53 protein-coding genes (1 of these 53 cut by a window edge) are annotated in these 55,558 nt (G+C 67.8%); 39 read left to right on the top strand and 14 right to left on the bottom strand.

The genetic code is table 11. From position 1 onward, the window contains the following. The 3 genes from miaB to cysT form a co-directional block, all read left to right on the top strand. Positions 1–1,279, top strand: partial view of a tRNA (N6-isopentenyl adenosine(37)-C2)-methylthiotransferase MiaB gene (miaB, locus tag HMJ39_RS01025; RefSeq protein WP_194295944.1) — the 3' portion only. 65 nt of this gene lie to the left of the window's left edge; only the last 1,279 of its 1,344 coding nucleotides appear in the window; the start codon falls outside the window, past its left edge; it ends in the stop codon at positions 1,277–1,279. A 127-nt stretch (positions 1,280–1,406) separates the two neighbouring features. Continuing rightward, entirely contained in the window at positions 1,407–2,408 is a 1,002-nt protein-coding gene (gene cysP / locus HMJ39_RS01020; RefSeq protein WP_194295943.1) for a thiosulfate ABC transporter substrate-binding protein CysP, read from the top strand. Between the two features lie 9 nt (positions 2,409–2,417). Further along, the gene (cysT, locus tag HMJ39_RS01015; RefSeq protein ID WP_194295998.1) at positions 2,418–3,245 is read left to right on the top strand and encodes a sulfate ABC transporter permease subunit CysT; all 828 of its coding nucleotides are present in this window, start codon (positions 2,418–2,420) and stop codon (positions 3,243–3,245) included. A 169-nt stretch (positions 3,246–3,414) separates the two neighbouring features. Here cysT and HMJ39_RS01010 read toward each other — a convergent pair whose 3' ends face one another. The 3 genes from HMJ39_RS01010 to HMJ39_RS01000 form a co-directional block, all read right to left on the bottom strand. Further along, on the bottom strand, positions 3,415–4,092 hold the full coding sequence (locus HMJ39_RS01010; protein WP_194295942.1) for an anti-sigma factor: 678 nt from the start codon (positions 4,090–4,092) through the stop codon (positions 3,415–3,417). Beyond that, complete coding sequence (locus HMJ39_RS01005) at positions 4,089–4,646, bottom strand: RNA polymerase sigma factor (protein WP_161383952.1); 558 nt, start codon at positions 4,644–4,646, stop codon at positions 4,089–4,091. Before HMJ39_RS01005 ends, HMJ39_RS01010 begins: the two co-directional genes overlap by 4 nt. A gap of 119 nt (positions 4,647–4,765) precedes the next feature. Beyond that, positions 4,766–6,775: a YncE family protein gene (locus HMJ39_RS01000; RefSeq protein WP_194295941.1), complete on the bottom strand. Its 2,010-nt coding sequence runs from the start codon at positions 6,773–6,775 to the stop codon at positions 4,766–4,768. A 240-nt stretch (positions 6,776–7,015) separates the two neighbouring features. Here HMJ39_RS01000 and cysW point away from each other — a divergent pair, with 240 nt between their 5' ends. The 9 genes from cysW (at position 7,016) to HMJ39_RS00955 (ending at position 17,503) form a co-directional block, all read left to right on the top strand. Next, positions 7,016–7,849 (top strand): sulfate ABC transporter permease subunit CysW, encoded by an 834-nt coding sequence (gene cysW / locus HMJ39_RS00995; protein WP_194295940.1) that lies wholly within the window; start codon positions 7,016–7,018, stop codon positions 7,847–7,849. Then, positions 7,846–8,940 (top strand): sulfate/molybdate ABC transporter ATP-binding protein, encoded by a 1,095-nt coding sequence (locus HMJ39_RS00990; RefSeq protein ID WP_194295939.1) that lies wholly within the window; start codon positions 7,846–7,848, stop codon positions 8,938–8,940. The genes cysW and HMJ39_RS00990 overlap by 4 nt, the downstream gene beginning before the upstream one ends. 132 nt (positions 8,941–9,072) lie before the next feature. Continuing rightward, positions 9,073–10,062, top strand: a complete 990-nt coding sequence (locus HMJ39_RS00985) for a PhoH family protein (protein ID WP_194295938.1) — start codon at positions 9,073–9,075, stop codon at positions 10,060–10,062. After that, positions 10,034–10,540 carry an rRNA maturation RNase YbeY gene (ybeY, locus tag HMJ39_RS00980; protein ID WP_194295937.1) on the top strand — a complete coding sequence of 169 codons (507 nt, stop codon included), beginning with the start codon at positions 10,034–10,036 and terminating at the stop codon, positions 10,538–10,540. Before HMJ39_RS00985 ends, ybeY begins: the two co-directional genes overlap by 29 nt. Continuing rightward, a complete protein-coding gene (locus tag HMJ39_RS00975) occupies positions 10,540–11,412 on the top strand; it encodes an HlyC/CorC family transporter (RefSeq protein ID WP_194295936.1) in 873 nt (290 codons plus the stop codon). The genes ybeY and HMJ39_RS00975 overlap by 1 nt, the downstream gene beginning before the upstream one ends. 111 nt (positions 11,413–11,523) lie before the next feature. Next, positions 11,524–13,011, top strand: coding sequence for an apolipoprotein N-acyltransferase (gene lnt, locus HMJ39_RS00970; protein ID WP_194295935.1), 1,488 nt, complete (start codon positions 11,524–11,526; stop codon positions 13,009–13,011). 157 nt (positions 13,012–13,168) lie between these two features. Continuing rightward, positions 13,169–14,047: an MBL fold metallo-hydrolase gene (locus HMJ39_RS00965; protein WP_161383960.1), complete on the top strand. Its 879-nt coding sequence runs from the start codon at positions 13,169–13,171 to the stop codon at positions 14,045–14,047. Between the two features lie 43 nt (positions 14,048–14,090). Then, positions 14,091–15,755 carry a bifunctional protein tyrosine phosphatase family protein/NAD(P)/FAD-dependent oxidoreductase gene (locus HMJ39_RS00960; protein WP_194295934.1) on the top strand — a complete coding sequence of 555 codons (1,665 nt, stop codon included), beginning with the start codon at positions 14,091–14,093 and terminating at the stop codon, positions 15,753–15,755. Next, positions 15,740–17,503, top strand: coding sequence for a SulP family inorganic anion transporter (locus HMJ39_RS00955; RefSeq protein WP_194295933.1), 1,764 nt, complete (start codon positions 15,740–15,742; stop codon positions 17,501–17,503). Before HMJ39_RS00960 ends, HMJ39_RS00955 begins: the two co-directional genes overlap by 16 nt. On the opposite strand, the gene HMJ39_RS00950 is transcribed toward HMJ39_RS00955, so the two are convergent. Beyond that, complete coding sequence (locus HMJ39_RS00950; protein WP_194295932.1) at positions 17,494–18,108, bottom strand: YdcF family protein; 615 nt, start codon at positions 18,106–18,108, stop codon at positions 17,494–17,496. The genes HMJ39_RS00955 and HMJ39_RS00950 overlap by 10 nt on opposite strands. A gap of 92 nt (positions 18,109–18,200) precedes the next feature. Here HMJ39_RS00950 and leuS point away from each other — a divergent pair, with 92 nt between their 5' ends. The 17 genes from leuS to lipA all read left to right on the top strand — a co-directional run bounded on the left by leuS (position 18,201) and on the right by lipA (position 35,449). Then, the gene (gene leuS / locus HMJ39_RS00945) at positions 18,201–20,726 is read left to right on the top strand and encodes a leucine--tRNA ligase (RefSeq protein WP_194295931.1); all 2,526 of its coding nucleotides are present in this window, start codon (positions 18,201–18,203) and stop codon (positions 20,724–20,726) included. Between the two features lies 1 nt (position 20,727). After that, the gene (locus HMJ39_RS00940) at positions 20,728–21,222 is read left to right on the top strand and encodes an LPS-assembly lipoprotein LptE (protein WP_194295930.1); all 495 of its coding nucleotides are present in this window, start codon (positions 20,728–20,730) and stop codon (positions 21,220–21,222) included. Between the two features lie 6 nt (positions 21,223–21,228). Continuing rightward, entirely contained in the window at positions 21,229–22,230 is a 1,002-nt protein-coding gene (gene holA / locus HMJ39_RS00935) for a DNA polymerase III subunit delta (RefSeq protein WP_194295929.1), read from the top strand. A 277-nt stretch (positions 22,231–22,507) separates the two neighbouring features. Further along, positions 22,508–23,359 carry a class I SAM-dependent methyltransferase gene (locus tag HMJ39_RS00930; RefSeq protein WP_194295928.1) on the top strand — a complete coding sequence of 284 codons (852 nt, stop codon included), beginning with the start codon at positions 22,508–22,510 and terminating at the stop codon, positions 23,357–23,359. A 75-nt stretch (positions 23,360–23,434) separates the two neighbouring features. Continuing rightward, a complete protein-coding gene (locus HMJ39_RS00925; RefSeq protein ID WP_194295927.1) occupies positions 23,435–24,694 on the top strand; it encodes a glutamate-5-semialdehyde dehydrogenase in 1,260 nt (419 codons plus the stop codon). Positions 24,695–24,706: 12 nt separating this feature from the next. Next, positions 24,707–25,390 carry a nicotinate-nucleotide adenylyltransferase gene (gene nadD, locus HMJ39_RS00920; protein WP_161384005.1) on the top strand — a complete coding sequence of 228 codons (684 nt, stop codon included), beginning with the start codon at positions 24,707–24,709 and terminating at the stop codon, positions 25,388–25,390. Next, positions 25,387–25,746, top strand: coding sequence for a ribosome silencing factor (gene rsfS, locus HMJ39_RS00915; RefSeq protein ID WP_161383970.1), 360 nt, complete (start codon positions 25,387–25,389; stop codon positions 25,744–25,746). Before nadD ends, rsfS begins: the two co-directional genes overlap by 4 nt. 25 nt (positions 25,747–25,771) lie before the next feature. Further along, positions 25,772–26,242 (top strand): 23S rRNA (pseudouridine(1915)-N(3))-methyltransferase RlmH, encoded by a 471-nt coding sequence (gene rlmH / locus HMJ39_RS00910; protein WP_161383971.1) that lies wholly within the window; start codon positions 25,772–25,774, stop codon positions 26,240–26,242. A 21-nt stretch (positions 26,243–26,263) separates the two neighbouring features. After that, a complete protein-coding gene (gene mrdA, locus HMJ39_RS00905) occupies positions 26,264–28,153 on the top strand; it encodes a penicillin-binding protein 2 (protein ID WP_194295926.1) in 1,890 nt (629 codons plus the stop codon). Further along, positions 28,150–29,295: a rod shape-determining protein RodA gene (rodA, locus tag HMJ39_RS00900; RefSeq protein WP_161383973.1), complete on the top strand. Its 1,146-nt coding sequence runs from the start codon at positions 28,150–28,152 to the stop codon at positions 29,293–29,295. Before mrdA ends, rodA begins: the two co-directional genes overlap by 4 nt. A gap of 22 nt (positions 29,296–29,317) precedes the next feature. Continuing rightward, positions 29,318–30,361 carry a lytic murein transglycosylase B gene (gene mltB, locus HMJ39_RS00895; protein ID WP_323370798.1) on the top strand — a complete coding sequence of 348 codons (1,044 nt, stop codon included), beginning with the start codon at positions 29,318–29,320 and terminating at the stop codon, positions 30,359–30,361. Then, the gene (locus HMJ39_RS00890; RefSeq protein WP_194295996.1) at positions 30,361–31,272 is read left to right on the top strand and encodes a septal ring lytic transglycosylase RlpA family protein; all 912 of its coding nucleotides are present in this window, start codon (positions 30,361–30,363) and stop codon (positions 31,270–31,272) included. The genes mltB and HMJ39_RS00890 overlap by 1 nt, the downstream gene beginning before the upstream one ends. A gap of 43 nt (positions 31,273–31,315) precedes the next feature. Further along, positions 31,316–32,482, top strand: a complete 1,167-nt coding sequence (locus HMJ39_RS00885) for a D-alanyl-D-alanine carboxypeptidase family protein (protein ID WP_194295925.1) — start codon at positions 31,316–31,318, stop codon at positions 32,480–32,482. 11 nt (positions 32,483–32,493) lie between these two features. After that, positions 32,494–33,357 (top strand): D-amino acid aminotransferase, encoded by an 864-nt coding sequence (locus HMJ39_RS00880; protein WP_194295924.1) that lies wholly within the window; start codon positions 32,494–32,496, stop codon positions 33,355–33,357. Between the two features lie 28 nt (positions 33,358–33,385). After that, complete coding sequence (locus HMJ39_RS00875) at positions 33,386–33,652, top strand: YbeD family protein (protein ID WP_161383975.1); 267 nt, start codon at positions 33,386–33,388, stop codon at positions 33,650–33,652. After that, positions 33,652–34,308: a lipoyl(octanoyl) transferase LipB gene (lipB, locus tag HMJ39_RS00870; protein WP_194295923.1), complete on the top strand. Its 657-nt coding sequence runs from the start codon at positions 33,652–33,654 to the stop codon at positions 34,306–34,308. Before HMJ39_RS00875 ends, lipB begins: the two co-directional genes overlap by 1 nt. A 136-nt stretch (positions 34,309–34,444) precedes the next feature. Then, positions 34,445–35,449 (top strand): lipoyl synthase, encoded by a 1,005-nt coding sequence (gene lipA / locus HMJ39_RS00865; protein ID WP_194295922.1) that lies wholly within the window; start codon positions 34,445–34,447, stop codon positions 35,447–35,449. Positions 35,450–35,455: 6 nt separating this feature from the next. On the opposite strand, the gene HMJ39_RS00860 is transcribed toward lipA, so the two are convergent. Continuing rightward, positions 35,456–35,818, bottom strand: coding sequence for a DUF6164 family protein (locus tag HMJ39_RS00860; protein ID WP_194295921.1), 363 nt, complete (start codon positions 35,816–35,818; stop codon positions 35,456–35,458). Positions 35,819–35,956: 138 nt separating this feature from the next. Between HMJ39_RS00860 and dacB the strand changes: the two genes are divergently transcribed. Then, positions 35,957–37,486, top strand: coding sequence for a D-alanyl-D-alanine carboxypeptidase/D-alanyl-D-alanine endopeptidase (gene dacB / locus HMJ39_RS00855; RefSeq protein ID WP_194295920.1), 1,530 nt, complete (start codon positions 35,957–35,959; stop codon positions 37,484–37,486). A gap of 18 nt (positions 37,487–37,504) precedes the next feature. Here the strand turns inward: dacB and HMJ39_RS00850 are convergent, their stop codons facing one another. The 4 genes from HMJ39_RS00850 to HMJ39_RS00835 all read right to left on the bottom strand — a co-directional run bounded on the left by HMJ39_RS00850 (position 37,505) and on the right by HMJ39_RS00835 (position 43,925). After that, positions 37,505–39,886 (bottom strand): TonB-dependent siderophore receptor, encoded by a 2,382-nt coding sequence (locus tag HMJ39_RS00850; RefSeq protein WP_194295919.1) that lies wholly within the window; start codon positions 39,884–39,886, stop codon positions 37,505–37,507. A 436-nt stretch (positions 39,887–40,322) separates the two neighbouring features. After that, the gene (locus HMJ39_RS00845) at positions 40,323–42,302 is read right to left on the bottom strand and encodes an oleate hydratase (RefSeq protein ID WP_194295918.1); all 1,980 of its coding nucleotides are present in this window, start codon (positions 42,300–42,302) and stop codon (positions 40,323–40,325) included. 94 nt (positions 42,303–42,396) lie between these two features. Continuing rightward, positions 42,397–43,401, bottom strand: a complete 1,005-nt coding sequence (locus tag HMJ39_RS00840; RefSeq protein WP_194295917.1) for a FecR domain-containing protein — start codon at positions 43,399–43,401, stop codon at positions 42,397–42,399. Continuing rightward, positions 43,398–43,925, bottom strand: a complete 528-nt coding sequence (locus HMJ39_RS00835; RefSeq protein ID WP_194295916.1) for a sigma-70 family RNA polymerase sigma factor — start codon at positions 43,923–43,925, stop codon at positions 43,398–43,400. Before HMJ39_RS00835 ends, HMJ39_RS00840 begins: the two co-directional genes overlap by 4 nt. A gap of 122 nt (positions 43,926–44,047) precedes the next feature. Between HMJ39_RS00835 and HMJ39_RS00830 the strand changes: the two genes are divergently transcribed. The 6 genes from HMJ39_RS00830 to HMJ39_RS00805 all read left to right on the top strand — a co-directional run bounded on the left by HMJ39_RS00830 (position 44,048) and on the right by HMJ39_RS00805 (position 48,118). After that, entirely contained in the window at positions 44,048–44,719 is a 672-nt protein-coding gene (locus tag HMJ39_RS00830; protein WP_161383982.1) for a glutathione S-transferase, read from the top strand. Between the two features lie 442 nt (positions 44,720–45,161). Then, the gene (locus tag HMJ39_RS00825) at positions 45,162–45,587 is read left to right on the top strand and encodes a copper resistance protein NlpE (protein ID WP_161383983.1); all 426 of its coding nucleotides are present in this window, start codon (positions 45,162–45,164) and stop codon (positions 45,585–45,587) included. Between the two features lie 184 nt (positions 45,588–45,771). Continuing rightward, the gene (locus HMJ39_RS19010; protein WP_161383984.1) at positions 45,772–46,461 is read left to right on the top strand and encodes a MotA/TolQ/ExbB proton channel family protein; all 690 of its coding nucleotides are present in this window, start codon (positions 45,772–45,774) and stop codon (positions 46,459–46,461) included. Between the two features lie 3 nt (positions 46,462–46,464). Then, positions 46,465–46,845 (top strand): ExbD/TolR family protein, encoded by a 381-nt coding sequence (locus HMJ39_RS00815; protein ID WP_161383985.1) that lies wholly within the window; start codon positions 46,465–46,467, stop codon positions 46,843–46,845. Continuing rightward, complete coding sequence (locus tag HMJ39_RS00810) at positions 46,842–47,297, top strand: ExbD/TolR family protein (protein ID WP_161383986.1); 456 nt, start codon at positions 46,842–46,844, stop codon at positions 47,295–47,297. Before HMJ39_RS00815 ends, HMJ39_RS00810 begins: the two co-directional genes overlap by 4 nt. Continuing rightward, positions 47,294–48,118 carry an energy transducer TonB gene (locus HMJ39_RS00805; RefSeq protein WP_194295915.1) on the top strand — a complete coding sequence of 275 codons (825 nt, stop codon included), beginning with the start codon at positions 47,294–47,296 and terminating at the stop codon, positions 48,116–48,118. Before HMJ39_RS00810 ends, HMJ39_RS00805 begins: the two co-directional genes overlap by 4 nt. Positions 48,119–48,335: 217 nt before the next feature. On the opposite strand, the gene HMJ39_RS00800 is transcribed toward HMJ39_RS00805, so the two are convergent. Both HMJ39_RS00800 and mpl read right to left on the bottom strand, forming a co-directional pair. Beyond that, positions 48,336–48,950 (bottom strand): flavin prenyltransferase UbiX, encoded by a 615-nt coding sequence (locus tag HMJ39_RS00800; RefSeq protein ID WP_194295914.1) that lies wholly within the window; start codon positions 48,948–48,950, stop codon positions 48,336–48,338. Then, entirely contained in the window at positions 48,947–50,305 is a 1,359-nt protein-coding gene (gene mpl / locus HMJ39_RS00795) for a UDP-N-acetylmuramate:L-alanyl-gamma-D-glutamyl-meso-diaminopimelate ligase (RefSeq protein WP_194295913.1), read from the bottom strand. Before mpl ends, HMJ39_RS00800 begins: the two co-directional genes overlap by 4 nt. A gap of 71 nt (positions 50,306–50,376) precedes the next feature. On the opposite strand from mpl, the gene HMJ39_RS00790 reads away from it, so the two are divergent. Next, positions 50,377–50,835, top strand: a complete 459-nt coding sequence (locus tag HMJ39_RS00790; RefSeq protein ID WP_161383990.1) for a MaoC family dehydratase — start codon at positions 50,377–50,379, stop codon at positions 50,833–50,835. Between the two features lie 158 nt (positions 50,836–50,993). On the opposite strand, the gene HMJ39_RS00785 is transcribed toward HMJ39_RS00790, so the two are convergent. From HMJ39_RS00785 to HMJ39_RS00775, 3 genes are all read right to left on the bottom strand, one after another. Then, positions 50,994–51,326 carry an FmdB family zinc ribbon protein gene (locus tag HMJ39_RS00785; RefSeq protein ID WP_194295912.1) on the bottom strand — a complete coding sequence of 111 codons (333 nt, stop codon included), beginning with the start codon at positions 51,324–51,326 and terminating at the stop codon, positions 50,994–50,996. Between the two features lie 14 nt (positions 51,327–51,340). Further along, complete coding sequence (fmdA, locus tag HMJ39_RS00780) at positions 51,341–52,570, bottom strand: formamidase (protein WP_194295911.1); 1,230 nt, start codon at positions 52,568–52,570, stop codon at positions 51,341–51,343. A gap of 241 nt (positions 52,571–52,811) precedes the next feature. Next, positions 52,812–53,333 (bottom strand): hypothetical protein, encoded by a 522-nt coding sequence (locus HMJ39_RS00775; RefSeq protein WP_161384156.1) that lies wholly within the window; start codon positions 53,331–53,333, stop codon positions 52,812–52,814. A 134-nt stretch (positions 53,334–53,467) separates the two neighbouring features. Between HMJ39_RS00775 and HMJ39_RS00770 the strand changes: the two genes are divergently transcribed. Both HMJ39_RS00770 and HMJ39_RS00765 read left to right on the top strand, forming a co-directional pair. Further along, complete coding sequence (locus HMJ39_RS00770; protein WP_194295910.1) at positions 53,468–54,730, top strand: 6-phosphofructokinase; 1,263 nt, start codon at positions 53,468–53,470, stop codon at positions 54,728–54,730. Between the two features lie 40 nt (positions 54,731–54,770). After that, positions 54,771–55,478, top strand: a complete 708-nt coding sequence (locus tag HMJ39_RS00765) for a sulfite exporter TauE/SafE family protein (protein WP_256244712.1) — start codon at positions 54,771–54,773, stop codon at positions 55,476–55,478. Positions 55,479–55,558: the final 80 nt, after the last annotated feature.

Here is a 55,558-nt window from a genome sequence, read left to right as displayed (position 1 = left end):
GGTGGATCTGCTGGAGTCCACCCACAGCCTGGAGCCCACGGACAATCCGGAAGAAGCGGATGTGCTGCTGCTCAACACCTGCTCGATCCGCGAAAAGGCCCAGGAGAAGGTGTTCCACCAACTGGGCCGCTGGAAGCGCCTGAAGGACCGCAACCCGGACCTGATCATCGGCGTGGGGGGCTGCGTGGCCAGCCAGGAAGGCGAGGCGATCCGTGAACGCGCCCCTTACGTGGACGTGGTGTTCGGCCCGCAGACCCTGCACCGCCTGCCCGGCCTGATCACCCAGGCGTCCACCACCCGCTCCCTGGCCATCGACGTGACCTTCCCGGAAATCGAGAAGTTCGACAGCCTGCCGGAGCCCAGCGTGGACGGCCCCAGCGCCTTCGTCTCGATCATGGAGGGCTGCTCCAAGTACTGCACCTTCTGCGTGGTGCCCTACACCCGCGGCGAGGAAGTAAGCCGCCCGGTGCAGCCGGTGCTCGACGAGGTGCGCCACCTGGCGGACATGGGCGTGCGCGAGATCAACCTGCTGGGCCAGAACGTGAACGCCTACCGGGGCCAGGGCGCCAACGGCGAGGTGCTGGATCTGGCGGATCTGATCCTGCTGCTGCGCGACATCGACGGCATCGACCGCATCCGCTACACCACCAGCCACCCGGTGGAGTTCTCCGACGCCCTGATCCAGGTCTACGAGGAGGTGCCGGAGCTGGTCAGCCACCTGCACCTGCCGGTGCAATCCGGCTCCGACCGCATCCTGGCGCTGATGAAGCGCAACCACACGGTGCTGGAGTACAAATCCAAGCTGCGCAAGCTGCGCCGCATCCGCCCGGACATTTCCTACAGCTCGGATTTCATCATCGGCTTCCCGGGGGAAAGCGACGCCGATTTCGAGGCCACCATGAACCTGATTGGCGACATCGGCTTCGATCACTCCTTCAGCTTCATCTACAGCGCCCGCCCGGGCACTCCGGCGGCGGACCTGCCCGACGACGTGCCCCTGGACGTGAAGAAGGAGCGCCTGCGCATTCTGCAGCAGCGCATCCAGCAGAACGCCCTGGACATCTCCCGCAAGATGGTGGGCACCACCCAGCGCATTCTGGTGGACGGCTTCTCCAAGAAGGACCCGGGCCAGCTCAAGGGCCGCACCGAGAACAACCGGGTGGTGAACTTCGCCTGCGACGACATCGACCTGATCGGCGATTTCGTGGACGTGGAGATCGTCGAGGCCCTGCCCAACTCCCTGCGGAGTGGCCTGAAGGCGCTTTCCGAAGCGGGCTGAAGGCCTTATTCGGCCGGCGCCCGCCGCTCATATCTAAATTCCAAATCCGTTTAAGCAGGCGCTTTATTTAAACCTGCCGTTATATACACTGAGCGCCAATCCGAATTCATCCGCAAGGAGCCCGACAATGCGTGTTTGGCTGACCGCCGCTCTGCTTTCCGTGGCCTCGCTGGCCAGCGCCCAGCAGACCATTCTCAACAGTTCCTACGACATCGCCCGGGAGCTGTTCCAGGCCTACAACCCCAAGTTCCAGGCCCACTGGAAGGAAAAAACCGGTGAGGACATCACCATCAAGCAGTCCCACGCCGGCTCCTCCAAGCAGGCCCGCGCCATCCTCCAGGGGCTGGACGCGGACGTGGTGACCTTCAACCAGGTCACCGACGTGAACGTGCTGCACGACAAGGGCAACCTGATTCCCGAGGACTGGAACACCCGGCTGCCGAACAACTCCAGCCCCTACTACTCCACCACCGCCTTCCTGGTGCGCAAGGGCAACCCCAAGAACATCCAGGGCTGGGACGATCTGGCCAAGGACGGGGTGGATGTGGTGTTCCCCAACCCCAAGACCTCCGGCAACGGGCGTTACACCTACCTGGCCGCCTGGATGGCCGCCGAGGAGCGGTTCGACGACGATGAGGACAAGATCCGCGATTATATGGCCCACTTCCTGGGTAACGTGGCGGTGTTCGATTCCGGCGGCCGGGGCGCCACCGTGACCTTCGCCGAGCGCGAGATCGGCGACGTGCTGATCAGCTTCGAGTCCGAGGTGAACAACATCCGCAAGCAGTACGGCACCGACGACTATGAAGTGGTGGTGCCCGAGACCTCCGTGCTGGCCGAGTTCCCGGTCACCGTGGTGGACGACGTGGTCGACGACCGGGGCACCCGCGAGGTGGCCACCGAGTATCTGGAATACCTGTACAGCAAGGAAATCCAGCAGCTGCTCACCACCTTCAACTACCGGGTGCACAACCCCGAGGTGGTCAAGGCCACCGAGGACCAGTTCCCGCCGGTGAAGCTGCTCAAGGTGGAGGACTACTTCGGCTCCTGGGCCGAGGCCCAGGACACCCACTTCGCCTCCGGCGGCGTGCTCGACGAGCTGCAGGCCAAGGCAAGGAGTCTCCGCTAGTTGGCTGTTCTGCGCACCCGACATTCGGTACTGCCCGGATTCACGCTCAGCTTCGCGCTGAGCGTGTTTTTCGTGTGCCTGGTGATCCTGGTGCCGCTGTCCGGGCTGGTGCTGCACGTCAGCGACATGACCTGGGGCCGCTACTGGTCGGTGATCAGCGACCCGCGCAGCCTGGCCAGCTTCAAGGTGACCATCCTGTCCGCCGCCGGCGCCAGCCTGATCAACGCCGTGGTGGGCATGCTGCTGGCCTGGGTGCTGGTGCGTTACCGCTTCCCCGGGCGGCGCATCATGGACGCCCTGGTGGACCTGCCCTTCGCCCTGCCCACCGCCGTGGCGGGCCTGACGCTGTCGGCGCTGTTCGCCGCCAACGGCTGGCTGGGCCAGTGGTTCGAGGCCATTGGCATCCCGGTGGCCTATACGCCCCTGGGCATCATGATCGCCATGAGCTTCACCAGCCTGCCGTTCGTGGTGCGCGCGGTGCAGCCGGTGCTGGAGGACCTGACGCCGGATGTGGAAGAAGCCGCCGCCACCCTGGGCGCCACGCCCATGGCGTCGTTCTTCAAGGTGGTGCTGGCGCAACTGATGCCGGCGCTGCTCACCGGCACCGCCCTGGCCTTTACCCGCAGCCTGGGGGAATACGGCGCGGTGATCTTCATCGCCGGCAACATGCCGTTCGAGACCGAGATCATCTCGCTGCTGGTGAACATCCGCCTGGAAGAGTACGACTTCGCCGCCGCCAGCGCCCTGGCCTCGGTGATCCTGGCCGCCTCGCTGGTGCTGCTGTTCGGCATTCAGGTGGTCCAGGGACGGCTGATCAAACGCTGGCAGGGAAACTAGAAACGCAGTTAACAGTGAACAGTTAATAGTTAACAGCGACGGAGCAAGCCTGGCCGGCTTTCCCGCGGCCCGCGGCCGGCAAGGCCTGCTTCCGCGGGCACGGCGGCCACGCCTCACGGGCCCGTCCCGCGCAACTGTTAACTATTAACTGTTCACTGTTAACTGCTTTTTATATTGCGACGGCGCGGCCGATGAAGAGGACCGGGCCGGTGGGCCGGTCCTTGGGCGAGCCGCCTTGCGGCTCCAGGGTCAGCTCGAACAGCTGGCCGCTTTCCACGCTCCCCACCTGGCTGGCCGGAATCACCAGACTCCGGCCCGGCTCCACCAGGCCCAGGGAACGGGGCCCCGGGGCATCGTTTTCCAGGGTCCAGAACTGCACGCTGCGATTCGCGGCGTATTGCCCTTCCACCAGCGGCGTGAGCCGCAGATCGCCGCCGTCGGAGACGGTGACGCGCCAGCCCGGGCGGGCCGATTCGCCGGGTGCCTGCAGCACCACGGTATAGACCGGCGCCGGCTGGCGCAGCGGGCCCGCCAGCAACACCACCGCCACCAGCAGCGCCGCGCTCACCGCGCGCCACACCGACACGCTGGCCCAGCCGGCGTGCCACCAGGGCCGGGCCAGACCGGTTTCCCGGGCCACCCGCCGCCATAACCGGGCCGGCGGGCGCGGCGCCGGCAAAAGATCGGCGGCGCCCACCCAATGCTCACGCCAGTGCCGGGCGAGCCGCGCGGCGTCCTCGTCCTCCGCCAGCCAGCGCTCGATCTCCACCGCCCGCTCACCGCGATGCAGGCCGAGCACGTACTCGGCGATCAGCAGGCGACGCTCTTCCTGGTCCTGGGGAATCATAGCCGCAGACACTCCTGAAGGCCTTTCAGGCCGGATCGCACCCGGCTTTTGATGGTGCCCAGGGGCACCGCCAGGCTTTCCGCGATCTGCTCATAGGTGAAGCCGTGATAGAACGCCATCAGAATCGGCCGCCGGCGATCGCCCTGCAAGCCACGCAGACAATCCCGCAGCCGCCGGTCGCGGTCCGCCTCCAAGGAGCATTGCTCCGGGGAAGGCCCCGGGTCCGGCCAGTCGTCGCCGGGCAGTCCCTGGTCGCCCACGTGCCGCCCACGCCGCTGCTGGTTGATGAGCCGATAGCGCAACAGGCTGTACAGCCAGGCCCGGGCGCTGCCCCGCTCCCGCCGGAAGCGATGAGCGTTGCGCCAGACCTGGACGAAGGTGTCCTGCACCGCGTCCTCCGCCGCCGCCGACTCGCCGGTGAAACGGCGGGCCAGGGCCAGCATGCGCGGTGCCTCGATGGAATAAAGTCGTTGGAACGCGGCCCCGTCGCCACCGGCGCAGGCCAGCAGAAGGGCGGTGCCTTGTTCCAGATGCTGCTGTTGATCGTCGTCCATGGCCGGGTTCCGGGGCGTGAGCATCAAAAACGGATGTATCACGGGATCCTGACGGCCGGCACGAGAAGACACTGTCAACGTCCGGGGCATGCGGGCCGCCGGGGCGGCCCGCCCACCGCTTACTGGGGCGCGCGGCCCAGGTAATCGGCGATCAGCGAGACCGATTCCGGCGACGCCTGGTCGTAGCTCAGCGACGGCGTCACGTCACCGCCGGCGGAGTCCAGGATGTTGTCGAAACGCAGTACCTTGCCCTGGGACTTCTCGGCCACGTACAGATGCTGGCCGTCGAAGGCGATGTCCACCGGGTTGCCGAGCTGGGTGTTGCCCACGGCGTTGTTGTCGTTGTCGTCGATGCGCACCGACACATTGGTGACGCCGTCGGCGCTGGCGGCGTTGTCCAGCACGTAGAGCTTGCCGTCGGTGGGGTTGGCGCCGCTGCCCACGTCGGAGACGATCAGCTGGTCGCTGTCGGCCACATGGACGATGCCGTGCAGATTGGTGGGCGCGGCGAAGGCGGTGCCGCCCTCGGCGGGGGTGATGGTGCGGTCCGGACCGCCGGCGCCTCGGGCGCTGCTGTAGTCATCGAACACCGCCACGGTGCCATCGGTGAGCGCCACGTAGAGGCGATCGCCGTCCGGATCATAGTCCAGATCCCAGGGCGCCACGTTCAGGCTGGTGGTGAACAGCGGCGCCACGTCACCGCCGGCCTGGGCGCCGAACACACGGACCGCCGGGTCGCCCTGGTCGGTGACCAGCACCCAGCCAAGACCGTCCGCCACATCGAAGCCCTTGGGGGCGACCAAGCCGGTGTTGGCGCCTTCGATGGCGCGGTCACGGCTTTCGCTCAGCATCTCGCCATCACGGTCGGTGGCCAGGCGGTTGATCACTCCCAGGCCGGTATCGTAGGTCAGATAGGCATCGCCCATCTGATTGAAGGCCAGGCTCTCGCGATCCACGCTGGTGGTGAAGCCGCGCTGCTGGCTGGTCAGGCCGGTGTCCAGGATCACCACGTCCGGGTCGGTGGGGGCCGCCGGCGGGTTGCTGGTTACCGCCACGCCGGTGAAGGTGGTGCCGGTGGTGTCGATGTCGGACAGATCCGGGCGCGTATCCGGTTCGACCACCAGGGCCAGGGATTCCGGTTTCACGCTGTCCAGGCTGAAGTCCGGAGCCACGTCGCCGGAATCGCCGCTGAACACGTTCCGATAGATCAGCACCGCGTCATTGGATTTTTCCGCGATGTAGGCGGTGTCACCGTCGAGGATCAAATCCACCGGGTTACCCAGGGTGGTGGCCGGCCCGGACAGCGTCCGCGACGGGGTCACGGTGCCATCGGCGCTGGCGGCATTTTCAATCACGTACAGGCGGCCGTCATCGGCGATGCCGGCGTCGCCCACGTCGGTGATCACCAGGGTGTCGGTGTCCGCCCGGTAGGCGATGCCGTGGATGTTGGAGACGCTGCCGGCGCTGTCCGGCGTGATGGTGCGCGAGGGCGTGCCCAGGAAACCACCGGCCACGTAGTCGTCGATGACGATCACCGTGCCGTTGGTCATCGCCAGGAACACCCGGTCGGTGGCCTCGTCGTAGGCCAGGTCCCAGGCGTTGCCGGACAGGGCGGTGCTGGCCAGGGGCGTGGCGCCCGCGCCGGCGGCGGTGCCGTACACCTCGATGCTGTTGCCGCCCACGTTGGCGGCCATCACCAGGCCCGCTTCATGGGCGATGGCGATGCCCTTGAGAGTCATCGAACCGGCGGCCTCGAAATCCCGGTCCAGGGCGGCGTTGGGGCTGGAGCCGTCCTGACGGTCGGCGATCATGTGCAGGGCCTGCAGGCGGCTCGGGGCGCCATTGCTATCGTCGGCGGCGTACAGGTTGCCAAGCAGGTCCAGGGCGATGCCTTCATTGGCGTCCGCGTTGAAGGAGCCGACCACGTTCAGGTCGCCGTCGACCCAGTCGATCCGGCCGGCGTTGCCGCTGCCGTTGTGCATCACCAGCAGGGGCGAGGCCTGAAAGCCGTCCCCGTCATCGCCACCGGTGGCCGGGCGGTCATTGTCGCTGTCACCGCCACAGGCGGCCAGGGCCACGGCCATCGCCAGGGGCGAGATCCACCACATACCTTTGCCTTTCGCGTTCATGCCTTTCTCCTTGAGTCGGAATCGGTCGGGCCGGGAGCCCGCGCGGGACCGTCTGGGTCCTGTACCCAGTACCCCCGGGGACGGCGTACGGATGTAAGCGAAGGTAAAGAAAGGTGGCGTTGGCGTAGCCGGCGATCTAACGCGATGCCGAAAGGATCTAAAACAGCGCTTTATTTTGCCGTTCCGGAATATAGAATCGGGGCCCTGCTATTTCTCCCCCGAATACGGAGCCGCGCGCGCATGCCTCGATACTGGCACCAATGGGCCCTGATTCTGGCCGCCCTGGGCGCCGTGGTGGTGCTGCTGGTGCTGCCGCTGGTGCTGATCGTTTTCCAGGCCTTTTCCCAGGGCGCCACGGTGGTGGCCGATAACCTGACCAGCGCCGATATGATCGCCGCCATCAAACTGACCCTGGTGGTGGCGCTGGTCACCGTGCCGGTGAACCTGGTGTTCGGCGTGCTGCTGGCCTGGTGCGTGACCCGTTACGAATTCCGCGGCCGCAAGCTGCTCACCACGCTGATCGACATCCCCTTCGCCATGTCCCCGGTGGTGGCCGGCCTGTGCTACCTGGTGGTGTACGGTGGGCAGAGCGCCTTCGGCAAGTGGCTGGACGACACCCTGGACGTGCAGCTGATGTTCGCCCTGCCGGGCATGATCATGGTCACCGTATTCGTCACCTGCCCCTACGTGGCCCGGGTGCTGATTCCGCTGATGCAGTCCCAGGGCACCGAGGAGGAGGAAGCGGCGGTGCTGCTGGGCGCCTCCGGCTGGCAGACCTTCTGGTACGTGACCCTGCCCAAGATCCGCTGGGCGCTGCTCTACGGCGTGGTACTCACCAATGCCCGGGCGGTGGGCGAGTTCGGCGCGGTGAGCGTGGTGTCCGGGCTGATTCGCGGCGAGACCCTGACCCTGCCGCTGCTGATCCAGATGCTCAACGAGGACTACAACACCGTGGGCGCCTTCACCGCCGCCGGCCTGCTCGCCGCCATGGCGTTGGTCACCCTGCTGCTCAAGACGGCGCTGGAATGGCGCCAGCACCACAAACTCGACGCCGCCCAGGAGACGACGCCGTGAGTATCCGAGTCGAATCGATCCGCAAGACCTTCGGCGCCTTCACCGCGCTGGAGGACATCAACCTGGACGTGGCCCGCGGCGGCCTGGTGGGCCTGCTGGGACCGTCCGGCTCCGGCAAGACCACCCTGCTGCGCATCATCGCCGGCCTGGAAAAACCGGACCGGGGGCGGGTGTTCTTCCATGATCGCGACGTCACCAACCTGGACGCGCGCCGCCGGCGGGTGGGGTTCGTGTTCCAGCAATATGCCCTGTTCCGCCATCTGACCGTGGCCGACAACGTGGCCTTCGGCCTGCGCATGCTGCCGCGCGGCGAGCGGCCGCCCCGGGATGCCATCCGCGCCCGGGTCCGCGAGCTGCTGGAACTGGTGCAGATGGACACCATGGCCGGCCGTTATCCGGCGCAGCTGTCCGGCGGCCAGAAACAGCGCGTGGCCCTGGCCCGGGCCCTGGCGCTCAAGCCCGAGGTGCTGCTGCTCGATGAACCCTTCGGCGCCCTGGACGCCAAGGTGCGCAAGGAACTGCGCCGCTGGCTGCGCCACCTGCACGAGCAGATCGACGTGACCAGCCTGTTCGTCACCCACGACCAGGAGGAGGCCATGGAGGTCTCCGACCAGGTGGTGGTGATGAGCCAGGGCCGGGTGGAACAGGTGGGCTCGCCGGTGGAGGTCTACGAGCACCCGGCGAGCCGTTTCGTGTTCGACTTCCTGGGCCACATCAACGCCCTGGAAGGGCATTATGACGGCATCACCTGGCGCGCCGGCGACGCCAGCCTGCGCCTGGATACCCACGGCGCCTGCCCGGACGGGGCCCTGACCCTCTACCTGCGCCCCCACGAGGCGACGCTTTCGCACGCGCCGGACGAGCACGCCCATCTGCCGGTGAAACTGGTGGCGCGCAGCGTGTTCGGCGGCACCGTGACCCTGGAACTGGCGCCCCGGGGCTGGGGCGACCGGGTGCTGGAGGTGGAGCTGGACCGGGACACCTGGCAGGCGCTCTCGCCGGGCCGGGACGACACCCTCTATCTGCTCCCGCGCGCCCTGCAGACGGTGACCTGCGACGGCGATCTGGGCCCCCGGGTGCGGCCCGGCTGACGGCGGGTTCCGCCGGGCCTTTACCCGCCCCCCGGGACCGGGCTAGAGTGCGCGCAGGAGGGTTCCCCGAAGCCGGGCTTCGGAGTATCCTGAACGCATCCACAACAGCCCGAAGGGCCACTTTTCCCGACTTTGGACACACCAGCCGCTTCCCAGCAAGTCAGTCTCGAACCCTACGACTCCCGCCGTCTGGCCAGCCTCTGCGGGCGCCTGGACGAGCATATCAAGCAGATCGCCCAACGACTCAGCGTGGACATCCGCAATCGCGGCAATGTCTTCCATCTGTCCGGCGACTCCCGGGCGGTGCAAGCCGCCACCACGGTGCTCAATGATCTCTACGCCCAGACCGCCGAGGTGGACGACCTGACCCCGGAAATGGTGCATCTGCAGCTGCAGCAGTCCGAGCTGTCGGAAAAAGTGGACAACACCGTGGCCTTCCCCAGCGACGAGGTGGTGATCCGCACCAAGCGGGCGCGCATCAAACCGCGCGGCGGCCACCAGCGGGAATACGTCAAGAAGGTGCGCCGCTTCGACATCAACTTCGGCATCGGCCCGGCGGGCACCGGCAAGACCTGGCTGGCGGTGGCCTGCGCCGTGGACGCCCTGGAAAAAGCCGAGGTGCAGCGCATCCTGCTGGTGCGCCCGGCGGTGGAAGCCGGCGAGAAGCTGGGCTTTCTGCCCGGCGACCTGGCGGAGAAGATCGACCCCTACCTGCGCCCCCTCTACGACGCCCTCTATGAAATGCTCGGCTTCGAGAAAGTCGCCAAGCTGATGGACCGCATGGTGATCGAGGTGGCGCCGCTGGCCTATATGCGCGGGCGCACCCTGAACAACAGCTTCGTGATTCTCGACGAGGCGCAGAACACCACGCCGGAACAGATGAAGATGTTCCTGACCCGCATCGGCTTCGGCTCCAAGGCGGTGATCACCGGCGACGTGACCCAGGTGGACCTGCCCCGCCATCAGCGCTCCGGGCTGGTCAACGCCCTGGACGTGCTGGACGGCGAGACCGAGATCGGCGTCACCCGTTTCGACAGCCGCGATGTGGTCCGCCACCCGCTGGTGCAACGTATTGTGGAGGCCTACGACCGTCATGAGCGGGATACCGACACCCAGCGTTGAGGTCCAGTGGGCCAGCGACGCCCCGGACGCCCCCGACGAATCCGACTTGCGGGCCTGGGCCCTGAAAGCCACCGAGGTGGCCGGCGGCGTGATCGGCGACATCACCGTGCGGGTGGTGGACGACGACGAGATCCGCGCGCTCAACCGCGACTTCCGGGGCAAGGACAAGCCCACCAATGTGCTGTCCTTCCCCTTTGAAGCCCCCGAGGGCCTCCCCGAGGACGCCCTCGACCCGCTGCTCGGCGACATCGTGATCAGCGCGCCGGTGGTGCGCCGCGAGGCCGCCGAGCAGCACAAAACCCTGGACGCCCACTGGGCCCATATGGTCACCCACGGCGTGCTGCACCTGCTCGGCTATGACCACATCGACGAGCAGGACGCGGAGGCCATGGAGGCCCTGGAAGTCCGCGCCCTCGCCGAGCTGGGCTACCCGGACCCGTACCAGTCTTGCAACGCAATCATGGAGCTCGACCCCTGATGTCGGACGATTATTCCGATAACGCCAACGGCCGAAGTTGGTTGGAGCGCGTCGGCCAGTTCTTCACCTCCACCCCCGGATCCCGGGAAGAACTGCTGGGCCTGATGCGCTCCATGCGCGACAGCGACGTCATCGACGGCGACACCCTGGGCATTATCGAAGGCGCGATCTGCGTATCCGAGATGCAGGTGCGCGAAATTCTCATCCCCCGCTCGCAAATGGTGAGCATCCGCGGCTCCGACGACCCGCGCGACTTTCTGCCCACCATCATCGACTGCGCCCACTCCCGCTTCCCGGTGCTGGGCGAGGACCCGGACGAAATCATCGGCATCCTGCTGGCCAAGGATCTGCTGGCGCTGATTCTGGAGCCGGCCAAGATGGAGCGGTTCGCGATCAAGGACCATGTGCGCTCGGCCATGGTGGTGCCGGAATCCAAGCGCCTGGACTCGCTGCTGCGGGAATTCCGCATTACCAAGAACCACATGGCCATCGTGGTCAATGAATACGGCGGCGTGGCCGGCCTGGTCACCATCGAGGACGTGCTCGAGCAGATCGTTGGCGAGATCGAGGACGAGCACGACATCGAGGACGACGACTACCTGATCAAGGATCTGGAAGGCGACGACTACACCGTCAAGGCGCTGACCCCCATCGACGAGTTCAACGAACACTTCAAGACCGGTTTCAGCGACGAGGAATTCGACACCATCGGCGGCCTGGTGATGCAGCGCTTCGGCCACCTGCCGCAGCGCGACGAAGCGGTGGAGATGGGCGGCTTCCGCTTCACCGTGCTGAGCGCCGACGGCCGCACCATCCGCCTGCTGCGGGTGACGCCGCTGGAAGCCGGCGCCGCGTCCGCCGACTCCGACTAGCGCGCGCTGCGCCGGCATGGCGCGCCCCGGTTAATTTGCGTATAACGTGACGTCAGCAAAGTGGGGCCTCGTGCCCCTTTTTCCATTCCAGCGCCGGGACCGCCGACACCCATGCTCAACCTGCTGCTCGCCCTGATCGCCGGGCTTCTGTTTCCGCTCGCCTTCGCCCCCTACGACCTCTGGCCGTTGCTGTTCGTCAGCCTGGCGCTGGCCTACTGGTGCCAGCACCGGGCGCCCACGCCCCGGCGCGCTCTGCTCACCGGCTGGGTCTACGGCCTGGGGATGTTCGGCTTCGGGGTAAGCTGGCTGCATGTGTCGATGACCGACTACGGCTTCATGCCGCTGTGGATGGCGATTCCCTTCACCGGCGCCTTCGCCGCCCTGATGGCCCTGTTCTACGGCCTCACCTTCTGGCTCACCCGGCGGCTGGGCGGCGGCGCCCTGATGTTCGCCGGCGCCTGGCTGCTGCTGGACTGGGTGCGTGGCTGGCTGCTTACCGGCTTCCCGTGGCTGTACAGCGGCTACGCCCTGGTGGACACGCCCCTGGCCGGGCTGGCGCCGCTGGGTGGTATCTGGGCCATGACCCTGGCGGCGGTGGTGCTGTCCGCCACCGTGGTGGCGCTGATCGAGCAACGCGGACGGGCCGCCGGGCCGCTGCTGGTGTCCGTGGTGGCCATCGTGGCGGCCCTGATCGGTGGCCAGCTGGATTTCACCCAACCGTCCGGCGAACGCCAGCAGGTGGCCCTGGTGCAGGGCAACATTCCCCAGGACCTGAAGTGGCTGGCCACCATGCGCGAGGAGACCCGGGATATCTATGCCGGGCTCACCGACGGCCTGCCCGGGGACACCCTGGTGATCTGGCCGGAGTCGGCGATGATCGAGTTCTACCAGGACATCCGCGGCTTCGTGGACGGCGAGGGCGAGGCGGTGGCCGCCAAGGGTGGCGCCCTGATCACCGGCCTGCCCTGGCGTGACCAGTCCCGTTCGCCGGTGACCTACCACAACAGCATCGCCGTGGTGGGCACCCATCACGACAACGGCGTTTACCACAAACAAAAGTTGGTGCCGTTCGGCGAGTACGTGCCCCTGCAGGGTCTGCTGCGCGGGCTGATCCCGTTCTTCGATCTGGCCATGTCCAGCTTTACCCCGGGGCGGGCCAGCCAGCCCAACTTGCATGCCCTGGACCAGGAGATCGCCCCGTTCATTTGCTATGAGATTCTGTATCCGGATCTGGTGGCGGAACGCAGCGCCGGCGCCGATGTGCTGCTGACCATCAGCAACGACGCCTGGTTCGGCACCTCGGCGGGCCCCCTCCAGCATTTTCAGATGACCCGCCTGCGCGCCCTGGAAACCGGCCGCTGGCTGCTGCGCGGCACCAACAACGGCGTCACCGCCGTGGTCGACCCGCACGGCCGGGTGGTGGAGCGGCTGCCCCAGTTCGAGCGCGATGTGCTGATCGCCGACTACCAGCCCCGCCAGGGGAGCACGCCCTTCATGGTGGCCGGGGCCTGGCCCACCCTGCTGCTGGCGCTGGCCTTCGTGGTGCTGGGCCGGGGCCGCCGGGCGCGCTCCCTGCTGGATACTTTTCCTCGCCGGTGAGCGTGCTCATAACCGGCGGCTTATAACGCCGCCGGGCCTTATATATCATTTTTGTATATGCTTATAACTTAATTTGACTTCCCGCCGCCGGCGTCCTATAAAAGGAGTCCGGTCGGCGCCATCCGGGCGCGGCCGCGACTATCCCTGGAGGCCCGTCATGAGCACACAAGCGCCCCGCCCGCGGGTTGAGAGCTTCTTCGACACCGACACCAACACGGTAAGCTATGTGGTGATCGACCCGGAGACCCGCCACTGCGCCATCGTCGACTCGGTACTCGACTACGACCCCCATTCCGGCCGCACTAGCCACGAGGGTGCCCAGCGCCTGGTGGATTTCGTGCGCGCCCAGGACCTGACCGTGGAATGGCTGCTGGAAACCCATGTTCACGCCGATCATCTGTCCGCGGCGCCCTGGATCAAGGAACAGGTGGGCGGCAAGCTGGCCATCGGCGACCAGATCCGCACCGTGCAAGACACCTTCGGCAAGGTGTTCAACGCCGGCACCGACTTCCAGCGCGACGGCAGCCAGTTCGACCATCTGTTTCACGACGGCGACGAATACCGGCTCGGCAATCTCAGTTGTCGCGCCCTGCACACGCCCGGCCACACCCCCGCCTGCATGAGCCACCTGATCGGCGACGCCGTGTTCGTTGGCGACACCCTGTTCATGCCCGATTACGGCACCGCCCGCTGCGACTTCCCCGGCGGCGACGCCCGCACCCTGTATCGCTCGATCCAGAAACTGCTGGCCCTGCCCGACGACACCCGCATGTTCCTGTGCCACGACTACCTGCCTGACAACCGTGAGGAATTCCACTGGGAAACCACCGTGGGCGAGCAGCGCCAGCACAATATTCATGTGCACGAAGGCGTCAGCGAGGCGGAATTCGTGGCCATGCGCGAGAAGCGCGACGCCACCCTGGGCATGCCACGCCTGATCCTGCCGTCGGTGCAGGTGAACATGCGCGCCGGCCATTTGCCCCCGGCGGAAAACAACGGCACCCGTTACCTGAAAATTCCGCTGAACGTACTCTGACAGCACAACAACGCTTTATGCCCACGCAGCAGCCGGAGCACCCATGACCGAGTACAAACGTCTGACCGCCGACCTGTCGGTGGCGCCGCAACTCCACCCCCAGGACATGGCCGACCTAGCCCGGGCCGGTTTCCACACCGTGATCAACAACCGGCCGGAGGGCGAAGCCGAGGACCAGCCCGACGGCCAGCGACTGGAACAGGCCGCCCGGGAAGCGGGCATGGCCTACCATGCCCTGCCGGTGATTCCCGGCCAGGTGGAAGACGCGGACGCCCGCCGCTTCGGCGCCCTGCTGGCAGGGGAACGGGGTCCGGTGCTGGCGTTCTGCCGCACCGGCACCCGCAGTACCTGCCTGTGGGCCCTGTCGCAGAGCCACCGACTGGACCCGGCGGTGCTCCTTGAGACGGCCGCCGGAGCCGGTTACGACCTCGGCAACCTGGAGCCGCGGCTGCAAGCGCATTGGCGTGCCGGACCGGACAATGCGACGCGGCCGCATTCCCCGGCCAGCGACTGGGACGTGCTGGTGGTGGGCGGTGGCGCCGGCGGCCTGGCGGCGGCGGCCAGCCTGCTGAAACGCCGGCCATCGTTGACCGTGGCGGTGGTGGAACCCACCGATACCCACTACTACCAGCCGGCCTGGACCCTGGTGGGCGGCGGCGCCTTCGATCCCCGGGACACCGCCAAACCCATGGCCAGGGTCATGCCCCGGGGCGCGAAGTGGTTACGCGCCCGGGTGGCCGCCTTCGAGCCGGCTCAAAACCGGGTGGTGCTGGAGGACGGCGAGCGCATTGGTTACCGCGCCCTGGTGGTGGCGCCGGGCCTGGAACTGAACCTGGACGCCGTGGAAGGCCTGCGCGACAGTCTGGGCCGCAATGGCGTGACCACCAACTATCTGTTCGAGACCGCGCCCTACACCTGGGAACAGGTGCGCGCCCTGCGCGCCGGGCGGGCCCTGTTCACCCAGCCGCCGATGCCGATCAAATGCGCCGGCGCGCCGCAGAAAGCCATGTACCTGTCCTGCCACCATTGGGAAAAGGAAGGCCGGCTCAAGGATGTGGATGTGCAGTTCCACAATGCCGGCGCGGTACTGTTCGGGGTGGAGGCCTTCGTGCCTCCACTGATGGAATACGTGCGCCGCTACGGCGTGAGCCTGAACTTCCAGAGCAACCTGCGCGCCGTGGACGGCGAGGCGCGCAAGGCCTGGTTCGTGGACACCGATGCCGACGGCAATACCCGTGAACGGGAGGAAAGCTTCGATCTGCTTCACGTCACGCCGCCACAGCGGGCGCCGGGTTTCGTGCGCGACAGCCCCCTGGCCAACGACGCCGGTTGGGTGGACGCCGACGCCCACACCCTGCGCCACCCGCGCTTCGAGAATGTCTTCACCCTGGGCGACGCCAGCGGCACCGCCAACGCCAAAACCGCCGCGGCGGTGCGCAAGCAAGCTCCGGTGCTGGCCACCAACCTGATCGCCAGCCTTGAAGGCCGCTCGCCGTCGGCGCGCTACCAAGGCTACGGCGCCTGCCCGTTGACGGTGGAACGCGGCAAGGTGGTGCTCGCCGAATTCGGCTACAACGGCGCCCTGCAACCGACCTTTCCCCTGGCGCCGGAAAAAGCCCGCTCCGCCTACTGGTGGCTCAAGGCCAAGGGCATGCCACGCATTTACTTCGATCTCATGCTCAAGGGCCGCGAATGGCTCACCGACTGACCCGATGGCTGCCCGCCGCCGGCTGGCTGCGGGGCTACGGCCGCGAGGACGCCGCCGCCGATGGCATGGCGGCGCTGATCGTCACCATCATGCTGATCCCGCAGAGCCTGGCCTATGCCCTGCTCGCCGGGGTGCCGCCCCAGGTGGGGCTGTACGCCAGCATTCTGCCGCTGGTGGCCTACGCCCTGTTCGGCTCCAGCCGCACCCTGGCGGTGGGGCCGGTGGCGGTGGTGTCGCTGATGACCGCCGCGGCGGCGGGCCAGGTGGCCGGCGGCGACGGCGACCTCTACCTGGCCGCCACCGTGATGCTGGCGCTGGTTTCCGGCGTCATGCTGGTGGCCATGGGCCTGCTGCGCCTGGGCTGGGTGGCCAACCTGCTCAGCCATTCGGTGATCAGCGGTTTTATCACCGCCTCCGGCATCCTGATCGCCGCCAGCCAGTTCAAGCATCTGCTCGGCATTCCCCTGCACGGCGATACCCTGTGGGAACTGGCGGCCTCCGCCGCCGGGCACCTGGACGCCTTCAATCCGGCCACCGCCCTGGTGGGCGCCGCCGCCGTGCTGTTCCTGCTGTGGGCGCGGGGCCCGCTCAAGCGCATGCTGGCGCGCACGCCGCTGCCGGCCTGGCTGGCGGAGCTGCTGGCCAAGGCCGGCCCGGTGGCGGCGGTGATCGGCACCACCCTGGCGGCGGGCCCCGGCGGCCTGGCGGAACGGGGCGTGGCGATCGTCGGCCAGGTGCCCGGCGGCCTGCCGTCACCGACCCTGCCGGCCTTCGACGCCGGCCTGCTCGGCCAGCTGTGGCTGCCGGCCCTGCTGATCAGCCTGATCGGTTTCGTGGAATCGGTGTCCGTGGCCCAGACCCTGGCCGCCAAGCGCCGCCAGCGCATCGACTCCAACGCCGAATTGATCGGCCTGGGCGCCGCCAACCTGGCCTCCGGGGTCAGCGGCGGCATTCCGGTCACCGGCGGCTTCTCCCGCTCGGTGGTCAATTTCGACGCTGGCGCCCGCACGCCCCTGGCGGGGGTGTTCACCGCCGGCGGCATCGCCCTCACCGCGTTGTTCTTCACGCCCTGGTTCCACTATCTGCCCAAGGCCACCCTGGCGGCCACCATCATCGTGGCGGTGCTCACCCTGGTGGACCCGGGGGCGTTCCTGCGCGCCTGGCGTTATTCAAAGGCGGATTTCGCCGCCATGCTGATCACCCTGATCGGCGTGCTGGCGGCGGGGGTGGAAGCCGGCGTGATCGCCGGCGTGGCGGCGGCCCTGGGGCTGCATCTGTGGCGCACCAGCCAGCCGCACATGGCGGAACTGGGGCAGATGCCGGGCACCGAGCATTTCCGCAACGTGCGCCGGCACCGGGTGGTCACCTCGCCCCGGGTGCTGTCCATGCGGGTGGACGAATCGCTCTACTTCGCCAATGCCCGGCGCACCGAGGACGCCATCTATGACGCGGCGATCCACTGCGCCGGCCGGCGCCATGTGGTGCTGCTGTGCTCGGCCATCAACCACATCGACGCCAGCGCCCTGGACAGCCTGGAAACCCTGAACCGGCGCCTGGCGGACGCCGGCGTCACCCTGCATCTGTCCGAGGTGAAGGGGCCGGTGATGGATCAGCTGCAGCGCAGCGATTTCCTTGAGCGGCTAACGGGGCAGGTGTTTCTCAGCCATTACCAGGCCCTGGAGACGCTGGACCCGGACACCGCCCACGCCGCCCTGGCGGCGGACGCGATGCCCGGCGATCAGAAATAGCGAAGCCGGTACCAGATCAGCGCCGCCCACTCCCGCCAGATCACCGGCACCTCCGCCAGCGCCCCGGCGGAGGGCACCCAGGCGGCCTCGGGCAGGGTGTCCACCGCCGCCGGCCGCGCCGTCAGTCCCTGGCGGCGAAAGCTGAGCAGGGCGCGGGGCTGGTGCACCCGGTCGGTGACCAACAGCACCGAATCGATGCCCCGCCGGCGCAGCTGGGCGGCGCTGTTCACCGCGTTCTCCCAGGTGCTGCGGCTGGCCGGCTCAATCTCGATGCGGGCGCCGGACCACAATCGCCGGGCTTCCACCGCCATCATGCCGGCCTCGGAATCGTCCGGGTCCCGGGGCACCCGGTCCTCGGCGCCGCCGCTGAGCAACAGCGGCAGATTCCGGCGCCGGGCCTCCTCCACGCCCCGGTGCAGCCGGCGCAGGCCGGTGGCGGTAAGCCGGTAGCCGTCACCCTGGCGATGGCGGCCGGCGCCCAGCACCACCACCACGCCCGGTTCGCCCTGCCCCGCCGGCGCCGGGGCCGGCGGATAGAACTGGCGCACCACCACCGGCAGGGTGGCGCCCACCAGGGCCACGCCCACCACCGCCGTGATCAACATCCCGCGCATCCGCTGTCTGCCCGCCGTTCGCTCATGTATCCTATGGGGCTTTCCACACCCGACTCATACCACACCCGACTCATAGAGAACCGATGGACGCACAGTATCGCCCCGACCAGGTAGAACGGGAAGCCCAGCAGCACTGGGAAAACGCACAGAGCTTCAAGGTCACCGAGCAGCCCGGCAAGGAGAAATTCTATTGCCTGAGCATGTTCCCCTACCCGTCCGGCCGGCTGCACATGGGCCATGTGCGTAACTACACCATCGGCGACGTGATCAGCCGTTACCAGCGCATGCTCGGCAAGAACGTGCTCCAGCCCATGGGCTGGGACGCCTTCGGTCTGCCGGCGGAAAACGCGGCGGTGAAGAATCAGAGCGCGCCGGCCGCCTGGACCTACGAGAACATCGACTACATGAAGGGCCAGCTCAAGCGGCTCGGGTTCGGCTACGACTGGGACCGGGAGCTGGCCACCTGCACCCCGGAGTACTATCGCTGGGAGCAGTGGTTCTTCACCAGGCTCTACGAGAAGGGCCTGGTCTACAAGAAGATGTCCACGGTGAACTGGGACCCGGTGGACCAGACCGTACTCGCCAACGAGCAGGTCATCGACGGCCGTGGCTGGCGCTCCGGCGCCGTGGTGGAGCGCAAGGACATCCCCCAGTGGTTCGTGAAGATCACCGACTACGCGGATGAACTGCTGGAAGACCTGGACCAGCTGGACGGCTGGCCGGACCAGGTCAAGGCCATGCAGCGCAACTGGATCGGCCGCTCCGAGGGGGTGCAGCTGGACTTCGCCCTCAAGGACCAGGACCAGGCGCTGAGCGTCTACACCACCCGCCCGGACACCCTGATGGGGGTCAGCTACGTGGCGGTGGCCGCCCAGCATCCGGTGGCCCAACAGGCCGCCGAGGGCAATTCCGGGATCGCCGCCTTTATCGAGGAATGCGCCCACACCAAGGTGGCCGAGGCGGATCTCGCCACCATGGAAAAGAAAGGCGTGTTCACCGGCCGTTACGCGATCCATCCGATCAGCGGCGAGGAAGTGCCGGTGTGGATCGCCAACTTCGTGCTCATGGACTACGGCTCCGGCGCGGTGATGGCGGTGCCCGCCCACGACCAGCGGGATTTCGAGTTCGCGCGAAAATACGACCTGCCGATCAAGCCGGTAATTGATCCCATGGAGGTCGACCGGTACGAGAAAGAATTCAATCCCAATGAGAAGGGCAAGAAGCAATTCGACGAGGTCCGGAAGACCTGGGCCTTTGATAGCTCAGAGTGGAAAGACTGGTACGCTCTGAAAGGTACTCTTTACAACTCAGGGAAGTACGACGGCCTTCACTCTGACGAAGCATTCCAGAAAATCGCCGTAGATCTTGAAGAAGCTGGCCTGGGCGAGAAGAAGGTGAACTACCGGCTGCGCGACTGGGGTGTCTCCCGCCAGCGCTACTGGGGCGCGCCGATCCCCATGCTGACCCTGGAGGATGGCACCCAGGTGCCGGTGCCCGAGGACCAGCTGCCGGTGGTGCTGCCCGAGGACGTGCAGATGGACGGCGTCACCTCGCCGATCAAGGCGGACCCGGAGTGGGCGAAGACCGAGTACAACGGCCAGCCCGCCCTGCGCGAAACCGACACCTTCGATACCTTCATGGAATCCAGCTGGTACGCGGCGCGCTTCACCTGCCCGGACGACGACACCGCCATGCTCGATCCCGAGCGCGCCAACTACTGGCTGCCGGTGGATCAGTACGTGGGCGGCATCGAGCACGCCATCCTGCACCTGCTGTACGCGCGCTTCTTCCACAAGCTGCTGCGCGACACCGGCCTGCTCGCTTCCGATGAGCCCTTCAAGCGCCTGCTGTGCCAGGGCATGGTGCTCAAGGACGGCGCCAAGATGTCCAAGTCCAAGGGCAACACCGTGGACCCGCAGGCGATGATCGAGGAATTCGGCGCCGACACCGTACGCCTGTTCATGATGTTCGCGGCGCCGCCGGAACAATCCCTGGAGTGGAACGACGCCGGCGTCGAGGGCGCCCACCGCTTTATCAAGCGCCTGTGGCGGCTGGTGGCCGAGCACGTCGAAGCCGGCGCCGCCCCGGCCCTGGACCCGGCCGCCCTGGACGACGCCGGCAAGACCCTGCGCCGCAAGACCCACGAGACCATCCAGAAGGTCAGCGACGACCTGAGCCGGCGCTATACCTTCAACACCGCCATCGCCGCGGTGATGGAGCTGTGCAACGAAATCAGCCGCTTCGAGGCCAGCGACGACGCCGGCCGGGCGGCGCTCCAGGAAGCCCTGGAGGCGGCGGTGCTGCTGCTCTCGCCGATCGTGCCCCACGCCGCCCATTCCCTGTGGACGGCCCTGGGCCATGACCAGCCGGCGGTGGACGCGGCCTGGCCGGCGGTGGACGAAAGCGCCCTCGCCAAGGACAGCATCGAGCTGGTGGTGCAGGTCAACGGCAAGGTGCGCGCCAAGCTGGAGGTGCCCGCCGACGCCGACAAGGACACCCTGGAACAACTGGCCCGGGAAGAACCCAATGTGCAGCGCTTCACCGACGGCAAGACGGTGCGCAAGGTGATCGTGATTCCCGGCAAACTCGTCAACATCGTGGCCAACTGACATGACGCTTCGTTCCGCGCTTCCCGTTCTGCTCGCCGCCCTGCTGCTGAGCGCCTGCTCCGGCTGGCAGCTGCGCGGCCAGACCTCGGTGCCCAACCTGGAAAGCGTTACCGTGGACGGCGCCAGCGCGCGCCTGCGCTACACCCTGGAAGACCGGCTCGAACCGGCCGGCGTTCAGGTGCACGGCCAGGCCCCCTATATCATCAAGGTCCTGGATGAGCGCTGGGACCGGCGCACCGCCGCCGTGGACGACCGGGGCCGGGCCGCCGAGCGCGAGCTGCGCTACGAGATCACCTGGCAATTGGTGGATCGCGACACCGGCGCCATGCTCAACCCGCCGCGCCGCATCGCCGCCATCCGCAGCTTCGCCTACTCCCCGGACAACGTCACCGCCACCTCCGACGAGGAGGACCTGGTGCGCACCGACCTGTTCGAGGACGTCGGCTACCGGCTGATCAATCAGCTCGCCAACGCCTCCCGCAAAATCGAGCCCTGATCCGCCATGCGTCTGCGCGTCGAGCAACTGGCCAAGCACCTTCAAGGGGACCTGCTGCCGGTCTATCTGGTGGCCGGCGACGAACCCCTGCAGCAGGACGAGGCCATGGACGCGGTACGCGCCGCCGCCCGCGAACAGGGCTTCGATGAACGCCAGCGCTTCAGCGCCGACACCGGCATCGACTGGAACGCCCTGATCAACGAAGCGCAAAGCATGAGCCTGTTCGGCGGGCGACGCATTCTCGAGCTGGTGCTGGGCGAAAAACGCCCGGACAAAACCGGCAGCCAGATCATCCGCGACCTGCTGGCGCAGCCCTCCCCGGACACCCTGCTGCTGATCCGCTGCTCGCGGCTGGACCGCCGCAAGGACTGGAACAGCGCCTGGGTAAAGGCCCTGGAAAAAGTCGGCGCGGTGCTGGAAATCTGGCCGGTGGAAGGCAAGCAGCTGCAGCACTGGCTCCGCGACCGCCTCGCCGGGCGCGGCCTGAGCATCCACGACGACGCCCTGGAACTGCTGATCGAACGCAGCGAGGGCAACCTGCTGGCCGCCGCCCAGGAAGTGGACAAGCTGGCGCTGCTCGCCGAGGGCGGCACCGTGGACGCCGACACCGTGCAGCAGGCGGTGGGCGACTCCAGCCGCTACACCCCCTTCGATCTCACCGACGCCACCGGTCGCGGCGACGCCCGCCGCGCCCTGCGCATTCTGCGCACCCTGCGCGCCGAGGGCGTGGAAGCGCCGGTGATCCTGTGGGCCCTGGGCCGCGACATCCGCGCCCTGGACGCCCTGGCCACCGGCGGCCAGCCACCGCGCATGCCGCCCCAGCGCCTGCGCGCCCTGGAAGCCCGCGCCCGCCAACTGCCACCGCGCCAACTGCACCGCGCCCAGGCCCTGGCGATCCGCGCCGACCAGGCCATCAAGGGCATGGGCCCCGGCGACCCCTGGCAATTCCTGGCCGGCCTGATCCTGCGCCTGTGCGGCCAGCCGCTGCCCGCGATCCTGGAAAAATAGCCCGCCAACCGGCCACGGAACCGTTAGCCGCTGAGGGGGTTCCCCTTCCCTTGTAGGAGCGACTGTAGGAGCGACTTCAGTCGCGATCAAAGGCGGTGCCGGCTCCCATCGCGACTGAAGTCTCTCCTACACCGTTCCATGGAGCCGCGCGGGGCGCGGCCCTGATGGAGCCCACCCCATGCCGGCGGAGAAGCAAGGGGCGCGGGCTTATTGGCCCGCGCGGAGCCGGGAGCTTTGCTAGGGTGCCGGAATGTTCATCGCCGCGCAGGGAGCCGTCATGCCGCAACGTCTGGATACCTCCTCGATCAGCTTTACCGCCCTCTATACCGGCCAGGTGTGGGTGCGCAACGGCCTGTCCGAGCCGGGTTTCCGCACTCCGGCGGGGGCGCTGCTATACGGCGCCATGACGCCCTTCGAGGCGGTGGGCAAACGGCTGATGGGCGGCAATATCCGTACCTTTCTGCTGCAGCGTCATCACCTGATCGACGCGCGCCTGGAAGCGCTGATCGCCGACCACCCGGACCTGCAGATCGTGGAGATCGCCTGCGGGCTGAGCCCGCGCGGCAGCCGGTTGCGCGCCCGCCATCCGGGCATCGACTATGTGGAAGCGGACCTGCCGGACATGGCGCGGCGCAAGCAGCGGCTGCTGGCCCGCCAGGGCGCCCTCGGCGAACGGCACCGGGCGGAAACCGTGAACATCCTGGTGGAGGACGGCGACCACAGCGTCGCCGCCCTGCTCGACCGTCTCGACCCGACGCGGCCGGTGGCGGTGATCACCGAGGGGCTGATCAATTATTTCGATCTGGCCACCATCAGCCCGTTCTGGGCGCGGCTCGCCGAGGGGCTGAAGGCGTTTCCGCGCGGCATCTACCTGACCGACAACTACCCGCTGTACGCCAACATGCGCTTCCACCGCACCCTGAAGACCCTGGGCGGGCTGCTGGGCGCCCTGTCGCGCAGCAACGTGGCCTTCCATTTCGACTCCGACGACGCCACCCGCGCGCACTTCCGGGACCAGGGCTTCACCGCTCTGACCGTGCACGACCCGGCGGATTACTACGACCGGCTGCCGATCCCGCGCACCCGGGGCACACCCATGGTGCGCATCCTGGAGGCGCAGGCGTCGTAGCAGCACCAGGGCTGTTTCGCGGCCCGCCCGGAACCCCGTATAATGCGCCTTTTCGTTTCCCGACAGGCGTGTCACATGGATATCCAGCAGTACATGGCCGACGTGGGCCGGCAGGCCCGCGCCGCCTCCCGGGCCATGGCCCGGGCCACCACCGGTGAGAAGAACGCCGCGCTGAGCGCCATCGCCGGCGCCCTGCGCGCCCACCGCAGCGCCATTCTCGACGCCAACCAGCGCGATCTGGAGCGCGGCCGGGACAGCGGCCTGGAGCCGGCCCTGCTGGACCGCCTGGAACTGACCCCGGCCCGTTTCGACGGCATGGTGGAAGGCCTGGAGCAGGTCTCCGCCCTGGCCGACCCGGTGGGCCAGATCACCGATCTGAACTTCCGCCCCAGCGGCATCCAGGTGGGCAAGATGCGCGTGCCCCTGGGCGTGATCGGCATCATTTATGAATCCCGGCCCAACGTGACCATCGACGCCGCCGCCCTGTGCCTGAAATCCGGCAACGCGGCGATTCTGCGCGGCGGCTCCGAGGCCATCGATTCCAACCAGGCGATCGCCGAGTGCCTGCGCGCCGGCCTGCGCGAGGCGGGCCTGCCGGACACCGCCGTGCAGGTGATCGAGACCACCGACCGGGCCGCCGTGGGCGAGCTGATCAGCCATCCGGAGTTCGTCGACGTGATCGTGCCGCGCGGCGGCAAGGGCCTGATCGAGCGCATCAGCAAGGACGCCCGGGTGCCGGTGATCAAGCACCTGGACGGCAACTGCCATGTCTACATCGACGTGGACGCCGACCCGGCCAAGGCGGTGAAGGTGGCCTACAACGCCAAGACCCAGCGCTACGGCACCTGCAACACCCTGGAAACCCTGCTGGTGCACGCCGGCATCGCCGAGCGCGTGCTGCCGGAGCTGGCCGACCAGTACCGCCAGGCCGGCGTCGAGCTGCGCGGCTGCGAACGGGTGCGCAAGCTGCTCGGCGACGACGTGGCCGAGGCCACCGAGACCGACTGGGAAGAGGAATACCTGGCGCCAGTGCTGGCGATCAAAATGGTGGACGATCTGGACCAGGCCATGGACCACATCCATCGCTACAGCTCCGGGCACACCGAATCCATCCTCACCGAGAACTACAGCCGCGCCCGCCGCTTCATGGCGGAGGTGGACTCCAGCTCGGTGATGGTGAACGCCTCCACCCGCTTCGCCGACGGTTTCGAGTACGGCCTGGGCGCGGAGATCGGCATCTCCACGGACAAGCTGCACGCGCGCGGCCCGGTGGGCCTGGAAGGCCTGACCAGCCAGAAATGGGTGGTGTTCGGCGACGGCCATGTGCGGCAATAGCGGGAGCCGGTTCTGACTGTCCGCGCCCAGCCCCTGATCCTGTTCGGCGGCACCTTCGACCCGATCCACCGCGCCCATGTGCGCGCCGCCCTGGCGGTGTCGCGGGCGCTGGGGGAGGCGCCGGTGCATCTGCTGCCCAACGCGGTGCCGCCGCACCGGCCCCAGCCCAGCGCCGACGGCGCCCAGCGGCTGGCCATGGTGCGCCACGCCTGCGCCGGCTACCCCCAGCTGATCGCCGACGACTGGGAGCTGCGCCGGCCCGACGGCGCGCCCTCGTTCACCCTGGCCACGCTCAAGCACTTCCGGCGCCATATCGGCCGCCGGCCGCTGGTGTTCGTGGTCGGCGCGGACAGTTTCGCCAATCTGGACCGCTGGCACCGCTGGCGGGAATACGCCGCCCTGTGCCATCTGGCGGTGGTGCCGAGACCGGGCGCCGCGCCGGCGCCGCTGCGCGTGCAGCGTGCCTTCCCGGCCGCCAACGCCGCCTTGCTGCGCCGCCGGCCGGCGGGTCGCCGGCTGATGCTGGCGCGCCCGGTGCTGGACGTGGCCGCCACCGAGATCCGCCGCGCCCTCGCCGCCGGCGGCCCCTGCCCGCAACTGCCGGCGGCGGTACTCGCCCATATTCGCCGCCATGGGCTGTATAATGACCCGGCCAAAGCCGACCATTCCGTGCACGCACACAACGAGGCCCCATGAGTTCTCAACCCCCTCTGCTGGATCTGGTGCTCGACGCACTGGAGGAACTGAAAGCCAAGAACATCGCCAGCCTGGACGTGCGCGCCATGACCAGCGTGGCCGACGACATGGTGATCGCCAGCGGCACCTCCAGCCGCCACGTCAAGGCGCTCGCCGATAATGTAATGGAGAAAGCCAAGGACGCCGGCTACCGCCCCCTGGGCACCGAGGGTGAACGCGGCGCCGAGTGGATCCTGGTGGATCTGGGCGACATCATCGTGCACCTGATGCTGCCCGCCACCCGGGAGTTCTACGACCTGGAGCGGCTCTGGCGCACGCCCGACCACCATCCGGACCGCGACCAACGCGACCACTGAGCGCGGCGTCGCCGGGAGCCACGCCGTGCGCATACACCTGCTCGCCATCGGCACCAAGATGCCCGCCTGGGTGGAACAGGGCTTCCAGGAATACCGGAAGCGCCTGCCGCCGGACATGCGCCTGGAACTCGAGGCGATTCCGTTGCCTAAACGTTCCAGGGGCGACACCGCCGCCCTGGTGCGCGCCGAGGGCGAGGCCATGGAAAAGCGCCTGGAAAAACACCCCGGCGCCCACCGGGTGGCCCTGGAAGTGACCGGCCGGCCCCTGGGGACACCGCAACTGAGCGAAAAACTGGGCACCCTGAAGGACCTGGGCCAGGATCTGGTGATCCTGGTGGGCGGCCCGGACGGGCTCTGCCCGCGCGTGTCGGCGGCCGCCCATGAGCGCTGGTCGCTGTCGGCGCTGACCCTGCCGCACCCGCTGGTGCGGGTATTGCTCGCCGAGCAGCTTTACCGAGGCTGGACCCTGTTGGCCGGCCACCCTTATCACCGCTGACGACACGAATCACGGGCCCCGATGCGCCGACCTCTGACACTCAAGGATCATCACCACGAGCAGCGGATCTTCAGCTTCCGCCTGCTGGTGGGCGCCCTGCTGGTGGTGGCCCTGTCACTGGTGCTGGTGGGCCGCATGGTGTGGCTGCAGGTGTCCCAACACAGCCGCTACACCACGCTGAGCGACGAAAACCGGGTGCAGACCCAGGCGGTGCCGCCGCCGCGCGGCCTGATCACCGACCGCAACGGCGAGATCCTGGCCGCCAACCGGCCGGATTTCGCCGTGGAGCTGATCATTGAGCAGGTGCCGGACCTGGAAGCCACCCTGACCCGCATCGGCCAGCTGGTGACCCTGGAGCCGGATGATCTGGAGCGTTTCCGCAAGCGCCTGACCAGCCCGCGCCGGCCCTGGGACCCGATTCCCCTGCGCGGGCGCCTCGGCGAGGAGGAAATCGCCCGGCTCACCGTCAATCAACACCGCCTGCCCGGGGTCCGCGTGGCCGCCAACCCGGTGCGCCATTACCCCCACGGCAAGCTGTTCTCCCACGTGCTCGGCTATGTGAACCGGCTCAGCGCCGAGGACCTGGACGCCATGACGCTCACCGAGCAGGCGGACTACGCCGGCACCCACTATTACGGCCGCACCGGGGTGGAGCGCTACTACGAGCACCGCCTGCATGGCCAGGTGGGCTACCGCCAGGTGGAGACCAACGCCCGGGGCCGCATTCTGCGCGTGCTCGAGGAGCAGCCGCCGGTGCCCGGCGAGAACCTGCGCCTGACCCTGGATATGAAGGTGCAGCAGGCCGCCTACGACGCCCTCGGCGACCGCCGCGGCGCGGTGGTCGCCATCGACCCCCGGGACGGCAGCGTGCTGGCGTTCGTCAGCCGCCCGGGTTTCGAGCCCAACCTGTTCGTCAACGGCATCTCCCACCAGGACTACGCCCGCTACCGGGAAGACCACGACAACCCGCTGTTCAACCGCGCCCTGCAAGGCCGCTACCCGCCGGGCTCCACGGTCAAGCCGTTCATCGGCCTGGCCGGCCTGGACGCCGGCGTCACCGACTGGGAGCGCACCATCTTCGACCCCGGCTACTACCAGTTGGAAGGCAACCCGCACCGCTACCGGGACTGGAAACGCTGGGGCCACGGCTGGGTGGACATGAACAAGGCGGTGGTGCAGTCCTGCGACACCTATTTCTACGATCTGGGCTTCAAACTGGGCATCGCCCGCATGCACCATTTCCTGTCCGATTTTTCCCTGGGCCAGCCCACCGGCATCGATCTCTACAACGAATCCGCCGGCCTGCTGCCCTCCAAGGACTGGAAGCGCGCCGCCCGGGGCACGCCCTGGTTCCACGGCGACACCATCAACGCCAGCATCGGCCAGGGCTTCATGCTGGCCACGCCGCTGCAGCTGGCCACCGCCACCGCCATCCTCGCCCACCACGGCAAGCAGGTGACGCCCACCCTGGCCGCCGACGAGCTGCGCCCGCCGCCGCGCCCGGACATCGAGCTCAACAACGACGACGACTGGCTGCGCATGGAACACACCATGGAAGAAGTGGTCCATGGAAGTCGGGGCACCGCCCGGGTCATGGCCGAGGACGCGCCCTACAAGATGGGCGCCAAAACGGGCACCTCCCAGGTGTTCTCCGTGGGCCAGGAAGAGACCTACAACGAGGAAGAATTGGCGGAGCGGCTGCTCGACCACGCGCTGATCATTAGTTTCGCGCCGGTGGAACACCCGGCCATCGCCGTGGCCGTGCTGGTGGAAAACGGCCGCCACGGCGGCTCCACCGCCGGCCCGGTGGCGCGCCAGGTAATGGACGCCTGGCTGCTCGACGACAACGGCGAGCTGGACGTGCCGCCGCCCCTGCCACGCGCGCCCGCTAGCGGAGACAGCACGCCATGAGCGTACGCGAGACCCTGCGACAAATGCCCGGCCAGGGCGGCCCCTCCCTGGGCAACGGCCTGCCCGCCCGGCTGCACCTGGACGCCCCCCTGCTGGCCGCCCTGCTGCTGCTCGCCCTGGGCGGCCTGACGGTGCTCTACAGCGCCGGCGGCGGCAGCATGGAAATGGTGCTGCGCCAGGCCCTGCGCCTGGGCGGCGGCCTGCTGGTGCTGCTGGTGCTGGCGCAGATTCCGCCGCGCAGCTACCGCTTCTGGGCGCCGATGATCTATGCCCTGGGCGTGGTGCTGCTGGTATTGGTGGTGCTGATCGGCACCGAGGCCAAGGGCGCCGCCCGCTGGCTGCACATCCCCGGGCTGGGCCGCTTCCAGCCCGCCGAGATAATGAAACTGGCGGTGCCGGCCATGGTCGCCTGGTTCTTCAGCGAGCGGAATCTGCCGCCCCGGCTCACCGACGTGCTGGTGGCCCTGGCGCTGATTTTCCTGCCGGTGGTGCTGATCGCGGTGCAGCCGGACCTGGGCACCTCGATCCTGATCGCCGCCGCCGGCCTGGTGGTGCTGTTCATGGCCGGGCTGTCCTGGCGCCTGATCGGGCTGGCCGTGGTGGCCTTGATGATCGCCGCGCCGCTGATGTATTTCTTCGTGTTGCACGACTATCAGCGCAGCCGGGTGGACACCTTCCTCAACCCGGAAGCGGACCCGCGCGGCGCCGGCTGGAACATCATCCAGTCGAAAACCGCCATCGGCTCCGGCGGCGTCACCGGCAAGGGCTGGCTGGAAGGCACCCAGTCGCGGCTGGACTTCCTGCCCGAGTCGTCCACCGACTTCATCCTGGCGGTGCTGGGCGAGGAATTCGGCCTGGTGGGCTTTCTGCTGCTGATGACCATCTATCTGGTGATCGTCGGACGCGGCTTCTTCATCAGCTGGCAGGCCCAGGAGACGTTCTCGCGCCTGCTGGCGGCGGCGCTGACGATGACCTTTTTTATTTATATTTTTGTGAACGTCGGCATGGTGTCCGGACTCTTACCGGTGGTGGGCGTACCCTTGCCGCTGGTCAGCTATGGCGGCACCTCCATCGTTACCCTGATGGCCAGTTTCGGCATGCTCATGTCCATGCATACCCATCGCCGACTGATGAGTTACTGACAAGGATCCCGAGGAGAACCACGTGAAGAAAACCGGGCTGTTGATCGCCGCTTGCGCCGCCCTGGCCGGCCCCGCCGCCCAGGCCGCCACCAACTACGCCGAGCATCCGGGGGCCGGCGCGGTGCTGGAGGCGGTGCGCGAACGCGGTCTCGATGTGGACCGCGTTCGCCAACTGCTGGCCGGCGCGGAACGCAAGGACAGCATTCTCGAGGCCATTGCCCGGCCCGCCGAACGCACCCTGAACTGGGCCAAATACGGCCGTATCTTCCTGCAGGACAGCCGCGTGGAGCAGGGCGTGGCCTTCGCCCGCGAGCACGCCGAGGCGCTGGCCCGGGCGGAGCGGGAATTCGGCGTGCCCCAGGAAGTGATCCTGGCGATCATCGGCGTGGAAACCCGCTACGGGCGCCACAAGGGCAACTACAAGGTGGTGGACGCCCTGGCCACCCTGGGCTTCGATTACCCGCCCCGGGCGGCGTTCTTCCGCAAGCAGCTGATCGCCCTGTTCGAGCTGGAGCGCCACGCCCACATCGACGCCGGCGAGATCACCGGTTCCTACGCCGGCGCCATGGGCTTCCCGCAGTTCATCCCCACCAGCTACCAGGCCTACGCCGTGGATTTCGACGGCGACGACGTCATTGATCTGGTGAACAGCCCGGAGGACGCCATCGGCAGCGTCGCCAACTACTTCAAGGCGCACCGCTGGCAACCGGGGCTGCCGGTGGCCGCCCGCGCCCGGGTGGAGGGCAATGGCTACGTGGCCATGGCCAAGAAAGGCTACAAACCGGCCTTCACGCTGGATCAGGCCCGGAAAAACGGCGTAGTGGCAGTGGCCTGCGACGATGATACGCTGAGCAGCGAATACTGTTTCGAGGTGTCGAACAGCGGCCTGCCCGGTTCCACGCCGGTGGCGGTCCTCGACCTGGAAGGCGAGGATGGCCACGAATTCTGGCTGGCCACCGACAATTTCTACGTGATCACCCGCTACAACCACAGCGAGCTTTACGCCATGGCCGTGTTGCAGCTTTCCCGCCGACTGGCCGATGCCCTGGAGGCCGACCAGCCGTGATGCGCGTTGTACCGATTCTTGTTCTGAGCCTGTTTCTGGGCGCCTGCGCCACCCGCCCCGCCGGCACGCCGGACCCGGCGCCGCGCCCGGACCGCCCGGCGTCCGGCGCCCCCGGCTCCGACCGCTACCAGCACAGCACCGACTCCGGCCCGGAGGAGCGCCGCGACGTCAGCGCCCAGCCCGAGCCGGTGCCCAAGGAGGAGCCGCGCAGCGCCTACGGCAACCCGGACACCTACACCGTCTGGGGCAAGACCTATCAGGTGATGCCCACCGCCGAGGGCTACCACGAGGAGGGCCTGGCGTCCTGGTACGGCCGCAAGTTCCACGGCTACCGGACCTCCAGCGGCGAAGCCTTCGACATGTACCGCTTCACCGCCGCCCACCGCACCCTGCCGCTGCCCACCTACGCCCGGGTCACCAACCTGGACAACGGCAAGAGCCTGGTGGTGCGCGTCAACGACCGCGGCCCCTTCCACTCCGACCGGATCATCGATCTGTCCTGGGCCGCCGCCGTGCGCCTGGGCATCGAGCAGAACGGCACCGGCCGGGTGCGCGTGGAAGCGCTCACCGCCACCGGCGACCCGACCCCCAACAAGAGCGATGGCCGCGTGCCCACGGCGGTGCGCGCCGCGGTGGACAGCCCGCCGCCGTCCACCGCCTCCCGCGACGAACGCGCTGACGGCGGCGATCTCTACCTGCAGGCCGGCGCCTTCCAGGGGCTGGACAGCGCCCGCGCCCTGGAGCAGCGGCTGCGCCAGCAACTGAAGCTGCCGGTGTCCGTGCGCCAGCCGGAATCGAGCAGCCTGTACAAGGTGTGGCTGGGCCCGTTCGCCAGCAACGCCGACCGCGACCGTGCGCGCCGCTCGCTCACCGAGGCGGGGTTCGCCGCGCCGATTTCCGTAACGCCCTGATCCGTCCGCAAGCCAAGACCCGACCCAATAAGGCCCGATGATGATGCAAACCCGTTCCCTGCCCCATTCCCTGTTCTGGCTGCTGCTGGCCGGCCTGCTCGCCGTGGCGCCCCTGGCCCGCGCCGAGAACATGATCCCCCGTCCGCCGGAGGTGGAAGCACGCAGCTACCTGCTGCTGGACGCCAAGAGCGGCCAGGTTCTGGTGGAGCACAACGCCGACAAGAAACTGCCCCCCGCCAGCCTGACCAAGATGATGACCGCCTATCTGGTGGAAAAGGAGATCCAGGCCGGCAACATCAATGAGCAGGATCAGGTGCCGATCAGCGTCAAGGCCTGGCGCATGGGCGGGTCGCGCATGTTCGTCAAGGAAGGCACCCAGGTGCCCCTGGTGGACCTGCTCAAGGGCGTGATCGTGCAGTCCGGCAACGACGCCAGCGTCGCCCTGGCCGAGTACGTGGCCGGCTCCGAGGGCGCCTTCGCCGACCTGATGAACAACCAGGCCGGCCAGCTGGGCATGGACAACACCCACTTCGTCAACGCCACCGGCTGGCCGGCGGACGACCACTACACCACCGCCCGGGACCTGGCCTGGCTGGCGCGGGCGATCATCCGCGACTATCCGGAACACTACGATATCTACGCCCAGAAGGAATTCAGCTACAACGGCATCACCCAGCAGAACCGCAACCTGCTGCTGTGGCGGGACGACTCCGTGGACGGCCTGAAGACCGGCCACACCGAGGAAGCCGGCTACTGCCTGGTGTCCTCCGCCAAGCAGAACGGCATGCGCCTGATCTCGGTGGTCATGGGCACCGATTCCGAAGCCGCCCGGGCGCGGGAATCCCAGAAGCTGCTCAGCTACGGCTTCCGCTTCTACGAAACCTACGAAGGCTATGGCGCCGGCGATGTGCTCGATACCCCGGAAGTGTGGATGGGCGCCGCCGATCAGGTGCGCCTGGGCCTGGAAGACGACCTGGTGCTGACCGTGCCCAAGGGCAGCCAGGAGCAGCTCAAGGCGGAAATGTCGATCCAGCCGGAGCTGCGCGCGCCCATCGAGGAAGGCCGCCAATACGGCACCCTGACCGTGAGCCTGGACGGCGAGCAGCTGGTGCAGCGCCCCCTGGTGGCCCTGGAGGCGGTGGAGGAAGCCGGCTTCTTCTCGCGCATCTGGGACCACATCGTGCTGTTCTTCAAGGGTCTGTTTGACTGAGGCCCGGCCCCATGGCGACGGTGTACCTCAACGGCGAGTTCATGGACGCCGACCAGGCGCGGATTTCTCCCCTGGACCGGGGGTTTCTGTTCGCCGACGGCGTCTACGAGGTGATCCCCGCCTTTAACGGCGTGCTGTTCCGGCTCGACGAACACCTGGGCCGGCTGGCCCGCTCCCTGGCCGAGCTGCGCATCGCCGATCCCCACGACGGCCCCGGCTGGCGCCGGCTGTGCGAGGAGATGGTGGCCCGCAACGGCGGCGGCCACCAGTCGCTCTACCTGCAGATCACCCGGGGCGCGGCGCCGCGCCGCGAGCACGCCTTCCCGAACCCGCCGGTGCCGCCCACGGTTTTCCTCTACAGCTCGCCGCTGGCGGTGCCGGCGGCGGACCAGGTGGCGCGCACCGAGGGCGTCGCCGCCATCACCCTGGACGACCTGCGCTGGGCGCGCTGCGACATCAAATCGATCTCGCTGCTGCCCAACCTGCTGCTGCGCCAGCGGGCGGTGGAAACCGGCGCCCAGGAAGCGATCCTGCTGCGCGACGGCTTCGTCACCGAGGGCGCCGCCAGCAATGTGTTCGTGGTGCGCGACGGCCGGGTGTGCACACCGCCGCTGAGCCACTGCATACTGGGGGGCATCACCCGGGACCTGATCATCGAGCTGTGCCGGGAAAAAGGTCTGCCGGTGATCGAGGCGGAAATCAGCGAGCCCGCCCTGCACGATGCCGACGAAATCTGGATTTCCAGCTCCACCAAGGATGTGGTGCCGGTCACCACCCTGAACGGCCGGCCGGTGGGCGACGGCCGCCCCGGCGACACTTGGAAAACCCTGGCGCGCCACTATATTGAGTTCAAACGCCGCCTGTGCGGTCTGTAACCGGGCGCCGGGCCGACTGGAGAGCACCATGATCCGCGAAGAACTGTGGGATTTCCCCCACAGCATGCAATTGAAAGTGATGGGCGCCGCCGACGCCCCCCTGGAAGAGGCGGTGGTGGAAATCCTGGAAACCCACCTGGACGATTTCGACCGCCACGCTCACCTCAGCAGCAAACCCAGCACCAAGGGCAACTTCGTCTCGCTCACCGCCAGCGTGGTACTGCGCGACCGCGACCAGCTGGAAACCGTGTACCGCGAGCTGAACGCCTGCCCGCACGTCAAGATCACCCTCTGATGGACGTTCTGGTACGCCACCTGCCCCGGGTCGACTACCAGCCCTGCTGGGAGGCCATGCGCGCCTTCACCACCGAGCGCGACGCCGACACCACCGATGAACTCTGGGTGCTGGAGCACCCGCCGGTGTACACCCTGGGCCAGGCCGGCAAGCCCGAGCACGTGCTCGCCCCCGGCGACATCCCGGTGGTGCGCACCGACCGGGGCGGCCAGGTCACCTACCACGGCCCCGGCCAGACCGTGGTCTACCTGATGCTGGACGTGCAGCGGCTGGCCCTGGGCGCCCGCGCCGTGGTCAGCGCCATCGAGGACAGCGTGGTGGACTACCTGCGCGACCGGGGCCTGGACGCCGCCAGCCGCGCGGACGCCCCGGGCGTGTACGTGGGCGGCGCCAAGATCGCCTCGCTGGGGCTGCGCATCCGCCGCGCCGGCAGCTACCACGGCCTGGCCCTGAACCGGGACGCGGACCCGGCCCCCTGGCGGCGCATCAACCCCTGCGGCCACGCCGGCCAGCCCATGACCAGCCTGGCCGGCGAGGGCCTGGACGCGGACCGCGAGCGCGTGGAGCAGGATCTGGTAACGATTCTGAGCCGCCGGCTGGGCCTTACCCCCCGGACAGCCCCCGCTCCGAGTTGGTACAATCTTCTGCCAGACTGACGGGAATCTTCCACGATTCCCGTCAGTCATGCCGGCCAAAGGCCGGCGAACGGCACATCCCTGTGCCGCCGGGGCCTTCGCCCCGAATGACGAAACAGGCGCCCAAAAGGCACCCAACCGCGAGAGAGACATCTCCATGAGCGAAGCCCAGGCCAAACGCCCGGCGAAAGCGAAGGTTCAGATCGGCGACAAACTGCGTGGCGCCGACAAGGTCCGCACCATCCCCGTGGTCAATGAAAGCGCGCCGGTACGCGAGCGCAAACCCGACTGGATCCGCGTGCGGGTCCCCGCCAACGGCGAGATCCAGCGCATCAAGTCCATGCTGCGCCGGCAGAAGCTGCACACCGTGTGCGAGGAAGCGGCCTGCCCCAACCTGCCGGAATGCTTCGGCGGCGGCACCGCCACCTTCATGATCATGGGCGACATCTGCACCCGCCGCTGCTCATTCTGCGACGTGGGCTTCGGCCGCCCCAACGGCCTCGACCCGGACGAGCCCAAGCATCTGGCGGAATCCGTGGCGGACCTGGAACTGAAATACGTGGTGATCACCTCCGTGGACCGGGACGACCTGCCCGACGGCGGCGCCCGCCATTTCGCCGACTGCATCGAGGCGGTCCACGAGGCCAGCCCGGGCACCAAGATCGAGATTCTCACCCCGGACTTCCGGCCCTGCCTGGAAGACGCCCTGGACATTCTCGAGGCGACCCCGCCGGATGTGTTCAACCACAACATCGAAACCGTGCCGCACCTGTACAAGAAGGCCCGGCCCGGCGCCCGCTACGAGCACTCCCTGAAGCTGCTCCAGCAGTTCGGCGCCCGGGTGCCGCACGTGCCCACCAAATCCGGCATCATGGTGGGCCTGGGTGAAACCAACGATCAGGTGCTGGAAACCCTGCGCGACCTGCGCGATCACGACGTGGACATGATCACCATCGGCCAGTATCTGCAGCCCAGTAAATTCCACGCCCCGGTGGAACGCTACGTGCACCCGGACGATTTCCGGATGTTCGCGGAAGAAGGCCGCAAGATGGGCTTCACCTCGGTGGCCTCCGGCCCCATGGTGCGCAGCTCCTACCACGCCGACCTGCAGCACAAGGGCATCGACGTGGGCGACCCGGACAACCTGGCCCACGAAGCCTGAAGCGAATCACCCAAACGTGATGAACGGCACCAGGGCGATCAGCAGCACCGCCACCACCGCCACCAGAAACGCCAGGGTGCGCAGCGGGTGGCGGCGCAGATTGCGCCCCACGGTGGTGACGTCGCCGTCCCGATGGGCCTGCTGGAACGCCGCTTTTCCCCGGTCGTGACGCCGGTTCTGGTAATCCGCCAGCACCGGCCGGGCCCGTTCCCAATCCTGATCGTGGCGCAGCCAGATGCCACCGGCGGACACCCCCCAGACGCTGGGCGGCGTGAGAAAGTATTCGATGCCGTGCTCGTCCAGCAGCTCGCACACCTCGTCGCGCTCCTCGTCGGGCACGCGGCGCAGATTCATCAGCAGTTTCGACATGTCCGGTTCCGTTGCGCTTGGCCGGCGCCACTATAGCACGGCTCAGAATTTACAATTCCGCCACCCGCGGCCCCCTGACCGGTTACCGGTTTTGCTCTACGCTTAGTAAGCGCTAACCCGAACAAGAGTGTGCTGTCCATGGGGCTTGCCGTGCGTTTTCCCTTCGCCGTTTTTACATTCCTGATTATCTGCCTGCCGGTACCGGCCTTCGCCGCCGATGACGCCGAGGCCCTGCCCAACGCGGACTGGCCTCTGGCGATCCAGTCCCGACTGCAGGAACTGAACCTGCCCGACGACGCCCTGGCCCTGGCGGCGGTCCCCCTGGATGGCCCGGGTCAGTCCCGCTTCGTCAATGCCGACCGGGTCATGAACCCGGGCTCCACCATGAAGCTGCTGACCACCTACGCGGCCCTGGAACTGCTCGGCCCCACCTTCAAGTGGCACACCCGGGTGTACACCAACGGCGAGGTGAACGGCGATGTGCTGGAGGGCGACCTGATCCTGGTGGGCGCCGGCGACCCCAAGCTCACCGAGGAGCGGATCTGGAAGCTGCTGCGCGACCTGCGCGCCTACGGCATCCGCGCGGTGCACGGCGACCTGGTGCTGGACGGCGGCTACTTCCGGCTGCCGGAAGGCGGCCTGCCGCGCTTCAATGACGATGGCGGCGATCCCCACGCCCCCTATCTGGTGCGCCCGGACGCCCTGCTCACCAACCTGAACGTCTTCCACATCCAGATGATGGGCCGCCCGGACCGGGTCCAGGCCTGGGTGGAGCCGGTCACCGACAAGGTGCTGCTCAACAACCAGCTGACCCGCTCCAACAGCCGTTATTGCCCGTCCGGCCACCACCTGAAGGCCATCCCGGAGCGCCGCGAGGACGGCCTCTACGTGATCACCCTGACCGGCTCCCTGCCGGAGGGCTGCAAGGCCAGCCAGTACCTGTCACTGATGAATCAGGGCGACTACACCGGCGCCCTGCTGCGCGGCCTGTGGCGGCAACTGGGCGGCGAGATCACCGGCGAGACCCGCTTCGGGCGGCTGCCCAAGGGCGCTTCCCTGCTGGCCACCAGCTCGTCGCCGGACCTGGTCACCATGGTGCGCGACATCAACAAGTGGAGCAGCAACATCATGGCCCGGCAGCTGTACCTGACCATCGGCGCCGAGCACCGGCTGGCGGAGGACAGCGACGATCTGGCCGCCGCCAACCGCACGGTGCGTGAATGGATGGCGCTCAAGGGCATGGACCCGGACAAGGTAGTGCTGGACAACGGCGCCGGCCTGTCCCGGCAGGCGCGCATCAGCCCCATGGAGCAGATCAAGATGCTGCAGCAGGCCTGGCGCAGCCCGTTCGCCGCCGAGCTGATCGCCTCCCTGCCGCTGGTGGCCATGGACGGCACCATGCACAACCGGCTGCGCGATACCGGCCTGCGTGGCGAGGGCCACATCAAGACCGGCTCGCTGACCAATGTGCGCGCCGTGGCCGGCTTCACCCGCGACCGGGACAACACCACCTGGGCGGTGTCCGCCATCGTCAACACGCCGGCGGCCTGGAAAAGCCAGGCGGTGCTCGACGACGTGCTGGAAGCGGTGGGTGGTCTGCCGGAAACGGACCCCGCCGCGGTGACCCGCAGCGACAGCCGCCCGGGGCGAAACGCCCCGGGCGGCTGAAGTCACCATCAACGGTCACTACCAGCGGTAGCTGACGCTGCCCTGCAGGGTGCGCTCGGCGCCGAAGTAACAACGCCCGGCGTTGTTGCAGCCGGTGAAGAACTCCTTGTCGAACAGATTGCTGACGTTGAGTTCCGCCTTCCAGCCGCCGGCGAAGGGGTACGCCAGGGACAGATCGGCCAGGGTCACCGCATCGGTTTCCAGGGTGCCGTACAGGTTGGTGTAGGCGTAGGTCTCGCCGATGTAGCGCAGACCGCCCCCCAAGCGCAGGCCGGCCAGGCCGCCCTCCTGGAACCGATAGCTGGCCCAGGCGGAAGCCTGGTTGCGCGGCACGAACACCATCTGCCGATCCTCGTCCGCGGAGGAGGACGGGCCGTTGTCGGTGACGCGCGCGTCGGTGTAGGTGTAGGAGGCGGTCAGCCGCAGCCGCTCGCTGACGTCGGCGGTGACTTCAAGCTCCGCGCCCTTGGACCGGCTCTCGCCCACCTGAAGGTAATCCCCGGCGTTGCCGTCGAAGATCACATCGTCTTCCTTGCGCAGGTCGTAGACCGACACCGCCACCTGGGTGCGCGCTCCCGGCGGCGCCACCTTCACCCCGGCCTCCACCTGCTCGCCGGTAATCGGGTCCAGCGTGCCGATGCCGGAGGAGATCTGCTGCACCGGCGTGAAGCTGGTGGCGTAGCTCAGGTAGGGGGAAACACCGTTGTCGAACTGGTACATCAGGCCGGTCTGCCAGGTGAACGCCTCGTCGTCGGTGCCGGAGACCTTGTCCTCGTACTCATTGTCCACGGTGTCGTAGCGGCCGCCCACCAGGCCGATCCAGTTGCCGTAGTGGCCGTGCCACTGGCTGTACAGCCCGGTCATGGACTGGCGGGTGGTGGCGTCCTGCTGGGCCTGGATCATCACCGGCTCCGCGCTCCATTGCGGGTCGAAGATGTTGATGGTGTCGCCCATGCCCGCTTCCCACTCCTGGGCCCAGGAGGTGCGGTCGTAGCTCAGGCCGAACAGCAGGTTGTGCTTGAAGTCGCCGCTGTAGAGCGTGCCTTCCAGCTGGTTGTCCACCGACAGGGTGCGGGCTTCGTTGAAGCGGTCATAGGCCAGGGTCCCCACGTCGGTGCCGTAGCCGCCGTCGTTAAGCTGCTGCCACCAGATCTCGTTGCGCTGCACCCGGGATTCCATGTAGCGGGCGTTCTGGCGGAAATCCCAGCGGTCGCTGAACCAGTGCCGGTACTCATAGCCCAGGGTCCAGAATTCCCGGTCGAAGTTGTCCCAGTCCGGGTGGCCGATCATGGCGTCGCTGTCCAGCTCGCCGTTGGGGTTGTCCAGCAGGGTGCCGGCGGCGGGCAGCCCCAGTTCGAGCTTGGTCTTGTCCTTCTGGTAGCTGCCCATGAAGGTCAGACGGTCGTCCTCGGACAGCACCAGGGTCAGGGACGGCGCGATGTACACCCGGTCGTCGGGCACATGCTTGGTCTGGGTGTCGGAATCACGGCCCAGCATCACCAGCCGGCCGAGCACCGCCTCGTTGCCCGCCAGGGGCCCGGACACATCCACCGCCAGCTGGCGCCGGTCGTGGCTGCCGTAGCTGGCGCGCACCTCGCCACGGCCCTCGAGGGTGGGCCGCTTGCTGACCAGATTGACGATGCCGCCGGGGGCGTTCTCGCCGTACAGGATCGAGCTGGGGCCACGGAACACCTCCACCCGCTCCAGGCCATAGGGTTCGGTGGTGGTGTCGTAGCGGTTGGGCTGCACGCGCAGACCGTCCCGGTACAGCCCGTAGCCGTAATCGGTGGCGTTGAAGCCACGGATAAAGAAGAAATCCCCCGCCAGGCTGTCGCCGGCGGCCATGGGCGGCGCGTAGATGCCGGGCATGTAGCCGAGCACCTCGGTGAGGGTCTTGGCGCCCTGATCCTCCATGCGCTCACGGGTGGTGACGCTCACCGAGCGGGGCGTTTCCGACAGCGGCACGCTGGTCTTGGTGGCCACCAGGGTGCGCTCGGCCAGGTAGCCGGCATCCGGGCCCACCGGCGGCGCGGCGGATACCGATACCGGCTCCAGGGCGTTGCCGTCGTCGGCGTCTTCCAGGGTGGCGGTGCGGGCATCGGAGAAGCGCGCCACCAGGCCGGTGCCGGCGAGCAGCTCGGCGAGGCCGGCGCGGGCCGTGTAGCGGCCGTCCAGCCCGGCGCATTGCTTGCCGGCGGTGAGTTCCCCGGCGCCGCCCAGGTAGATGCCGGCCTGGTCGGCGAAGCGGTTCAGGCAGCGGCTCAGCGGGCCGGCGGGGATGCGGAAATCCACGGCGGCGTCCGCTTCGGCCCGGGCCGGGGTCGGCAATGCCGTGAGGGTGGCGCCGCCGACCAGTAGCGGCAGGGTCAGGGCCAGGGGCCGCAGGGTTCTGTTCAACATCAGGACGGTTCCTCCCAGGGTGTTTTTGCTGTCGTCATGGGAGGAACCGGATCAGCCGTGCAAAAGGGGAACCGTTCGGGGGGATTTTTTTCACGCTTTGGAGAAGGCGGGGCTGGGAGTGTTCTCCAGATAGGCCGCGTTCCGGTGTGGGCCCCCTTCCGGGAACGTCGTGAATCCATCCCTGGAGACTCCCGGTCAAACATCCTGTTTGACAGGGTCCCGGAAGGGGGCCCACACCGGAACGCTCCGAGGTAGCGTCACCGGCGGCTCCGGCGTTAGGTGGTCGCGGTAGGAGCGGCTTTAGCCGCGATGAAGATGGCACTGGAGGTTATCGCGACTAAAGTCGCTCCTACATAGGCAAAACGGCGTCGCCGGTCGCTCCTGCCGTGACCCTGGACCTTGCGTCGGGACGCCCGGTCCAGGGAGGGGCCGGCGGTCAGTCGCGGTCGTGGCGGAGGTTGTCGCGCAGGCGGGTGAACCAGGCGCGGACGTCCTTGAGGGCCTCGCCGCCCCGGTCCGCCAGGGCGCTGAGCTCGGCGTCGAAGGGGTTGGCGGCGCCGGGGGCCGGCTCCTCCTCGTCGTCGGGCAGCGGCGGCAACACCGGCGCGAAGTAGGTGCGGTCGAGCAGGCGGTGCAGCAGCCGCTCGCCGGGGAAGGGCCGGCCATTGTTGAGCGCCCGGGCGGCCTTGAGCAGGTTGCGGATGTCGTACTGGGTGGGGCTGATGTCCGGCACCGCCTTGTTCAGGCCCAGCAGCCGGTACACCGCCACCCGGGCGGTGCGCACCGAACTCTCCATGGTGAACACCACGTCGTTGGGGGTTTCCACGAACTGCCCCAGCAGGCCCAGGTTGGTGCAGCCCTCGGGCACCACCCGGGGCCGGTCGCCGGCGGCCCGGGGCATGAACTCGGCGGTGATGTAGGGCATCAGGGCGGTGCGCACCTTGGTGTGGGCGAGCACCGTGTCCAGGTCGTCGAGCAGGTTCAGGTGATGGCACAGCTCGGTGACGATCTCGCGGCCGGTGCATTCGGGCATGGGTTTCTTGACGTAGTCGCCGTCCGGGGTCATGCGCAGGGCATAGACCCACAGCACCAGCAGGTCGTCGGGCTGGTCCGGGAAATGCGGCTGGCGGTTGCAGGTAAAGCTCATCAGCCAGGCGGAATCGGTGATGGTGACGATGCCGCCGGTGGCGGTGCGCCCGGAATAGGGATCGTTCACCGACAGTTCCTTGAGCTTGTCCACCAGCGGTGACGGCGCGCAGGTGAGGGTGGCGGATTCCCAGCTGGAGCGGTCGGTGTCGCCGTAGAACTTGTCCGGGCGGCCGAACACCGGCGATTTCGCCGCCAGGTTGCGCCACAGGGTCCAGGCGCTGTCCTCGCCAGGCTCGGTGCGTCCGCGCCGGGGCACCGGCACGGTGTCCATATCGCCGTAGGCGGTGCCCTCGGTCATGGAGCCGGTGAGCGCCAGCACCAGGTCCCGGGGCGCCACTTCCAGGCGCTGTTCGCCGTCGGCGGTGCGGCAGTGCAGCGCGCGCACGGTGAGCCGCCCGTCGTGCTCTTCCAGGTCCAGGTCATGGACCCGGGTGTCGAGCTGGAAGCGCACGCCCTGCTGGCGCAGCATGTCGGCCAGGGGGCGCACGAAGCTGTCGTACTGGTTGTACTTGGGGAACACCAGGGCGGACATGTCGTTGAGGCCGTCGATGGCGTCCAGGAAACGGTGCATGTAGAGCTTCATTTCCAGCACGCTGTGCCAGTTCTGGAACGCGAACATGGTGCGCCAGAAGGTCCAGAAGTTGGTGTCCAGGAAGCCCGGGCTGAAGTACTCCTCCACGGTGATGTCGTCCAGTTCGTCCTTGCGGCGCAGCAGCAGGCGGATCAATTCCCATTGCTGGGCGCGGCTCAGCCCGAAGGTGGCGAAGTCCTTGATGCGGCCCCGGTGGTGCAGCAGGCGGGCCTTGGAATAGTTCGGGTCGGCGTCGTTCACCAGCCGGTATTCGTCCAGCACGCTGTAGCCGTCGGGCAGCTCCAGGGCCGGCACGTCCTGGAACAGGTCCCAGAAATTGTCGTAGTGGCCGTTCATTTCGCGGCCACCGCGCACCAGGTAGCCCTCCTCCGGGTTGCCGGCGCCATCCAGGGAGCCGCCTTCCACGTCGTGGTCCTCGAGAATGGTGATGCGCTCGGCGGGCAGATGGCCGTCGCGGATCAGGTAGAAGGCGGCGGTGAGGCCGGCCAGGCCGCCACCGACGATATAGGCGTGGCGGTCCTGGATGCCCTCGGTGGGCAGCGGCCGATGGCGGGCGTAGGGGCCCACCATGTCCGGCTCGGGCTGGGTGTTGCCCGGCTGATGACACCAGTGGCCGGCGCTGGCGTCCGGTTCCTGGGTGAAGGCGTGGGCGGCGTAGGGATCGGGGCGGGTCATGGCGTCTTCCTCCTTCCTTGCGGTGACGGTCATCGCGATCCGCTCATGGTGCGCCTTTTTGTGTATCCGCTTTTTGACCTGACGCACGTGTCCGTCAATCGGCCGCCGGCTCCAGGGTCACCCACCAGGGCAGGCGCCGCCGGACGCGCACCGGCAGGGCGGCTTCCAGCATGGCCAGGGCGCGGTCGGTGTCGTCCAGGGGATAGGTGCCCATCACCGGCAGGCCGGCCACCGCCGGGTCCACCGCCAGATGGCCATGGCGATAGCGGGCCAGCTCCGCCACCAGCTCGCCCAGGGGGCGCTCCTCGGCGATCAGCAGGCCCCGGGTCCAGGCCTGGCGGGCCGGATCGGCATCGACCAGCGGCGCGATGCGGCGGCCATCGAAGCGGGTGCGGCGGCCCGCCGGCACGGTGCGCTCGGCGCCGCTGGCGGCGGCGCGCACGCGCACCGCGCCCTGGTACACCGCCACCTCGGTGCCGTCCCCATCCCGGCGCACCCGGAAGCGGGTACCGAGCGGGCGCAGTTCACCGGCGCCGGTGGCCAGCCACAATGGCCGCGGGTCGGCGCCGGTGTCCACCAGCACTTCGCCGGCCACCAGGGTGAGTCGGCGCCGTCGGCGGTCGAAGTCCACGTTCAAGGCACTGTTGGTGTTGAGCCAGACGCGGGTGCCATCGTCCAGCGTCAGCGCCCGGCGGCCACCCACCGGCGTGTGGTAGTCGGCGCGCCAGGCCCAGGCCAGCTCCGGCAACGGCGAATGGCGCCAACCGGCCCAGCCGAGCGCGCCGCCGGTGGCCAGCACCGCCAGCCCCTTGAGCGCCTGGCGGCGGGACAGGCGGTGCTCGCGCACCCGGTCCAGGGCGCCACCGGCCAGGTCCGGATCGCCGTCGGCGCGCAGCCGGCCGAAGCGACGGCCCACGGATTCCACATAGTCCCAGGCGCGGCGGTGGCGCGGGTTGGCCTCCAGCCAGCGCCGCCAGGCCTCGTGCTCCGCCGCCGAGACGTCCTCGTCGCCCAGGGTGGCGAACCATTCCGCGGCCTGCTCAAGGCTGCGATAGTCCGGCGCGCCCTGATCCGGCAAGGTGGAGTCCGGGGCGCTCATCGCGATACGCCCTGGTGGAAATCAGCTTCCAGCAGCGCGCAGTGCAGCATGGCCCGGGCCATGTACTTCTTCACCATGCGCTCGGACACCTCCAGGGCGGCGGCGATCTCCCGGTAGGTCCGGCCGTGCAGCTGGGCCATCAGGAACGCCCGGGCCACCTTGTCCGGCAGGCGCCGCAACAGGGCATCCACCTCGCACAGGGTCTCGATCACGATGGCCTGGTGCTCCGAGGAAGGCGCCATGGTTTCCGGCTGCTCCGCCAGCACCGCCAGCCAGGCCCGCTCCACTTCCCGGCGGCGCCACAAATCCACGCACAGGCCCCGCGCCACGGTGCTCAGATAGGCGCGCGCGCCCTCGGCGCTGTCGAAGCGGCGGGGCCGGCGCAGCAGGCGCACGAAGGTATCCTGGGCCAGGTCGGCGGCGGTCTCGGAGCAGCCCAGGCGGCGCCGCAGCAACTGGTGCAGCCAGCCGTGGTGACGGGCATAGAGATCGGCGACGGACTCGGTGGGCGCGCTCCCGGTCACGAACAGCTCCGTTATTGAATGGAAATTATTCTCATTCTCTACGCGGCGGCCCGGCGGGTCAATTCCCGCCGTCCCGGGCGGGGGTGCTATGCTCGGCGCTTATCCTCAAGTCCGGAGCGCCCATGATCATCGTTCATCACCTGGAACATTCCCGTTCGCAACGCATCCTCTGGCTGCTCGAGGAGCTCGAGCTGCCCTACGAGATCGAACACTACCGCCGCGACCCGAATACCAGCCTGGCGCCGGAGAGCCTGCGCCGCATCCACCGCCTGGGCAAATCCCCGGTGATCAGCGACGGCGACACCGTGCTGGCGGAATCCGGCGCCATCATCGAGTACCTGGTGGAGCGCTACGGCGACGGCCGCTTCAAGCCGGACCCGGCCAGCCGGGCCTGGCTGGACTATGTGTACTGGCTGCATTTCGCCGAGGGCTCGCTGATGCCGCTGCTGGTGATGAAGCTGGTGTTCGGCCGGGTCGCCACCGCGCCCATGCCGTTCTTCGCCAAGCCCATCGCCCGCAAGATCAGCGGCCGGATGAACAGCGAGTTCCTGCAGCCGCGACTGCAGGACCAACTGGCCCTGGTGGAAGACCATCTGGCGCGCAACACCTGGTTCGCCGGCGACGACCTGAGCGGCGCCGACGTGCAGATGAGTTTCCCGCTGCAGGCGGCGGCCTCCCGGGCCAACCTGGATGCCCTGCCCCATATCCGCGACTTCATCCAGCGGGTGGAGGCGCGGCCCGCCTACCAGCGCGGCATCGAACGGGGCGGCCCGCTGCAGTTGCTGGGCGCCTGAAGCACGCCGGGGGGCGGGCAACGCCTCCCGGCATCAATGCAAATTGTGACACAGCTCAAAAAACGATCCGATCACTCTGACGCCGCTCCCCTTCCCCCGTTATTCTGAGTTCCGGGTCGCCATCGACCCCACCAAATAATTACAAGCGCTCACAGTAAGTTACTGATTCAAGGGCGAAACCGGCCTAAGCTTCCGGAAGTGCGTACCAGGCTTCGATTAAAAAATCGGCTTTTTTACCGATTCGGGGAACTATGATTTTACTCTACTTCTTGATCGCGCTGGCCGTGGGCTTCCTGATCTCGGAAGGGGTGCAGCGCTATCTCGCCCGCCGCCGGGAGGAATGACCGCCGGCGCGTTAAACACTGTTAAAGCCGTGAAATACGTCACGGGGTGTTGTCTATACTGATGGCCTGTTCATTTTTCACCGTCAGGGAGACACACCATGAAGAAGACGCTTTACGCCCTGGGCCTGGCCGGCACGCTCGGCCTGGCCGCCTGCCAAAGCCAGCCCATCGACCCCAAAGCCTCCAACACCGTCTATCAGGGCGTGCTGCCGTGCGCGGACTGCGCCGGCATCAAGACCACGCTGACCCTGTACCGCGACCAGGACGGCGAAGCCTCCCGCTTCGAGCTGCGCCAGCAATACCTGGATCGCGGCGACTCCGGCTCCGGCCAGGTGGAACGGGGCAACTGGGTGGACCAGCGCATGCAGCTGGACGGCCAGAGCTACCCGCTCTACGTGCTTAACCCGGACGAGCCCGAGGAGCAGTTCCGCTTCGTGCAAAACCGCCGCAACGCCGTGGAGATGCTCAACGCCGACGGTCAGCGCATCGATTCGGACTTCAACTACACCCTTATGCAGCAGTAAATTCCCTCCCGCCGGAAGCGGCCCGCGCCGCTTCCGGGCAGGCCGTCACGCCCCCAACCGGTGCAAATAGGAATGACTTGCATTTGAATACGCAAGTGCTAGACTCCCGGGCACTCTGGCGGCACCGTCCCTTTTCCGCTCTCTTTCCAGATGGCGGCGGCCGCCCGTCAACCGGAGTTCGGACATGACTTCTTTCCTGCACTTTCAACTCCCGGAGTGGTTCACCGCCGGCGGTCCCGCCATGTGGTTGCTCGCGCTCCTGTCCGTGGTGGCCCTGGCCACCCTGATCGCCAAGATGCTCCAGTTCGGCCGCATCCGGCCGGTTTCCAGCAAGCAGGCGGACGCCCTGCTCGAGCGCCTGGAGCGCGGCCAGGCCCCCGCCGACCTGGAAGCCGGCCAGGCGCCCATCGACCGGGTGATCCTCCAGGCCTGGGACAACCGGGCCATGGACCCGGCAAGCTGGGAAGAGGACAGCCTGCGCCGTGGCCGCGAGGCCCTGGAAGACATGCGCGGCGGCCTGCGCACCCTGGAAGTGATCAGCGCCCTGTCGCCGCTGATCGGTCTGCTGGGCACCGTGTTCGGCATGATCGGCGCCTTCCAGGCCCTGGAATCCGCCGGCTCCCAGGTGGATCCGTCGATTCTGTCCGGCGGTATCTGGGAAGCGCTGCTGACCACCGCCGCCGGCCTCACCGTGGCGATCCCGGCCCTGGCCGCCTTCCACTGGGCGGACCGCACCATCGAGCTGTGCCGCGAAAAACTGCAGGACCGCCTGGCCCGCCTCAAGGTCCAGGTGCGCCGCCAGGGTGACCTGGCCGAAGCGCCCGCCGCCGAGGCCACCGCCGACGCTCCCCGCCGCCGGGCGGTGGCCGGCTGATCCATGCATCTGGAACCGGAACGCCACCGCTCACCGAGCATCAGCCTGACGCCACTGATCGATGTGGTGTTCATCCTGCTGGTGTTCTTCATGCTGGCCAGCCGCTTCGGCGACTGGAAGGACCTGCCGGTGAACGTGCTGCCCAGCGAGGAAAGCACCGACCAGCAGGACCGCGACTGGCTGACCCTGACGGTGACCGAAAGCGGCCAGGTGCGTATCGGCGACACCGATTACGCCCTGGGTGAGCTCGCCGCGCAGTTGGACGCCGGCCAGACGGTGCTCATCACCGGCGAACCGGACGCCCCGCTGCAGGCCGCCCTGGCCACCCTGGACGCGGTGCGCGCCGCCGGCGTCGAGGACGTGCAGCTGGAGCTGATGCCATGAATCTGGAGTCGCCGGACAGCGGCCGCCGCCCGCCCCTGGAGCCGGTGCTGCCGCTGATCAACGTGGTGTTCCTGCTGTTGATCTTCTTCATGGTGGCCGGCCAGCTGGCGCCCCGTCCGGAAGGGGACGCGGAAGCGCCGGGCAGCGAAAGCGCCGCCACCGACGAAAACCCGGACCAATTGATGCTGGTGCTGGACACCGACGGCAAGCTGCTGCATGAAGGCCAGCCGGTGGACGCCGAAACGGTGGCCGCCCTGGTGGAAGCCCGCCGTGGCGAGCGGCAACGGCAAGCGGCCAACGCCGAGGACGGCGACGCCCCCGGTCAGGAACCGGTGCGCCTGCTGGCCGACGCCGGCACGCCCCTGAAAAGCCTGCGCGCCAACCTGGAACTGCTGCGCGAGGCCGGCATCGAGGAAGTCCGTCTGGTAACCCGGAGTGAGAGCGCCCCGTGAGCCGTAAACCGCGCCTGATTCTCGCCTGGACCCTGGCCCTCCTGGCCCACGCCAGCCTGCTGCTCACCATCGAGAGCCTGACCCTGGCCGGCGGCCGCCCGGCGCGCCCCGGCGTGCAGCAGGCGGTGACCCTGAACCTGGCCCAGAAGCCCACGGAAAGCGCCGTGAGCACGGCGCCGGAACCGGCCCCGGAGGCCAAGCCGCAACCGGAGCCGACTCCGAAACCGGAACCCAAGCCGGAGCCGAAGCCCGAGCCCAAACCAAAGCCGAAGCCCAAGCCGAAGCCGGAACCCAAACCCGAGCCCAAGCCCAAGCCGAAACCCAAGCCCGAGCCCAAACCAGAACCGGAGCCGGAGCCCCAGCCCGAGCCGCCCCCGGAGCCCGAACCCACTCCGGAACCGGCCCCGCGACAGGGTGCCCCGGCGGACAAGGTGGACGAGCAGACCCGCGTCGCCTCCGGCCAGCAACAGCCCCAGGGCCAGAAAGGCATCGCCGGCGACCCGGGCAAGGGCGTGCACCGCAGCGGCGACCACGACAACCTGCTCAACCGCTACCTGCGCAAGGTGCGCGACACCATCGAGTACAACAAGGAATACCCGGCCCGGGCGCGCATGCGCCGGCAGCAGGGCGTGGTGGAAGTGAGCTTCGTGCTGGACAGCAACGGCCGCGCCAGCGACGTGACCCTGAAAAGCAGCTCCGACAGCCGCATCCTCGATCAGCAATCGGTGGAGCTGGTGCGCCGCCTGCGCTTCCCGGAGCCGCCGGCGGAGCTGGCCGGCGAGCCGATCTCGGTGACCGTGCCGATTCACTATACGCTCTAGAGGGAGGCTCCGGGGCCTGTGGGGTTCTATCCAGGCCCGCGTCCCGGAGTGATCCCCCTTCCGGGAACGCCGTGAACCCGTCCATGGGGGCTCCCGGTCAAACATCCTGTTTGACAGGGTCCCGGAAGGGGGATCACTCCGAGACGCTACGAGGTAACCGTCACGGGTTGGCTCCGGAGTTCTGTTGGGGGGATTTGTTTGTAGGAGCGACTGGGCGCTACTCCTCGCCCCAGCGCTTCACCAGGGTCTGCGGCACGCCGAGCTGATCAAGGATGCGCGCCACCACGAAATCCACCAGATCGTCCACGCTCTCCGGCCGGTGATAGAAGCCCGGCGCGGCGGGCAGGATGGTCACCCCCAGCCGCGCCAGTTTGAGCATGTTCTCCAGATGGATCGCCGAGAACGGGCTTTCCCGGGGCACCAGGATCAACTGGCGGCGCTCCTTGAGCGCCACGTCGGCGGCCCGCTCGATCAGGTTGTCGCTGGCGCCGCTGGCGATCGCCGACAGCGTGCCCGTGGAGCATGGGCACACCACCATGGACGCCGGCGCGCCGGAGCCGGAAGCCACCGGCGCGGTCCATTGCTCCAGGCCGCACACCACCAGCCGGCCCTTGTCGGTGCCGGCGAAGTCGCGCAGCGCCGCCTCCGCCTTGCCGGTGCCCGCCGGCAGCGCCAGATCGGTTTCCATGCCGATCACCACCCGCGCCGCCTTGGAGAGGATCACGAACACCTCGCAATCCGCCGCCAGCAGACAACGCAGCAGGCGCAGTCCGTAGGGCGCCCCGGAGGCGCCGGTGAAGGCCAGGGTCACCCGTTGCCGCGCCTCGCTCATGCGAGCCTCCCGCGCAGCGCCGTAAGCAGCTTCTCGTGGACGCCGCCGAAGCCGCCATTGCTCATGATCACAACGTGCAGCGGGCCCGGCTCGGCGGCCACGGTGGCCACCAGCTCATCCAGATCCCGGGACACCGAGGCCGGCACCGGCGACTCCGCCACCACCGGATCCAGGGACCAGTCCAGCCCCGGCGGCTGATACCAGATCACCCGGTCGGCGTCGGCGGTGCTGGCCGCCAGGGCGTCCCGGTGACGGCCCAGACGCATGGTGTTGGAACGCGGCTCGATCACCGCCAGCACGCGCTCATCGCCCACCTTGCGCCGCAGGCCTTCCAGGGTGGTGGCGATGGCCGTGGGATGGTGGGCGAAGTCGTCGTAGACGCACACCCCGCCGATCTCGCCGCGCAACTCCATGCGCCGCTTCACGCCCTGGAATTCGCACAGGGCGGCGGCGCCGTCCGCCAGGGTCACGCCCACATGGCGGGCGGCCAGCAGCGCCGCCATGGCGTTGTTGACGTTGTGGCGGCCGGTCAGGTCCCAGTCCACCCGGCCCGCTTCGTGGCCGTTGTCGAGCACGGTGAAGGCGCCGCCGTCGGCGCGCTCCAGCCGGTAACCCGGCTCACCGTCCTCGGCGAAGCGCTCCACCTCGCTCCAGCAGCCCTTCTCCAGGGTCTCTTCCAGGGCCGCCTCGCCGGCGGGCAGGATGATGCGCCCCTGGGAGGGGATGGTGCGGATCAGATGGTGGAACTGGGTCTGGATGGCGCCCAGATCCGGGAAGATGTCCGCGTGATCGAATTCCAGATTATTGAGGATGGCGGTGCGCGGCCGGTAATGGACGAACTTGCTGCGCTTGTCGAAGAAGGCGGTGTCGTACTCGTCCGCCTCCACCACGAAGAACGGCGTGTCGCCAAGCCGGGCGGACACGCCGAAGTTGCCCGGCACGCCACCGATCAGATAGCCCGGCGCCAGGCCGGCGTATTCCAGAATCCACGCCAGCATGGAGCTGGTGGTGGTCTTGCCGTGGGTGCCGGCCACCGCCAGCACCCAGCGTCCGGGCAGCACCACCTCGGCGAGCATCTGGGCGCCGGAGGTATAGGGCAGGCCCTGGTCGAGCAGGTATTCCACCGCCGGATTGCCCCGGCTCAGGGCATTGCCCACCACCACCAGATCCGGCGCCGGGTCCAGTTGGGCCGGGTCGTAGCCCTCGATCAGATCGATGCCGGCGGCGGCCAGTTGATCGCTCATGGGCGGGTAGACGTTCTGGTCGGAGCCGGTGACCCGGTGCCCCTTGGCCCGGGCCAGCAGCGCCAGCGACCCCATGAAGGTGCCGCAGATGCCGAGAATATGAATGTGCATGAAAACCTCGAAAAACAGCTGCAGGCAGGATACAACATCGGCTGCGACTTTGAATCGTTCGAGGAGAGACCATGCTGACAATAACCAGCCCCGAGGAACTGAGTGCCTGGGAGGGCAAGGAACTGGGCGTCACCGAGTGGATGACGATCAGCCAGGAACGCATCGACCAGTTCGCCGAGGCCACCGGCGACTTCCAGTGGATCCATGTGGACGCGGAACGGGCGGAGAAGGAATCGCCGTTCGGCGGTACCATCGCCCACGGCTACCTGACCCTGTCGCTGATCCCCATGTTCAAGGACCAGATCTACACCATCGAGGGCGCCAAGGCGGGCATCAACTACGGCCTGAACGGCTGCCGTTTTCTCGCCCCGGTGCCGTCCGGCGCCCGCGTGCGCGGGCGCTTCATCATGAAGTCCGTGCAGCAAAAAGGCGAAGGCCGCTACCTGCTGTGCAACGAAATCACCATCGAGCTGGAAGGCAGCGACAAGCCCGCCTGCGTGGCCGAAAGCCTCGGTATGGTGCTTTTTTAGTTAACAGTTGATAGTTGATAGCTGCGCGGGAGAGTTCCTCGGCGCATTAAAGCAAAGAGGCCGCGCCCATACCTTGGGCGCGGCCTCTTCGTTTTCGGGCTCCACGGGCTTTGCCCGCGTCGCTATCAACTATCAACTGTCCACTATCAACTGTCTTTTTAGTGGCTAATCATCCAGGGCCGCGCGGAGGGAAACATCTTCTTGCCGTCGGCGGTGTAGAAGACCTTCGGCTTGGCCTTGGCGTGGTGGCAGCAGCCCTGTTCCTTTTCCGAGTGGTGGTTGCCCCGGCGCGGTTCGTGGGCGGCCCGTTCGTTGCGCGCGAAGGCGGCGCGCCGTTCCGGGGACATGTCCAGTACCGTGGGCGCCACCAGAATCACCCGGGCGCACAGCGTCCCGCAGGTGGGGCAGGCGCGGGTTTCCCCCGCGTCCGCCACCTCCACCAGCTGGTGAAACAGGCCATGCTCGGCGCACTTGTAGTCGTACAGCGGCATGCGTTCGCCCTCCCCTATTTATCCTTGGCCAGCGGCACGTCGGTGCTGCCGGCGACGCTGTGTTGTGGCCCGTCCGGCCCCGGTTTGACGTCGAAGTCGAAGATGTCCGTGGGCAGCCACAGGGTGGCGCAGGCATTGGGCACATCCACCACCCCGCTGATGTGGCCCTGCACCGGCGCGCAGCCGAGCAGCGAGTAGGCCTGGGCGCCGCTGTAGCCGAATTTCTTCAGATACTCGATGGCGTTGAGGCAGGCCTGCCGGTAGGCGATGTGCACGTCCAGGTAGTGCTGCTTGCCCTGCTCGTCCACGGAGATGCCTTCGAAGATCAGGTAGTCGTCGTACTTGGGCGCCATGGGGCTGGGCTTGAAGATCGGGTTCTTGATGGCGTACTTCTCCATGCCGCCCTTGATCAGGTGCACGCGCATGTGAATCCAGCCGGCCATTTCGATGGCGCCGCAGAAGGTGATCTCGCCGTCGCCCTGGCTGAAGTGCAGGTCGCCCACGGACAGGCCGGCGTCCTTCACGTACACCGGGAAATAGACCTGGGAACCCCGCGACAGATCCTTGATATCGCAGTTGCCGCCGTGTTCCCGGGGCGGCACCGTGCGCGCCCCCTCGGCGGCGGCGCTGTCCCGTTCACCGCCCTTGAGCTTGCCCATGTGGGCGGTGTCGGCGAACGGCAGGTTGACCAGGCCGGGCACGCGGTCGGGCTCGGTGTCGTAGAGTTCCTTCTCGCGGTCGTTCCATTCCTTGAGCATTTCCTTGGACGGCAGGCAGCCAATCAGCCCGGGGTGAATCATGCCGGCGAATTCCACGCCGGGGATGTGCCGGGACTTGGTGAACATGTCGTTGAAGTCCCAGATGGTTTTCTGGGCTTCCGGGAAATGTTCGGTGAGGAAGCCACCGCCGTTCTGTTTCGAGAAGAAGCCGTTGAAGCCCCACTGGCTTTCGTCGAAGGCGCCGATGTCGAGGATATCGACCACCAGCAGGTCACCGGGCTCGGCGCCTTCCACGCCCACCGGGCCGGTGAGGAAATGCACCTGGGTGAGATCCACGTCGCGCACATCCTCGGCGTTGTCGTTATTGCCGATCTGGCCGCCGGTCCAGTCGTGGCATTCGACGATGAAGTCGTCGCCGGGCTTCACCATGGCGGCCATGGGGATGTCCGGGTGCCAGCGGTTATGCACGCCTTCGTTGTCGTAGGGGGATTTGTTCAGATCGATCTTGATGATGGTGTCAGCCATGGTGCCTCCGGTTGGCAAGCCTGTTTTCGTTATTAGAGTAGTCAGCATGGGCGAGCGGGGGCATTCGTGAAAGGGCCGATGGGGGTACGTCAGATGACGTATTGTTCGCGGGTGGCTGTCGCGGAGTGAGTTCTTTCATGGGCCGGTTCCTCCAGCGTGGGACGCGAGCCAGCCGGTGGTCGCGGCTGAAGCCGCTCCTACGGCATCCTGTCCGGCAGGAGCGGTTCAGCCGCGATCCACGTCAGCCGGCCTGCATGGCCTCGGGCATCACGCCGCTGACCACCATGAAGGTGAGAATCAGCAGGCCGAACGCCAGCGCCAGCCCCAGCAGCGGCCCCACGGCGAAGGCCCGGTGGAAAATGAAACTCTGGATCGCCAGCTGCCAGCTCACCACGATCAGATAGAGGCCATCCACGAACGGCGGCGTGCCGCCCACCGCATGACCGATCAGCAGCAACGGCAGCGCCACCAGGGTGAGCAGGATATCCACGCCAAGCAGTGCCATCATGGTCTGCACCCAGCGCCCCAGCAGTTGCTTGAAGGCCAGCACTCCGGTGGTGGCACCGGCCAGCACGGTCAGGGAGATCAGCTGCACGCCCACCATCTGCGCCAGGGTCAGCCCGGCCTGCAGCGAGGCCGCCAGCATTTGCAGCGCCAGCCACACGGCCAGCATCAACGCCAGCAGCGGCGGGATGTAGGGCATGTCCTCCGGGCCGCTGCGGAATACGCACAGCCGGGCGAACAGTTTCAGCAGAGCATTCATCGCGACGTCCCCGGGCTTGTTCGGCCGCGTATTGTTCCAGAGCCGCGCCCGGGACTCCACTTTTGCCGGCCCGGGCATGTAACTGACTCTTTAGTGGGCTAGAATGCGCGGCTGAATCCCAGCAGGAGTCCGCCATGGCGCGCAAAAACGCTTTCTACGCTCAGTCCGGCGGTGTCACCGCCGTGATCAATGCCTCCGCCGCCGGCGTCATCGAAGCCGCCCGCGACAACAAGGCCACCATCGGCAAGCTCTACGCCGGCCGCAACGGCATTATCGGCGCCCTCACCGAGGACCTGATCGACACCTCCAAGGAAAGCAAGAGCGCCATCGCCGCGCTCAAGCACACCCCGGGCGGCGCCTTCGGCTCCTGCCGCTACAAGCTCAAGGATCTGGAATCCTCACGGCGCGAGTACGAGCGCCTGATCGAGGTATTCAAGGCCCACGACATCGGCTACTTCTTCTATAACGGCGGCGGCGACTCCGCCGACACCTGCCTGAAGATCTCCCAGCTGTCCAAGACCATGGGCTACCCGATCCAGGCCATCCACGTGCCCAAGACCGTGGACAACGACCTGCCGATCACCGACGTCTGCCCGGGCTTCGGCTCGGTGGCCAAGTACACCGCGGTGAGCTGCCGCGAAGCGGCCCTGGACGTGGCCAGCATGTGCGCCACCTCCACCAAGGTGTTCGTGATGGAAGTGATGGGCCGCCACGCCGGCTGGATCGCCGCCGCCGCCGGCCTGGCCAAGGACAAGCCCGAGGACGCGCCCCACGTGATCCTGTTCCCGGAGATCGCCTTCGACCAGAAAGCCTTCCTCAAGAAGGTGGACGACACCGTCAAGAAAGTGGGCTACTGCGTGATCGTGGTCTCCGAGGGCGCGCGCACCGCCGACGGCACCTTCCTGGCCGACGCCGGCACCACCGACGCCTTCGGCCACAAGCAGCTGGGCGGCGTGGCGCCGGTGCTGGCGCAGATGGTCAAGAACGAGCTGGGCTACAAATACCACTGGGCGGTGAGCGACTACCTGCAGCGGGCGGCCCGCCACATCGCCTCCGCCACCGACGTGGACCAGGCCTACGCGGTGGGCCGCGCGGCGGTGGAATTCGCCGTCGCCGGCAAGAACGCGGTGATGCCCACCATCGAGCGCAAGAAAACCAAGAAATACGGCTGGACCATCGGCGAGGCGCCGCTCAAGAAAGTGGCCAACGTCGAGAAAAAGATGCCGCGCAAGTTCATCAGCAAGGACGGCTTCGGCATTACCCCCGCCGGCCGCGCCTACCTGGAACCGCTGATCGGTGGCGAATCCTACCCGCCCTACAAGAACGGCCTGCCGCAGTTCGCGGAGCTCAAGCTGACCCCGGTGGCGAAGAAGCTCAACGACCACTTCGAGGTGTAAGCTGCCGGACTTTTCCCTGCTCGCGTGGACACTGATCCTGGTGTCCACCTACATCACCGGCGTCTCCAAGGGCGGATTCGCCGGCGGTTTCGGCTCCCTGTCCGTGCCGCTGATGTCCCTGGCCATTGGCCCCATGCAGGCCGCCGGCCTGCTGCTGCCGCTGCTGATCGTCATGGACGTGCTCAGCCTGCGCGCCTGGTGGGGCCGCCACGCCGCCGAGGAAGTGAAACGCCTGGTGCCCGCCGCCGCCGTGGGCATCGCCATCGGCACCCTCACCGTGGGCAGCCTGGACGAGAACAAGGTGCGGTTGATGCTCGGGGTGATCTCCCTGGCCTTCGCCGCCTACATGCAGTTCAAGCCCACCGTGCACAGGCGCCCGGGGCGGATCTGGGCGGCGCTGTGCGGCACCGCCAGCGGCTTCACCAGCACCCTGGCCCACGCCGGCGGACCGCCGGTGAACCTCTACCTGCTGCCGCGCGGGCTGCGCAAGGAAGCCTTCATCGCCACCAGCGTGGTCACCTTCGCCTTTATCAACGCGCTCAAGATCGGCCCCTTCATCTGGCTCGGCGAACTCACCCTGGACAGCCTGGGCACCTCCGCCCTGCTGATTCCGGTGGCCTGGCTGGGGGTGCGCAACGGCATCTGGCTGCAATCCCGGGTCAATGAGCGGCTGTTCTACCGGCTGATCATCCTGTCCATGGCGCTGATCGGCGTGCAGCTCATCTGGCGCGGTCTGGGCGGCGCCTAGGTGTGTAAAGCCACCAGGTTGTTCAGTAAGGGCAGCCGGCTGACGGGAGGCAGATAGCCAAGGCTGGAATGGGGTCGATG

Source organism: Alloalcanivorax profundimaris (assembly GCF_015265435.1).
GTDB classification, from domain to species: Bacteria; Pseudomonadota; Gammaproteobacteria; order Pseudomonadales; family Alcanivoracaceae; genus Alloalcanivorax; species Alloalcanivorax profundimaris.
This window is presented reverse-complemented; position numbering and strand designations above follow the sequence as displayed.

What these genes read in the sequence shown, in the direction of transcription:
- cysP (WP_194295943.1), top strand. Translation starts at nt 1,407, where the DNA reads ATGCGTGTTTGGCTGACCGCCGCTCTGCTTTCCGTGGCCTCGCTGGCC.
- HMJ39_RS01010 (WP_194295942.1), bottom strand. Translation starts at nt 4,092, where the DNA reads ATGATTCCCCAGGACCAGGAAGAGCGTCGCCTGCTGATCGCCGAGTAC.
- HMJ39_RS01005 (WP_161383952.1), bottom strand. Translation starts at nt 4,646, where the DNA reads ATGGACGACGATCAACAGCAGCATCTGGAACAAGGCACCGCCCTTCTG.
- HMJ39_RS01000 (WP_194295941.1), bottom strand. Translation starts at nt 6,775, where the DNA reads ATGAACGCGAAAGGCAAAGGTATGTGGTGGATCTCGCCCCTGGCGATG.
- cysW (WP_194295940.1), top strand. Translation starts at nt 7,016, where the DNA reads ATGCCTCGATACTGGCACCAATGGGCCCTGATTCTGGCCGCCCTGGGC.
- ybeY (WP_194295937.1), top strand. Translation starts at nt 10,034, where the DNA reads ATGAGCGGGATACCGACACCCAGCGTTGAGGTCCAGTGGGCCAGCGAC.
- HMJ39_RS00975 (WP_194295936.1), top strand. Translation starts at nt 10,540, where the DNA reads ATGTCGGACGATTATTCCGATAACGCCAACGGCCGAAGTTGGTTGGAG.
- lnt (WP_194295935.1), top strand. Translation starts at nt 11,524, where the DNA reads ATGCTCAACCTGCTGCTCGCCCTGATCGCCGGGCTTCTGTTTCCGCTC.
- HMJ39_RS00965 (WP_161383960.1), top strand. Translation starts at nt 13,169, where the DNA reads ATGAGCACACAAGCGCCCCGCCCGCGGGTTGAGAGCTTCTTCGACACC.
- HMJ39_RS00960 (WP_194295934.1), top strand. Translation starts at nt 14,091, where the DNA reads ATGACCGAGTACAAACGTCTGACCGCCGACCTGTCGGTGGCGCCGCAA.
- HMJ39_RS00955 (WP_194295933.1), top strand. Translation starts at nt 15,740, where the DNA reads ATGGCTCACCGACTGACCCGATGGCTGCCCGCCGCCGGCTGGCTGCGG.
- HMJ39_RS00950 (WP_194295932.1), bottom strand. Translation starts at nt 18,108, where the DNA reads ATGTTGATCACGGCGGTGGTGGGCGTGGCCCTGGTGGGCGCCACCCTG.
- leuS (WP_194295931.1), top strand. Translation starts at nt 18,201, where the DNA reads ATGGACGCACAGTATCGCCCCGACCAGGTAGAACGGGAAGCCCAGCAG.
- HMJ39_RS00940 (WP_194295930.1), top strand. Translation starts at nt 20,728, where the DNA reads ATGACGCTTCGTTCCGCGCTTCCCGTTCTGCTCGCCGCCCTGCTGCTG.
- holA (WP_194295929.1), top strand. Translation starts at nt 21,229, where the DNA reads ATGCGTCTGCGCGTCGAGCAACTGGCCAAGCACCTTCAAGGGGACCTG.
- HMJ39_RS00930 (WP_194295928.1), top strand. Translation starts at nt 22,508, where the DNA reads ATGCCGCAACGTCTGGATACCTCCTCGATCAGCTTTACCGCCCTCTAT.
- HMJ39_RS00925 (WP_194295927.1), top strand. Translation starts at nt 23,435, where the DNA reads ATGGATATCCAGCAGTACATGGCCGACGTGGGCCGGCAGGCCCGCGCC.
- rsfS (WP_161383970.1), top strand. Translation starts at nt 25,387, where the DNA reads ATGAGTTCTCAACCCCCTCTGCTGGATCTGGTGCTCGACGCACTGGAG.
- mrdA (WP_194295926.1), top strand. Translation starts at nt 26,264, where the DNA reads ATGCGCCGACCTCTGACACTCAAGGATCATCACCACGAGCAGCGGATC.
- rodA (WP_161383973.1), top strand. Translation starts at nt 28,150, where the DNA reads ATGAGCGTACGCGAGACCCTGCGACAAATGCCCGGCCAGGGCGGCCCC.
- HMJ39_RS00890 (WP_194295996.1), top strand. Translation starts at nt 30,361, where the DNA reads ATGCGCGTTGTACCGATTCTTGTTCTGAGCCTGTTTCTGGGCGCCTGC.
- HMJ39_RS00885 (WP_194295925.1), top strand. Translation starts at nt 31,316, where the DNA reads ATGCAAACCCGTTCCCTGCCCCATTCCCTGTTCTGGCTGCTGCTGGCC.
- HMJ39_RS00880 (WP_194295924.1), top strand. Translation starts at nt 32,494, where the DNA reads ATGGCGACGGTGTACCTCAACGGCGAGTTCATGGACGCCGACCAGGCG.
- HMJ39_RS00875 (WP_161383975.1), top strand. Translation starts at nt 33,386, where the DNA reads ATGATCCGCGAAGAACTGTGGGATTTCCCCCACAGCATGCAATTGAAA.
- lipB (WP_194295923.1), top strand. Translation starts at nt 33,652, where the DNA reads ATGGACGTTCTGGTACGCCACCTGCCCCGGGTCGACTACCAGCCCTGC.
- lipA (WP_194295922.1), top strand. Translation starts at nt 34,445, where the DNA reads ATGAGCGAAGCCCAGGCCAAACGCCCGGCGAAAGCGAAGGTTCAGATC.
- HMJ39_RS00860 (WP_194295921.1), bottom strand. Translation starts at nt 35,818, where the DNA reads ATGTCGAAACTGCTGATGAATCTGCGCCGCGTGCCCGACGAGGAGCGC.
- dacB (WP_194295920.1), top strand. Translation starts at nt 35,957, where the DNA reads ATGGGGCTTGCCGTGCGTTTTCCCTTCGCCGTTTTTACATTCCTGATT.
- HMJ39_RS00850 (WP_194295919.1), bottom strand. Translation starts at nt 39,886, where the DNA reads ATGTTGAACAGAACCCTGCGGCCCCTGGCCCTGACCCTGCCGCTACTG.
- HMJ39_RS00845 (WP_194295918.1), bottom strand. Translation starts at nt 42,302, where the DNA reads ATGACCCGCCCCGATCCCTACGCCGCCCACGCCTTCACCCAGGAACCG.
- HMJ39_RS00840 (WP_194295917.1), bottom strand. Translation starts at nt 43,401, where the DNA reads ATGAGCGCCCCGGACTCCACCTTGCCGGATCAGGGCGCGCCGGACTAT.
- HMJ39_RS00830 (WP_161383982.1), top strand. Translation starts at nt 44,048, where the DNA reads ATGATCATCGTTCATCACCTGGAACATTCCCGTTCGCAACGCATCCTC.
- HMJ39_RS00825 (WP_161383983.1), top strand. Translation starts at nt 45,162, where the DNA reads ATGAAGAAGACGCTTTACGCCCTGGGCCTGGCCGGCACGCTCGGCCTG.
- HMJ39_RS19010 (WP_161383984.1), top strand. Translation starts at nt 45,772, where the DNA reads ATGACTTCTTTCCTGCACTTTCAACTCCCGGAGTGGTTCACCGCCGGC.
- HMJ39_RS00815 (WP_161383985.1), top strand. Translation starts at nt 46,465, where the DNA reads ATGCATCTGGAACCGGAACGCCACCGCTCACCGAGCATCAGCCTGACG.
- HMJ39_RS00810 (WP_161383986.1), top strand. Translation starts at nt 46,842, where the DNA reads ATGAATCTGGAGTCGCCGGACAGCGGCCGCCGCCCGCCCCTGGAGCCG.
- HMJ39_RS00800 (WP_194295914.1), bottom strand. Translation starts at nt 48,950, where the DNA reads ATGAGCGAGGCGCGGCAACGGGTGACCCTGGCCTTCACCGGCGCCTCC.
- mpl (WP_194295913.1), bottom strand. Translation starts at nt 50,305, where the DNA reads ATGCACATTCATATTCTCGGCATCTGCGGCACCTTCATGGGGTCGCTG.
- HMJ39_RS00790 (WP_161383990.1), top strand. Translation starts at nt 50,377, where the DNA reads ATGCTGACAATAACCAGCCCCGAGGAACTGAGTGCCTGGGAGGGCAAG.
- HMJ39_RS00785 (WP_194295912.1), bottom strand. Translation starts at nt 51,326, where the DNA reads ATGCCGCTGTACGACTACAAGTGCGCCGAGCATGGCCTGTTTCACCAG.
- fmdA (WP_194295911.1), bottom strand. Translation starts at nt 52,570, where the DNA reads ATGGCTGACACCATCATCAAGATCGATCTGAACAAATCCCCCTACGAC.
- HMJ39_RS00775 (WP_161384156.1), bottom strand. Translation starts at nt 53,333, where the DNA reads ATGAATGCTCTGCTGAAACTGTTCGCCCGGCTGTGCGTATTCCGCAGC.
- HMJ39_RS00770 (WP_194295910.1), top strand. Translation starts at nt 53,468, where the DNA reads ATGGCGCGCAAAAACGCTTTCTACGCTCAGTCCGGCGGTGTCACCGCC.